37 protein-coding genes (2 of these 37 running past the window's edge) are annotated in these 57,671 nt (G+C 46.4%); 14 read left to right on the top strand and 23 right to left on the bottom strand.

Going from position 1 to position 57,671, the window contains the following annotated elements; translation table 11 throughout:
* A protein-coding gene (locus tag DW800_RS14355; RefSeq protein ID WP_117703704.1) for a SusC/RagA family TonB-linked outer membrane protein crosses the window boundary here: on the bottom strand, positions 1-2,251 show its 5' portion. It extends 1,043 nt beyond the left edge of the window; 2,251 of the gene's 3,294 nt are visible here — the first part of the coding sequence; its start codon is at positions 2,249-2,251; the stop codon falls past the left edge of the window.
* 43 nt (positions 2,252-2,294) lie between these two features.
* The gene (locus DW800_RS14350) at positions 2,295-4,937 is read right to left on the bottom strand and encodes a zinc-dependent metalloprotease (RefSeq protein WP_117703703.1); all 2,643 of its coding nucleotides are present in this window, start codon (positions 4,935-4,937) and stop codon (positions 2,295-2,297) included.
* A 356-nt stretch (positions 4,938-5,293) separates the two neighbouring features.
* Here DW800_RS14350 and pheS point away from each other — a divergent pair, with 356 nt between their 5' ends.
* The 6 genes from pheS (at position 5,294) to DW800_RS14320 (ending at position 13,024) form a co-directional block, all read left to right on the top strand.
* Positions 5,294-6,328: a phenylalanine--tRNA ligase subunit alpha gene (gene pheS, locus DW800_RS14345; protein WP_117703702.1), complete on the top strand. Its 1,035-nt coding sequence runs from the start codon at positions 5,294-5,296 to the stop codon at positions 6,326-6,328.
* Between the two features lie 106 nt (positions 6,329-6,434).
* Positions 6,435-7,631, top strand: coding sequence for an MFS transporter (locus DW800_RS14340; RefSeq protein WP_005826370.1), 1,197 nt, complete (start codon positions 6,435-6,437; stop codon positions 7,629-7,631).
* Positions 7,628-8,302, top strand: a complete 675-nt coding sequence (gene nth, locus DW800_RS14335) for an endonuclease III (protein WP_119958156.1) — start codon at positions 7,628-7,630, stop codon at positions 8,300-8,302. Before DW800_RS14340 ends, nth begins: the two co-directional genes overlap by 4 nt.
* Positions 8,303-8,390: 88 nt before the next feature.
* Complete coding sequence (locus DW800_RS14330) at positions 8,391-9,650, top strand: phosphoglycerate kinase (protein WP_085929901.1); 1,260 nt, start codon at positions 8,391-8,393, stop codon at positions 9,648-9,650.
* A gap of 74 nt (positions 9,651-9,724) precedes the next feature.
* Positions 9,725-10,750 carry a porin gene (locus tag DW800_RS14325; RefSeq protein ID WP_005826362.1) on the top strand — a complete coding sequence of 342 codons (1,026 nt, stop codon included), beginning with the start codon at positions 9,725-9,727 and terminating at the stop codon, positions 10,748-10,750.
* A gap of 81 nt (positions 10,751-10,831) precedes the next feature.
* Entirely contained in the window at positions 10,832-13,024 is a 2,193-nt protein-coding gene (locus tag DW800_RS14320) for a tetratricopeptide repeat protein (RefSeq protein ID WP_117703701.1), read from the top strand.
* Here DW800_RS14320 and DW800_RS14315 read toward each other — a convergent pair.
* The 5 genes from DW800_RS14315 to DW800_RS14295 all read right to left on the bottom strand — a co-directional run bounded on the left by DW800_RS14315 (position 13,021) and on the right by DW800_RS14295 (position 15,962).
* Entirely contained in the window at positions 13,021-13,602 is a 582-nt protein-coding gene (locus DW800_RS14315; protein WP_008663872.1) for a Maf-like protein, read from the bottom strand. The genes DW800_RS14320 and DW800_RS14315 overlap by 4 nt on opposite strands.
* A gap of 73 nt (positions 13,603-13,675) precedes the next feature.
* Entirely contained in the window at positions 13,676-14,206 is a 531-nt protein-coding gene (locus DW800_RS14310) for a KdsC family phosphatase (protein ID WP_005826358.1), read from the bottom strand.
* Between the two features lie 79 nt (positions 14,207-14,285).
* On the bottom strand, positions 14,286-15,083 hold the full coding sequence (locus DW800_RS14305) for a Rossmann-like and DUF2520 domain-containing protein (protein ID WP_087332735.1): 798 nt from the start codon (positions 15,081-15,083) through the stop codon (positions 14,286-14,288).
* 4 nt (positions 15,084-15,087) lie between these two features.
* On the bottom strand, positions 15,088-15,423 hold the full coding sequence (locus DW800_RS14300; RefSeq protein WP_087332736.1) for a hypothetical protein: 336 nt from the start codon (positions 15,421-15,423) through the stop codon (positions 15,088-15,090).
* Positions 15,424-15,425: 2 nt separating this feature from the next.
* Positions 15,426-15,962 (bottom strand): nitroreductase family protein, encoded by a 537-nt coding sequence (locus DW800_RS14295; protein WP_005826354.1) that lies wholly within the window; start codon positions 15,960-15,962, stop codon positions 15,426-15,428.
* Between the two features lie 93 nt (positions 15,963-16,055).
* On the opposite strand from DW800_RS14295, the gene DW800_RS14290 reads away from it, so the two are divergent.
* On the top strand, positions 16,056-17,039 hold the full coding sequence (locus DW800_RS14290; RefSeq protein ID WP_087332737.1) for a GNAT family N-acetyltransferase: 984 nt from the start codon (positions 16,056-16,058) through the stop codon (positions 17,037-17,039).
* 12 nt (positions 17,040-17,051) lie between these two features.
* Here the strand turns inward: DW800_RS14290 and DW800_RS14285 are convergent, their stop codons facing one another.
* From DW800_RS14285 to DW800_RS14235, 10 genes are all read right to left on the bottom strand, one after another.
* Positions 17,052-19,631, bottom strand: coding sequence for an alpha-amylase family glycosyl hydrolase (locus DW800_RS14285; RefSeq protein ID WP_117703700.1), 2,580 nt, complete (start codon positions 19,629-19,631; stop codon positions 17,052-17,054).
* A gap of 171 nt (positions 19,632-19,802) precedes the next feature.
* Positions 19,803-21,563: an AAA family ATPase gene (locus tag DW800_RS14280; protein ID WP_009036587.1), complete on the bottom strand. Its 1,761-nt coding sequence runs from the start codon at positions 21,561-21,563 to the stop codon at positions 19,803-19,805.
* Positions 21,564-22,290: 727 nt separating this feature from the next.
* Entirely contained in the window at positions 22,291-24,180 is a 1,890-nt protein-coding gene (locus DW800_RS14270; RefSeq protein ID WP_009036586.1) for a glycoside hydrolase family 13 protein, read from the bottom strand.
* A 69-nt stretch (positions 24,181-24,249) separates the two neighbouring features.
* The gene (locus DW800_RS14265; RefSeq protein WP_016273191.1) at positions 24,250-25,350 is read right to left on the bottom strand and encodes a glycosyl hydrolase 53 family protein; all 1,101 of its coding nucleotides are present in this window, start codon (positions 25,348-25,350) and stop codon (positions 24,250-24,252) included.
* A 100-nt stretch (positions 25,351-25,450) separates the two neighbouring features.
* A complete protein-coding gene (locus DW800_RS14260; RefSeq protein WP_009036584.1) occupies positions 25,451-26,908 on the bottom strand; it encodes a DUF5115 domain-containing protein in 1,458 nt (485 codons plus the stop codon).
* A 34-nt stretch (positions 26,909-26,942) separates the two neighbouring features.
* Positions 26,943-28,115: a SusF/SusE family outer membrane protein gene (locus tag DW800_RS14255; RefSeq protein ID WP_009036583.1), complete on the bottom strand. Its 1,173-nt coding sequence runs from the start codon at positions 28,113-28,115 to the stop codon at positions 26,943-26,945.
* Between the two features lie 39 nt (positions 28,116-28,154).
* Positions 28,155-29,831, bottom strand: coding sequence for a starch-binding outer membrane lipoprotein SusD (susD, locus tag DW800_RS14250; protein WP_009036582.1), 1,677 nt, complete (start codon positions 29,829-29,831; stop codon positions 28,155-28,157).
* Positions 29,832-29,851: 20 nt separating this feature from the next.
* Positions 29,852-32,881: a SusC/RagA family TonB-linked outer membrane protein gene (locus DW800_RS14245; RefSeq protein WP_117749329.1), complete on the bottom strand. Its 3,030-nt coding sequence runs from the start codon at positions 32,879-32,881 to the stop codon at positions 29,852-29,854.
* A gap of 719 nt (positions 32,882-33,600) precedes the next feature.
* Positions 33,601-36,078, bottom strand: coding sequence for a glycoside hydrolase family 2 TIM barrel-domain containing protein (locus DW800_RS14240; protein WP_117680540.1), 2,478 nt, complete (start codon positions 36,076-36,078; stop codon positions 33,601-33,603).
* Between the two features lie 28 nt (positions 36,079-36,106).
* Positions 36,107-37,282, bottom strand: a complete 1,176-nt coding sequence (locus DW800_RS14235; protein ID WP_005837727.1) for an arabinogalactan endo-beta-1,4-galactanase — start codon at positions 37,280-37,282, stop codon at positions 36,107-36,109.
* 215 nt (positions 37,283-37,497) lie between these two features.
* Here DW800_RS14235 and DW800_RS14230 point away from each other — a divergent pair, with 215 nt between their 5' ends.
* From DW800_RS14230 to DW800_RS14205, 6 genes are all read left to right on the top strand, one after another.
* Positions 37,498-38,502 (top strand): LacI family DNA-binding transcriptional regulator, encoded by a 1,005-nt coding sequence (locus DW800_RS14230; RefSeq protein WP_119958155.1) that lies wholly within the window; start codon positions 37,498-37,500, stop codon positions 38,500-38,502.
* A gap of 19 nt (positions 38,503-38,521) precedes the next feature.
* A complete protein-coding gene (locus tag DW800_RS14225; protein ID WP_035449528.1) occupies positions 38,522-39,895 on the top strand; it encodes an MFS transporter in 1,374 nt (457 codons plus the stop codon).
* Between the two features lie 321 nt (positions 39,896-40,216).
* The gene (locus DW800_RS14220) at positions 40,217-42,535 is read left to right on the top strand and encodes a family 65 glycosyl hydrolase domain-containing protein (RefSeq protein WP_044467722.1); all 2,319 of its coding nucleotides are present in this window, start codon (positions 40,217-40,219) and stop codon (positions 42,533-42,535) included.
* 157 nt (positions 42,536-42,692) lie between these two features.
* A complete protein-coding gene (locus DW800_RS14215) occupies positions 42,693-43,745 on the top strand; it encodes an efflux RND transporter periplasmic adaptor subunit (RefSeq protein ID WP_119958154.1) in 1,053 nt (350 codons plus the stop codon).
* A 50-nt stretch (positions 43,746-43,795) separates the two neighbouring features.
* The gene (locus DW800_RS14210; protein ID WP_119958153.1) at positions 43,796-46,825 is read left to right on the top strand and encodes an efflux RND transporter permease subunit; all 3,030 of its coding nucleotides are present in this window, start codon (positions 43,796-43,798) and stop codon (positions 46,823-46,825) included.
* A 34-nt stretch (positions 46,826-46,859) separates the two neighbouring features.
* Positions 46,860-48,134: a TolC family protein gene (locus tag DW800_RS14205; protein WP_117680544.1), complete on the top strand. Its 1,275-nt coding sequence runs from the start codon at positions 46,860-46,862 to the stop codon at positions 48,132-48,134.
* A gap of 89 nt (positions 48,135-48,223) precedes the next feature.
* Here the strand turns inward: DW800_RS14205 and DW800_RS14200 are convergent, their stop codons facing one another.
* From DW800_RS14200 to DW800_RS14190, 3 genes are read right to left on the bottom strand one after another with little or no spacing between them, the layout of a single operon-like run.
* Entirely contained in the window at positions 48,224-49,459 is a 1,236-nt protein-coding gene (locus DW800_RS14200) for a sodium ion-translocating decarboxylase subunit beta (protein WP_057098164.1), read from the bottom strand.
* Positions 49,459-51,297, bottom strand: a complete 1,839-nt coding sequence (locus tag DW800_RS14195; protein WP_117680545.1) for a biotin/lipoyl-containing protein — start codon at positions 51,295-51,297, stop codon at positions 49,459-49,461. The genes DW800_RS14200 and DW800_RS14195 overlap by 1 nt, the downstream gene beginning before the upstream one ends.
* Before the next feature lie 39 nt (positions 51,298-51,336).
* On the bottom strand, positions 51,337-51,594 hold the full coding sequence (locus tag DW800_RS14190; RefSeq protein ID WP_005826326.1) for an OadG family protein: 258 nt from the start codon (positions 51,592-51,594) through the stop codon (positions 51,337-51,339).
* Positions 51,595-51,766: 172 nt separating this feature from the next.
* Here DW800_RS14190 and DW800_RS14180 point away from each other — a divergent pair, with 172 nt between their 5' ends.
* Complete coding sequence (locus DW800_RS14180) at positions 51,767-52,393, top strand: metallophosphoesterase family protein (RefSeq protein WP_227212865.1); 627 nt, start codon at positions 51,767-51,769, stop codon at positions 52,391-52,393.
* Between the two features lie 489 nt (positions 52,394-52,882).
* Here DW800_RS14180 and DW800_RS14175 read toward each other — a convergent pair whose 3' ends face one another.
* The 3 genes from DW800_RS14175 to DW800_RS20080 all read right to left on the bottom strand — a co-directional run.
* Positions 52,883-54,295: a glycoside hydrolase family 28 protein gene (locus DW800_RS14175; protein ID WP_227212863.1), complete on the bottom strand. Its 1,413-nt coding sequence runs from the start codon at positions 54,293-54,295 to the stop codon at positions 52,883-52,885.
* A 49-nt stretch (positions 54,296-54,344) separates the two neighbouring features.
* Entirely contained in the window at positions 54,345-55,865 is a 1,521-nt protein-coding gene (locus tag DW800_RS14170; RefSeq protein ID WP_117681341.1) for a glycoside hydrolase family 28 protein, read from the bottom strand.
* Positions 55,866-56,389: 524 nt separating this feature from the next.
* A protein-coding gene (locus DW800_RS20080) for a GH92 family glycosyl hydrolase (RefSeq protein WP_310591092.1) crosses the window boundary here: on the bottom strand, positions 56,390-57,671 show its 3' portion. It continues 3,260 nt past the right edge of the window; 1,282 of the gene's 4,542 nt are visible here — the last part of the coding sequence; its start codon lies off the right edge, out of view — the gene reads right to left on this strand; it ends in the stop codon at positions 56,390-56,392.

Below are 57,671 nucleotides of genomic sequence, written 5' to 3'. Positions count from 1 at the left end.
TGGGAGCGGAATTAATGATAATTACATCTTCCGATACTCCGGGCAAAATACTCTCCGACCGATATGTACCCAACAAGAACGGAGAAGTATTCTTGTCAATATTTCCCTGCAGACCGTAAGATGCACGGAACACCAGGTTATCTACCCACTTGGCCTGCTGCATAAACGGTTCTTGTGACAGACGCCACAAGGCACTGACAGAATAAAGAGGAAGATAGCGGTACTTCTTATCCACACCGAAAAGATCGGAACCGTCAAAACGGATACTTCCTCCCACCGTGTAGCGATTCAATAAAGAGTAGGAGGCCGTAGAGTAGAAAGACACATAAGCATTCTCCTTATACGTCGTCTGATGGAGCGGGAAAGACGTGGCGTAACTTTCGTTGGGGAAAATCACCGGCTTGGTGGTCAACGTCTTGCGGTCGAAGCCATACCCTGCCGAGAACAAGGTTTCGTACCAAGTCTTGCGCAGTTCGGTACCTGCCATCACTTCCAGTTCATGAATATCATTGAAGCTGTCGCGATATTCTCCCATCGCCTTCCAAGTAATCTGTGAATTGGAGTTTTCATAAGACTTCTGCATACCTCCTTCGGGCAGAAAGTGTTTGGTTTCTCCACCTTGGGAGTATTCGCTCAACTTATAGTAATAGCGCATGGCATAGCTTTCCCAGTCCGCTATTTCTTCTCTGGAAGTTTTTTCCAACTGATAGCCAAACTGGGAAGTCAGCTTCCACTTGTCATTGAACCGTAACTCCGCATCAAATATAGATGAAAAAGAATTCACCACGCTTTCATTAGACGTGTTCTGCCGTTCTTCAAAGATGTTGAATCCTAAATCCTTATCAGTGTTGTTCTGAATATCGTAGTCGTAATTATAGTTGCCATTCTTGTCATAAAGTTCAAAATACGGATTAGCCTTGCGTGAATAGAACACGGGATTCGACATACCGTATGCATCTGTCAGATAATTGGTATTTTTGCGACGGTTGGCAAACATGGAGGCACCCACTTTCAGTATACTGTTCACCTTATAGGAAGTCTTTCCTACCAAGTTGAAACGGTCCATACCCACACCGTCCACATTTCCATCCTCTTTATAATAGCCGAAAGAGGTATAATACGTAACCCTTTCCGTACCGCCGGAAAGGCTCAAGTTATATTCCTGGCTGAAAGCATCGCGGAAAAGGATATCTCCCCAGTTTGTATTAACACTCTTCAAACGGTTGATGGCAGCTTGTGTATCACTGCTCAAGGCATCCCATCCTCCATTCTGAAAAGCAGACAACTCATTGTAATTGGAAAGAATATTATATACGCCTCCTTTATGATTGTCCGGAGAATAGTTATTACGGATCATATCCATTTCCAATCCTACTTTCTCCGCTGAGTTCAGCAAGTTCAACCGGTCAAGGCTCAATGTAGGAGTATAGGTAAACCGGGACGAGAAATTGATAACCGGTTTACCGACCTTACCCTTCTTTGTTGTAATCACAATGACGCCATTGGCTGCCCTCGCACCATAGATGGCAGTGGCTGCCGCATCCTTCAGGATGGTGATATTCTCAATATCTGCCGGATTCAGGCCTGCAATGGAAGATTGCTTCATGTTGGTGATGTCATTCAGCTCATCCGGTTCGGGAACATCCGTTCCCTCCAAAGGAATGCCGTCCAGCACCCACAAAGGGTCTTGTGTACCATTCAATGAAGCAGTACCGCGAATGCGTATCTTTGCCGGAGCACCCGGAGCACCGGAAGTCGGGCTGACAGAAAGTCCGGCAATTTGTCCGGCAAGTGCCTGGTCGATACTTTTTACTGCACCGATGGTCTCGTCCGATATATCCAGTTTGGATACCGCTGCCGTCAGCTTGCGGCGCTCCACTGTCTGGTAACCCGTCACAACAACGGCATCGAGCATTTGGGAAGATGCATGAAGTGTTATTTCATAATGTTCCTTTCCCGGAACAAGCTTCACTTCCAATACGTCATATCCCACGTAGCTACAAAAGAAACGGGTTATCCCCGCAGGTATAGCGATAGAGAACTGACCATCCACATCAGTGATGACCCCCATTGTAGTCTGAGCACTCCCCGCCTTTTTCAAGTCTTCCGCAGTCACATAAACGGAAGCACCGATAAGCGGTAGGTTATCCTCTGAAGATATTACTACGCCCTGGACTTTTTTCTCTGCAGCAAAAGCAGATGACAAAGCTCCTACAAAGCATAGCAAAACGATTAATACACGTTTTTTCATGCGTTACATATAAAATTAATTAATACTCTATTGAAAAGAAAAATCACTTTACTCCTAATGCAGTATTGATACGCAAAATCAAATCCTTATAATGATATTTAGTGGCTATATCCGATGCACCCAGACGATTTTGGAGCAATTCTTTGATGCGAAGCAACTCACCACGCTTCACGGAGATGACATCAGATACGCGGTTTATCTGCGAACCGTAGAAGTTCAGTTCGCGGTGTGCACCCATACGGTCGGCATCCAAAGTCTTACCGGCATGCTCGTCACAGCTGCAAAGGGCAGTCTGATGGTCCAGCAAGAAGTGGTTGTCCATCAGTTTTTTGTTTATTTTCACTCCTTCGCTTTCGGCAGCTGCTGTAATCAGTGCATCTACGAAGTTCTTCTGCAAGGCGCGTGTCATGACGTCCGGCAAGGCACCGCGTTCCGTAGTGGCAAAGATGTTGCGATGCAGGCCATCCATCAGCTCTACCACCGTGAAAGCCTTTTTGCCGTTCACCGATTCGTTCTCCAACATACGCATCAGGCGGTTGTTGCCCAGCAAATCCCAAAGGATATAGGATTGGGCATTCTTCAACACTTGTGTCGGTGCATTCTCCACTACGCCCAGTGGAGTGTTGCGCAGCAAGTAAGTGTACTCTCCAACTTCCGTGTCGAACAGCCATTTGGGATAGGTCAGCACTTCGTCCAGCAGAAACTTCAGGGCGGCTTGCTGCTTTTCTTTTTCTACGAAAGTATAGGTTTTCTGTCCGTCGCCCACAACGGTGTTTTCTATATAGATACCACCGATGTTTGCCAATACATGATAGAGGTAATTGTTCCATTGGTTGATAACCGCATAGTATAGGCGGGAAGCTTCTTCATAAGTCTGTCCTTTCTCGCCAGTAGTAGTCCATTGGATGATTTGAGGAACAATACGCTTCAAGTTCTCAATACCCAGCAGAGATGAGCGGACAGCATCATCGCCCAAATCTTCATTCTGCGCACGCGGGTCTACGGCATCACGTACATCCTGCGCCTCACTATATTTATATAAACGGTCTGTATGACGGCTCAGGAAGTCGGCAAGCAAGTCCTTCTCTGCCTCTGGGGTTTCTTTACCATACCAACGATAGCCGTATTCTATGGCAAACATATCATACGGACCGATATGGGGAGAAAGCGCCGTAACACCGTCACCCGGCTGTGCCACATAGTTGAAACGTGCATAGTCCATGATAGAGGAGGAAGTGGTATTCATACGATCCGTAAATGTTTTGGAACGCAGGGAATCTGTCGGAAAAGTCCAGGAAGCAATCATATTGTGGCGCAAGCCCAACGAGTGCCCCACCTCGTGGCATGCCACAAAGCGCATGGCATCGCCCATCAGCTCATCCGGCAGCCTTACTCCTCTTGCTTCGGGACGTACGACACCGGTTTGCACTGTAATCCATTCCTGGAGCATGCCCAGCACATTATGCCACCACATGATGTCCGCTTCCAATATCTCGCCCGAACGGGGGTCGAGGATAGAGGGGCCCATGGCATTGGCTTTGGTGGAGGCGGCGTAGGTCAGCACGGAGTAGTTCACGTCATCCTTATCCACATTCATGCTGTCCGTCAGTTCCTTGGCTATGATAGCATTCTTGAATCCGGCACGTTCAAAAGCAGCCTGCCAATCCTCGATTCCCTGCTTGATATATTTCCGCCAACGACGGGGAGTGGAGTTCTCGATGTAGAACACAATCGGCTTGGCCGGTTCCACCAATTCACCGCGAAGGTAACGCTCCCGGTCTTCCGGTTTCGGTTCCAGACGCCAGCGGGTGATGAAGGGTTTCTTGTCTACACGCTGCTGACCGTCACTGTAATTCAACAACGGATTGGTAAAGTAACCTACGCGCGGACTATCCAGACGTCCCATCATAGGTTTCTCCGGCAACAGCAACAGAGAGGAACTGACTTCGACCGTAACAAACACAGTCGTTGTTCCCTCGGTCACCTTAGTTGTCAACTCGGAAGTGGCTACCACATTGTTCTCAAAAGCTTTGATAGATAAAATGCGGGAGAGATTCTTGATGGCCGAAGTTCCCAGGTTGATATTCGTAAAGACATTATTGATACTCGTCTCTGTACCATCATAAATATCGTTGACCTTGACCACTATCATGGTAGAGTCATTATTGAATGCCTCAATCTTGAAACCGGCTATCAGCGGAGAAATATAATTATCCAGTACGGACTGCCGTATGGCATCCTCATCCGGCGCCAACGGAAGAGGACGGCTCTGACGTACCAACAGCTTGTTGGCAGCCTTGTCCAATTCAAAACGCACCATCTGATTTTCGTAATTCGTACCACGGTTCACACCTGCCTCATTCAGTTCGGAAGGAACACGCTGTAATTTATTTACTACCAGCATATCACATCCCAGCAGCCTTGCCGGCACTTCAAAGTAATAATCGCTCTTCTTCTGGTAAACATTGAACATTCCCTTGCGGGCAATAGCACCGGAACCTGTCAATTTCTCGTAGTCGCTCTTGGATTGAACGCTGTCCTTGGTTTCACTCTTCTTTTTCTTACGGAACCATCCCATAGCTTCGGGAGAAGCAAAATCAGATGTACCGGCATGCAACAATACGGCAGGCTCACACATGAGTACTCCCGCAACTGCCACGACTGGCAGGATTGTCTTCAATTTCATCAATTCAAACTCTAACTTTAATGCAACAATTACTCCGTTAACTCTCTCTCTTTGACGTATGTTAATAAATACCAACCGCCAGTTTGTTCTACCTCCATAGAACGGTAAACGGGGCGCAAAGATACGAAAAGTATATTTTAAAAGTCACTAAACAACGCTCATTTATGTTTTTTCCATAAACAATATGAAGACTTTTACATATATATCATTTTTTCTCCCATCCTCTATCATTTCTTCTTCACATGAAATTTTGTACCACTGACACCAAATAATCTTCCCCAATTGGCGGCAAAACAATGATAATATTGTATCTTTGCACCGTTTTTAACTTAGAAAATAAATAAGATAACAACGATATGATAGCTAAAATCAATCAGCTTCTGCAGGAAGTAGAGGCGCTGAAAGCCGCTAACGCCGAGGAATTAGAGGCACTCCGCATCAAATACCTCAGTAAAAAAGGAGCCATCAATGACTTAATGGCAGATTTCCGCAATGTAGCCGCCGAACAGAAAAAAGAGGTGGGAATGCGCTTGAACGAACTGAAAAACAAAGCACAAGAAAAGATTGCCGCCTTGAAGGAACAATTCGAAAGCCAGGATACCGACTGTGACGATATTGACTTGACCCGTTCAGCCTACCCGGTAGAATTAGGAACCCGCCATCCGCTTTCCATCGTGAGAAACGAAATCATCGATATATTTGCCCGTATGGGATTCAACATCGCCGACGGACCGGAAATGGAAGACGACTGGCACGTATTCTCCTCCATGAATTTTGCCGAAGACCATCCGGCACGCGACATGCAGGATACATTCTTCATCGAAAATGATACAGAAAACGTATCGCACAGCATCATTCTTCGCACACACACATCCAGCGTGCAAAGCCGTGTTATGGAGACCACGCAGCCTCCTATCCGCGTACTTTGTCCGGGACGTGTATACCGTAATGAGGCCATCAGCTACCGCGCACACGCATTCTTCCATCAGGTAGAAGCCTTGTACGTAGACCGCAATGTATCTTTCACCGACCTGAAGCAGGCTTTATTGCTCTTTGCGCAAGAGATGTTCGGCAGTGACACCAAGATTCGTCTGCGTCCTTCCTACTTCCCCTTCACCGAGCCAAGTGCCGAAATGGACATCAGCTGCAACATCTGCGGCGGCAAGGGCTGCCCCTTCTGCAAGCACACGGGTTGGGTAGAAATTTTGGGATGCGGTATGGTAGATCCGAATGTATTGGAGCTGAACGGAATAGACAGCAAAGTGTATAGCGGATATGCCCTGGGTATGGGTATCGAACGCATCACCAACTTAAAATACCAAGTGAAAGACCTTCGTATGTTCTCTGAAAATGACACACGCTTCTTGAAAGAATTCGAGAGCGCTTACTAAATATAGTGAATAACGGTTAGTGATTAGTGATTAATAAGTTGCGCATTTTCAGCATATCATTAATCACCCATCACTAACCACTCATCGCTAACCACTATTTTTCGCTATGGCAAAAGACAAACTTGTAACCTCCGGCTATTGCCTTATCCTGGCTGCCAATTTCCTTTTGTATTTTGCCTTTTATCTGATACTACCGGTTCTTCCATTCTACCTAACTGAGGTATTCCATACCGGAAATGCAGCAGTAGGTGTCATCTTGTCATGCTACACCATTGCCTCGCTCTGCATACGCCCATTTTCGGGATACCTGCTCGACACACTGGCCCGCAAGCCTCTTTATCTGGTGGCATATTTCATCTTTATCACCATTTTCGCAGGTTACATGTTAGCGGGAGTCCTATCTTTATTCATCATGTTGCGGGTTGTCCACGGCCTTGCATTTGGAATGGTGACCGTAGCGGGAAATACAATTGTGATTGACATTACCCCTTCGTCCCGTCGCGGTGAAGCCGTAGGATATTATGGACTGATGAACAATACAGCCATGAGCTTCGGCCCGATGATTGGTCTTTTCATGCATGACATATATTCCTTTGAAACGATTTTTGCCTGCTCGCTCATATCAGGAACTATCGGTTTTGTTGCCGCATGCCTCGTCAAGACCCCACCCAAACAACCAGTCAAACGAGAACCTATCTCATTGGACCGCTTTGTGCTGCTGAAAGGTATCCCGGCAGGAATCGCACTGCTATTGCTCTCCATACCATATGGCATGACAAGCACTTATGTAGCCATGTATGCCAAAGAAATAGGAATTACCTTGAATTCCGGATTGTTTTTTACTTTTATGGCCGTCGGCATGGCAGTGTCCCGTATGTTCTCCGGCAAACAAGTGGATAAAGGACGTATCACCCAAGTCATAACTTTAGGACTATATCTGGTATGTAGCTGTTTCTTCATATTGTCCGCTTGCGGACTACTGATGAAGACCGTCCCGGAACTGACAAACATATTGTTTTTTATGGTTGCCCTCCTATTGGGAGTAGGCTTCGGGACGATGTTCCCCGCCTTCAATACGCTGTTCGTAAACCTGGCCCCCAACAACCAGCGCGGAACAGCCACCTCTACCTACCTGACTTCATGGGATGTAGGCATTGGTATAGGTCTGACAGCAGGAGGTTATATCGCACAGATTACCTCATTCGATATGGCATATTTTTTCGGAGCCTGCCTCACGGTTATCTCCATCTTCTATTTCAATCTGAAAGTATCTCCTCACTATCATAAAAACAAATTAAGATGAGAAAGAAAGAGCGTTATGAAAAAATCCTTGCTTGGTTTAGGGAGAACGTTCCCGTAGCCGAAACAGAGTTGCATTATGACAATCCGTTCGAGCTGTTGATAGCAGTTATTCTCTCTGCACAATGTACGGACAAACGCGTCAATATGATTACCCCCGCCCTTTACCGGGACTTCCCTACTCCCGAAGCACTCGCCGCTACTACTCCCGACGTGGTATACGAGTATATCCGCAGCGTCTCCTATCCCAACAACAAAGCTAAACATCTTGTAGGCATGGCACAGATGTTGGTGAAAGAATTCAACAGTGAGGTACCCGATACCCTTGAAGAACTGGTAAAACTGCCCGGCATAGGCCGCAAAACAGCCAATGTCATCCAATCCGTTGTTTTCAATAAAGCGGCTATGGCAGTAGACACACACGTGTTCCGCGTCAGCCATCGCCTGGGTCTCGTATCAGATAAATGTACAACTCCGTTCAGTGTCGAAAAAGAATTGGTAAAACATATACCGGAAACAGACATCCCCATAGCTCACCACTGGCTTATCCTGCACGGTCGCTATGTATGCCAGGCACGTACTCCACAATGTGATACCTGCGGTTTGCAATTAATGTGCAAATATTACTGCCAGAAATATAAAGTTAGCAAAGAGAGCGGCAAAGACAAAGAATAAACAACGGTTTCATAGCAAAAAAAAGAAATAAATGCTAACTTTGCGCTCACTAAAAAGAAATTAGTAACACTTTTAAATAAAATAGAGTATTATGACAATTGATCAATTTAACTTTGCCGGAAAAAAGGCATTCGTTCGTGTGGACTTCAACGTACCCTTGGACGAAAACTTCAACATTACAGATGATACCCGTATGCGTGCCGCTCTTCCTACATTGAAGAAGATTTTGGCCGATGGCGGTAGTGTAATTATCGGTTCTCACCTCGGTCGTCCGAAAGGCCCGGCTGACAAGTTCTCCTTGAAGCACATTCTGAAGCATCTCGAAGAGTTGTTGGGTGTTGAGGTGCAATTTGCTAACGACTGTATGGGCGAAGAAGCTGCCGTAAAGGCTGCTGCTCTGCAACCGGGTGAAGTGTTGTTGCTCGAGAACCTCCGTTTCTACGCTGAAGAGGAAGGCAAACCCCGCGGTTTGGCTGAAGATGCTACAGACGAAGAAAAGAAGGCTGCCAAAGCTGCTGTTAAGGAAAGCCAGAAAGAATTCACCAAGAAATTGGCTTCTTATGCAGATTGCTATGTAAACGACGCTTTCGGTACCGCTCACCGTGCACACGCTTCTACTGCATTGATCGCTAAATATTTCGACAAGGACAACAAAATGTTCGGTTACCTGATGGAAAAAGAAGTAAAGGCTGTTGATAAAGTTTTGAACGATATCCAACGTCCGTTTACTGCCATCATGGGTGGTTCCAAAGTTTCTTCCAAGATTGAAATCATTGAAAACCTGCTGAACAAGGTAGACAACCTGATTATTGCCGGCGGTATGACTTATACTTTCACCAAAGCCATGGGCGGCAAAATCGGTATTTCTATCTGCGAAGATGACAAACTGGATTTGGCTCTTGACCTGGTGAAGAAAGCAAAAGAAAAAGGCGTAAACCTTGTTTTGGCTGTTGATGCCAAGATTGCCGATTCTTTCTCCAACGATGCCAACACCAAGTTCTGCCCGGTTGACGAAATTCCTGATGGCTGGGAAGGTCTTGATATCGGTCCTGAGACTGAAAAGATCTTTGCAGATGTCATCAAGAACTCCAAGACTATCCTTTGGAACGGTCCGACGGGTGTATTCGAATTCGAGAACTTCACTCACGGTTCACGCGCTGTAGGCGAAGCTATCGTAGAAGCTACCAAGAACGGTGCTTTCTCACTCGTAGGTGGCGGTGACTCTGTAGCTTGTGTCAACAAGTTCGGCTTGGCAAGCGGCGTGTCTTACGTATCTACCGGTGGCGGTGCATTGCTTGAAGCAATCGAAGGAAAAATCCTTCCGGGTATCGCTGCTATCAACGAATAAAAACAAGCAAAATAACACCCAAAGGCAGCTCTTTGAAAAAAGGGTTGCCTTTTTTACTACTATCCATCCCTATAATGAGACGAATTCTACTATCCTGCATCCTTTTATCAGCCACATGCATCCTGAAAGCACAAGATGCTTGTCTGAATGATGTAGTCAACACTTTAAAAGACCGCATTTCACTCTCCGGCTATGCCCAAGTGGGATATACATACGATGATGCGGGCGAAGGTACCAGCAATACTTTCGATATAAAGAGAGTTATCTTTATGGCGCGCGGTAAAATCACCGATAAATGGTCGGCTTACTTCATGTACAGCTTTGCCAATACCGGAAAAATTCTGGAAGCCTACACGGAATACCGCTTTCTCCCTCAACTCACAGCACGTATCGGACAGTTCAAAACCATGTATACCATTGAGAACCCGATGTCTCCCTGCTTTGTCGAATTAATAAACTGTTATTCTCAAGCCGTCAATTACCTGGCCGGTATCAATGGCAGTGATCCGTTGTATGGCTCTGCAAGCGGTCGTGATATGGGATTGTTAATTTATGGAGACTTGTTCGACTCTTTGATGACTTATAACCTTGCCATCATGAACGGACAAGGCATCAACCTAAAAGATAAAAACAATCAGAAAGATATTGTAGGCAGCCTTATGGTACATCCATTGAAATGGTTGTCCGTCGGCGGTTCCTTTGTTAAAGGGAAAGGATGCGCCGTAGCCGTTTCTTCCATTAATCCAGACATAGCCATAGGAGAGAATTACACCCGAAACCGCTGGTCGGCAGGTGCCACCATCAAAACAAAATCCGTAGATGTACGTACAGAATACTTGGCCGGAAAAGACGGACACGTTAAAAGTGACGGTTACTATGCAACCGTATCTGCCCATGTGCTTCCCAAATTTGACGTAATAGCCTCTTATGACTATTTCAACAAAAATAAAACTATTTCCGATAAACAGACCAATTATGTAGCAGGTGTACAGTATTGGTTCTATCCCAAATGCCGTCTGCAAGCCCAGTATACATACTGTAACCGCCATAAAGGAGAAAACTCAAACCTGCTTCAAGCACAGTTGCAAGTTCGTTTCTGAGCTGGGGAAATGGAAATTTATGAACTTTTTGGCATCCTTTTTGTAGTTTTATAAGATACATACCCAAAAAGAGACTGATTTATGAACGAACAAGCCATACAAGAACAATATCAGCATATCGTTACTCTACTCAAGCAGCAACGGCTGAAGGAAGCACAATCCCAACTGGAAGCCTTTCTTTGGAACAGCGGTGACTGGACACTCCGCAACCGCTTGGAACAAGCTCAGACATCCTATCAGTACATGCTGCAATACATGCGCCAGGGAATCGACGATCCTGAACGACAGAAACTATATCGCCAGATTCTGACCGAAACTTGGGAAGTCGCTGACCAGGCACGTCTGTCTCTCCTTGACGGAGTTTCCACGCACTATTACCATTCCCTGCGCAATAACCGGGAACGCCTCCCCAAAGAATACAATATTGCCGCACTGCAGAAGGTATTGGAATCTTTCCCTGATGACCTGGCCGTTTGTCAGCTGATGCCGGATAACCAAGGCATGGACGCCGTACTGCAACGGCACGAACAAACCGCCCAGGTTCTTTTCCTTTCCACATGGAGTAACAGTGACTGGTCTGCAGAAGACGAACAGCAAGCCAAAGGATTACTGGAATCAGAAATGCTTCCCGTCAATGATTTGTGCCTGTTCACCAGTGCCGTCATGCTCAGTCTGATGGAATGCTTCGATACCCGCAAATTCTCATGGTTGCTGGACGCCGTAACGCATGCAAATACGCAAGTAAACCAACGGGCGTTGGTAGGTATCGCTTTCGCACTTCTTTTTCATCCCACCCGTCTGTCGCTTTATCCCGAATTGACAGCCCGCCTTTCCCTGCTCAACGAAGACAGCAGTTTCGGCAAGCAACTGAACCGTATTTACATCGAGCTACTCCGTAGCCAGGAAACGGAAAAAATAGACAAAAAGATGCGTGAAGAAATCATTCCGGAGATGATGAGGAATGTGAACATCATGCGTAACATGAAGTTCGGTTTTGAAGAGAACCCTGAGGAAAACGATCTTAATCCGGATTGGGAGAAAGCTTTTGAAAGTTCCGGACTGGGAGACAAGATACGGGAGATGAACGAATTACAGCTGGAAGGCGCTGACGTCTATATGAGTACGTTTGCACAACTCAAGACTTATCCGTTCTTTAAGGAACCGTACAACTGGTTCTATCCGTTCGACATGCATCACTCCAGCATCATCAAGGAATTCGGATTCAAGCCTACCGGAGACAATGCCATCCTCTCCCTTATCCTCCAATCCGGTTTCTTCTGCAATAGTGACAAGTATTCCCTTTGCTTTACAATGGCACATATACCACAGTCACAGCGTACGATGATGCTCAGCCAGATGACTTCCCAGGATTTGGATGCACTCATGGACGAAAGCAAATCTTCCGCTTTACGGCAGTATGCCGAACGACCGGATGTCATCAGCAACCAGTATGTCCACGACTTATACCGTTTCTTCAAGTTAAGCCAGCGCAGACACGAGTTCCGTGACATCTTCAAGGAAGAGATTGCCCTGCACCGTATCCCGGCACTCAAAGAGATTCTGTGCAAACCCGAGCTGCTGATTACCATCGCCGATTTCCACTTCCGCAAAGAACACCCGGCAGAAGCATTGGAGCTTTATAAGGAATTGATAGCCTTGAACCATGCAAATGCAGACATTTTCCAAAAGGCTGGCTATTGCCTGCAAAAGGAAAAGAGGTATAAGGAAGCGATAGACGCCTACCTGAAAGCCGATGTACTAAAGCCCGACCATGTCTGGACAATCCGCCATCTCGCTACGTGCTACAGGCAGATAAGGGACTTTGCCTCTGCACTGGAATACTACAAGAAAGTGGAGGCAATCCAGCCGGAAAACCATAATATCCTTTTCTACGCCGGAAGCTGCCTTGCCGAACTGGAAAGATATGAAGAGGCTCTGCAATATTTCTTCAAGCTTGATTTCATCGAAAGCAATTGTATCAAAGCATGGCGTGCTATAGGCTGGTGTTCGTTTGTCAACGGCAAGTATGAGCAAGCAATGAAGTATTACGAAAAGATACTCGCCTCCAAACCACTCGCAGCAGACTATCTCAATGCCGGACATGTTGCTTGGAGAACGGGCAAAATAGAAAAAGCTGCAGAACTTTACAGTAAAGCAGCTTTGGAATATGGCGGGCAGGAGATTTTTAGAGAAATGTTCGGTAAAGACAAAGAAACACTTGTCAGACAAGGAATCAGTGAAAAAGATATCCCTCTAATGATGGATCTGGTTTAGACCTCCAACAACTCCCTGTACAGCCTCTGTACGGGGAGCCCCATTATATTATAGTAACTCCCGGATATGTTTTCCACCCCGATGAATCCAATCCACTCTTGTACACCATAAGCTCCGGCTTTATCCATGGGGTGGTATTTGTCCACATAATAGGCAATTTCCTCTTCGTTCAGTTTGGCAAAACGCACTTCTGTTGCCGCCGCAAAACTGCGTTGCCACTCAGTGGTAGTGATGCATACACCGGTAAACACTTCATGGGTACGTCCGGACATGTCGCGCAACATCTGCATAGCTTCTTCCCTATTCTTGGGTTTTCCGAGAACTTGTCCATCCAGCCAGACAATGGTATCTGCTGTAATCATCAATTCGTCCGGATGCATCATATCACGGTAGGCATCTGCCTTTTCCCTGGATATGTAGAGAGGAATATCCGCTCCCCGCAACGTTTCGGGATAAGACTCGTCCACATCGGGCAAAGTTCTTACTTCATATTCCACTCCCAAACCAGCCAGCAATTCTTTCCTTCGCGGAGAGTTAGAGGCAAGAATCACCTTATATTTCTTCAGATTATCCAACATCAGCCTACTATATTACAAAAGCGAGCCGCCTCACTTTAATTATTAATTTTTAATTATTAATTTGCCTGCCATCCTACCAACCAAAAGCTTTTTCATCTGCCATCCAAAGCCCTTGCACTTTCAATACCTGTTCCACAATGTCGCGACCACAGCCATAACCGCCTTCTGCATACGAAATATAGCGAGCCACAGCCTTTACCTCAGGCACAGCATCCTTAGGACAACACGGCAAACCACACTCACGCATCACCTCCAAGTCGGGAATATCATCACCTACATACAATATTTCCTCGTCCTTCAAGCCATGACGGTCACGGAAGTCATGGTAATCATGGATTTTAACAGAAGAACCCATATAGATATTTCCATCCTCAAAACCTAAAGAAGTAAAACGCTTGCGGACTGCTTCTGTACGTCCACCCGTAATTATACCCAGCAACACACCTTGCTTAGCGGCCAGATGCAGGGAATAACCATCCTTTATGTTGACCGTACGCAGAGGTTCACCCTCCGAACTCATAGGGATAACATTGGCACTCAGCACACCGTCCACATCAAAAACAAGGGCTTTTATCTTTTTCAAATCATAGTTTATGGTACTCATTGCACTTTTTTCTTGTTCATTATAATATACCTATATGCAGCAAAACATTAGTTCAAAAGAGGCAAGCATCGGCATCCGGTTATCTTATTGCCAACCGATGTATATTCTCGCTAATCTCCCGATATAGTTCCAGCATTTGCGGCTCATCGGCAAGCATCCGCAGATGCTCGTCAATGACATTCTCATCATAGCGCACAGCCGGTCCTGTCTGTGCGGCAAGCGGTTCCAGCTCATGCACCTTGCGGGCCGTCTCGTCTATCAAGGGGAGCATTGCCTCGAACGGCAACCCGTACTTTTTCAGCAGTTCAGCAGCCAACACATACATGTGATTGGTAAAATTGCACGTAAACACAGCCGCCAGATGCAAACTTTTGCGCTGCTCAGAACTTGCTTCATACACTTTTTCCGATAGGGCAGAAGCAATGTCCTTCAGAAGCTGCACATCCTCTTCCGAGTTGCTTTCCACAAAACACGGTATCTGTCCAAAATCCACTTCACGCTGCTTACTGAAAGTCTGCATCGGATAAAGCACTCCATAACGCACTACATGCCCCTGCCAAATATTCATAGGAATACTGCCGGCTGTATGCACCCATAAAGCATTCTCCTTTCCAGAAACAATCTGGGGTAATAATTCTACAAAAGCCGCGTCCTTCAGCGAAACGATATAAAGCTGTGCCTCCTTCGTAACCGCCTGCAGCTCCGTGGTATATGCAGCTTCCACCGTCTGTGCCAATTCCTGCGCCGATTCTTTTGTACGGCTGTAGACCTGCACAATACGAAACCCTTTCCGATAAAGAGCCTTTGCCAGATTAGTAGCCAGATTTCCGGCACCGATAAAGGCAATGGACGTATCTTCTATACTTCTTCCTGCCATACGCTTATCTTGTTGCCAACCAATACAGAATAGTCCCTAATACCAGCAACGCCAACGGCAGCAGATAAGCGGACATCGTACCGAGTAAGGCAGTTATCAACCCGAAGTTCAATATCAGCCACAAACCTATCAATACCAATCCCACTGACTTGTCATGCTTGAACAGCAGAAAAATCACTGCGGTATACAATAGAAAATTATCCTTATTCATCACCCACGGCAAGCCGATTGCAGAAAAATGCACCAATTTGTCCACCAAGTAAAGAATGCCGAATACAATCAGTGTGATGGCAGTGGCCTTATATGTATCACGGTTATTGTTTGCTTTTGCTGCACTCACTGTTACTTTCCTCCGTACTTATTGATATGTATCTTTTCCCACTGCAGATTGTCTTCGTTGAAAGGCTTGCGCTCCATCCCCTTATGGCCGATAGCAATAACACTAAGCACCTGCAGCTGTAAAGGAATATCCAACACCTCGTGCACATACTCGCCGGAAGGCATACCGGAAGCCGTAAAACGTTCGCGCACCTGCACCCAGCAGCTTCCCAGCCCCATATCTTCGGCCTGAAGTTGCAGGTAGATGGAAGCAATGGAGGCATCTTCTATCCACACGTCGCTTGCCAGCGGGTCGGCAACAACCACTACTGCCAGTGCCGCATCGGCAATAAACTGCGATGCCTGCTCCTTGCAATAGGACAATTCCTTCAATTTATCCTTCTCGTCCACCACTATGAACTGCCATGCATTGCTGCGTTTCGACGTGGGTGCCATCAGGGCTGCTTTCATCAAAGTAACGACTTGTTCTTGTGTCAATTCTTCTTCTGTAAACTTCCGCATGCTGCGGCGTGCTTTTATCAATTCACTGAAACTTTCCATAATGATTTTATGTGCTAATATGCTAATGTGCACATCGACACATTAACAATAATTTTTGCAAAGATACGAGATTATTTTTTAAATTTGCAGACCATGCCTTTGAAACTCACTACATATTACCGTGGGAGCAAGGTTCCTGACCTGCCAGGCACCAACACCTTCCATTCCACAGAGTTGTTCCGAATCTACGAGGCAACTCCGGGGTATACCCCCATACTCATTGTGGCATCCGAAGATGACAAGCCCGTTGCGAAACTGCTTGCCGCCATACGTAAAAGTGTCCGCATGTTTCCACCCGGCATCATCAAAAGATGTGAGGTGTACGGTACGGGAGAATATTTCAATAACGAGGCAGACAAAGAGATTATCTTCAGTGACATGCTGCAAAGGCTTACCAATGAAGCATTGCGCGATTCTTTTCTCATCGAGTTCCGCAACCTGGAAAATGCCATGTTCGGATACAAATCTTTCCGAGACAACCAATACATCGCCATCAATTGGCTGCGGGTACGCAACTCGCTGCACAGCGTCGAAAAGGTGGAAGAGCGTTTCAGCCCGTCACGTATCCGGCAAATAAAGAAAGGGCTCAAAAACGGCGCCCAAGTACGGGAAGCACGTACCAAAGAGGAGATTCTCTGTTTTGCCCAGATGTTGCGCCACGTATATTCTTCCAAGATACGGCGCCACTTCCCCAGCATCAAGTTCTTTCAGCATCTCGAAAACCAGTTGACAAAAGGGCAGCAAAGCAAAATCTTCATCGTCATTTATAAGGAGAAGATTATCGGTGGCAGCGCATGCATTTATTCAGATGACAGCGCCTATCTATGGTTCTCTGGTGGCATGCGCAAGACTTATGCCCTGCAATATCCGGGGATTCTTGCCGTATGGAAAGCACTGGATGATGCCAAACAACGCGGATACCGCCACTTAGAGTTCATGGACGTGGGACTTCCCTTCCGCAGGCATGGCTACCGTGAGTTCGTTCTCCGCTTCGGGGGAAAACAAAGCAGCACCCGACGCTGGTTCCGTTTCCGTTGGAACTGGCTGAATCGGGTGCTGATAAAGATGTATGAATGATTTTTACCGAAATTAGAAATTAGTGTAGACTACATATCCATGAGCCGGTACATTGACCTGTGTATTTATTGTTTCACTCTTTCCGGTAAAATAATTGGTCCAGTTACCAGCTGTTGCCGGGAAAGCTACATCAACCGCATTATGCGTAAAGTTGCCCATAACAACCAGCTGCTTGCCCGTTACACTTTCGACCAACAATGAACGACCGTTGTCCCAATCAGAAACTCCGACCTTCCATGTCAAGATGGCACTTGAATCGAACAATTCCGGATGGGCGTTACGCAATTTCATTAAATCCGCATAAACATCGTGCAGCTCCTTGCGGTCAGTATTCTCCAGATACTCCCAATGCAACGGTTTCCTGCCCGTACGTCCATTCTCCCCAATGGAAATGTCATATCCCATCTCTCCAAATTGCCAAACCATCTTAGGACCTGGAACAGTAAGGAAGAATGTAGTGTTCAGCGCCAACTGATTCATGCGAGCATCAAGGTCGGTTTTCAGTATACCTTCACCCCATTGCGACTGTTTGTAAGCTGCGCGTTCTTCATCATGACTTTCCATAAAACCTACCCATGCAGGTGTTTTCTCATAAAGGCTGCTAAAAGAACTATTTTCAGCATATCCCATAGCCGACTGACAATAGGCATTATTCAGGTTGCGCCATAAGTGCATGCCATCTGCAGCCAGTTCATTTTCTTCCTTTGAATCACAGAAATGCTCCAGGATAACATAAGAGCCCTCTTTCACTTCCTTGATGGCAGCATTATAATCCTTTAGGATGGCAATGCGACTTGCATCGTAATTGGATGCCGTGCTTTCAGTACAAGAAGTCTGTGTGAATCCTTTCGTCAGGTCAAAGCGGAACCCATCCACCTTATATTCCTTCAACAAGAATTGCAGATTGCGCTTCACAAACTTACGCACTAACGGGCTTTCATGATTGAAGTCATGGAACACACTATAAGGATGAGGTGCTTCCACATTGAAATATGGATTATTCTTTGCAGTCTTATCACCATCCCAATAAAGTTTAGCCAGCGGATTGTTTCCTGTAGCGTGATTATAGACCACATCCAGAATAACTGCCATACCCGCCTCATGGCAAGCGTCAATAAACTGCTTATACATGGCCTTTGTGCCATAAGCCTTATCCATCGCAAAAAAGAAGCAAGGATTATACCCCCAACTGTCGTTTCCGTCAAACTCCTGCACCGGCATCAGTTCGATGGCATTGACTCCCATAGCCTTCAGATAAGAAAGCTTGCCCATTGCACCATTGATGTCGCTGGAGGCGGTAAAGTCACGTAGATGCAATTCGTATATCACCAATTGCTCAGGATTTGCTATTTTAAAGTCATTGACCTTCCAGTTATAACTGTCTTTCTGTATCTTGAAGGTCGAAACGATTCCTACTCCTCCCTCAGGATAAGCCATACTTTCGTTATAGGTAGAAGCCGGAATATATTTATCATTATCAGGATCAAGAATCTTTTCCGTATAGGCATCAGCCAGGCGAACCACTTCACCCGCCTTCGTACCTACATAATATTGGAAAGCATACTCTTTGCCAGCATCCAGCCCCGCCAACGTAATCCACCAACATCCGGAAGCATCATCACGATACATCTGCGATTTTTCGTCATTGCCCAATGTCCAGTTATTGAAGTCGCCCACTACATGGGCAAAGTCCTTATGATTCCCATTCGCATCTTTGTCATAAAGTACCAGTGTCACCGTAGAATTATCCACTACATTGATACCCTCGACCATACCGGCCGGCACTGCTGCAGTTTTAATTTCACCAGGAACAAAACCTTCATATTTTGTGTCGGTCACCTCAACAAAGGAATCCGATTCTATCCCTTTCTTATTGCCGTCTGCACTGCGAATCACTATTCCGAGCCGGTTCACCGGTGTCTTCCCGCTTCCAAACCATTCCCGGATATTCGGGCTCAGCGTAATGCTCCATACGTTGGCTTCGGTTGAAGTCATCTTACATTTATCCTTGTTTTCCGTCCACTCTGCCGGAACGAACAGCCAAGTTCCTTCACTGACCACACCAATATGCACATACACATCTCCTTTATGCCCATAGAGAGCAGACTTTGCATCCGCTTTAAAAGTAATTACAAGGGACTGGTCGGCATCCGGTGCTGCCGGTGTAAAACTCAAACCATCCGGAGCTACAATCGCATTGGCAGCCTGAGTGACAGATATTTCTTTCTTCTTCGAACCGGATACAATATTCAATTGTGCCGTCCGCGCTTTCCCTGTCTCATTCTTGCCGACAGAAACCATAATCGTAGCTTTCCCGGACGTACCTTTTGCCGGACTGATGTTGCACCAACCGGTATCTTCACCACTCAGCTCGGCTGTCCACTGCTGCCCGGCCTCAAAACTGACGCTTTGCGAAGAAGCAGCTTCACCAAAGCTAAAACCTTGCTCAAAGATTGATTCACTACCAGAAGCAGGGGTCAAATACTCCTGTAACTCCTCTTTATCGTCACTACATGCCGTGAATGCCAGCACTAAACTGAAGCATATTAAATGCCATAAAACAGAAATCTTACGTTGATTGATAATTTTCATAATATGAAGTATTCAAAGTTATCACTTCACAAATATAGCCGGAAAAGAAAGGGCAAACCGATTAACGCAAGAGAAAAGTAGCAGCAAGCTTACGGAAACGTTTGCATGGCAAGCAAATGTTCCCGTACCACCATGTTTTATGAAAGCTGAATGACAAACTTTTGTAGCCAATCAACCTACTTCCTCGCAGATACGCATTTCCATACCTTTATACACCACCACAATCTTATGCAACCGGGTGGCGCCGATGCCACGCTTCACCGTTTCCGTATCGGCATAGCGGTCGGCCTGGGCGATGGCTTCCCGGCGAAGTTCCTCCACACGGGTTTCGGAATCCTTATACTTGGCATATTTCAGTTCTACGATGTAGCTGTGCTTCATGTCGGAGTAGATTTCCAGCATCGGGCAGAGGAAAATATCTACATAACCTTCCTGCGTGTCCTGCTCGGAGACGGGACGGTAGAAACGGTTCTGCGCAGTCATGGCAAGGGTGAAGCCGTGGACGAAGGACTCGCCTTTCTGCTTGTCGCGCTGCGAGGCATAGCGGTGCAGGCAGTCGGCAATGTAGCCGAAGTAGGATTGCCAGTCGCCGTCGTAAGCCAGAGCCGAGGAAAGTTCGCTCTTTTCGTAACTGCTGAAACTCAGGTCGGCATCGTCGTAAGTATTCAGCAGATAGGTATAGAGCTGTTCCTGCACCACCATGTTGGGGATGGTGAGCCTTGCCTTTCCCTTATACGTGCCGCTGATGGTGAGCATTCCGAAGTAGTAGAGCAGACTGATGAAGTTGTCGGGATTGGTGATGCTGACGGCAGGGAAGCTGTCTTTCAGTTCACCGGTGATGAAGCCTTGACTCACGAGAGTCTGTATGACGGAAGCATCGTGGGCAAACTCCTTGTCCTTGCGGATGAGCATACGCAGTTTCTCGTAGTCAATGCGGATGTTGCTCTCTATCATGTTGCGTGGTGCTTTGCCATCATCAATGTAGTTCTTGACGAAGTAAAGCACCATATTGGAGTTGTACATCGTGGTTTCACCGTAGCATTCCTGCGCGAAGCAGTAGTTGTCGTACCACGGTTTCATCATCTCTATCAACTCGTCCACGCTGTGGTGGAAGGGGCTGTTTGCTGAATAATAGGCCAACATTCCGCGCACCTCCTCCTCGGTGAATCCCATCATCTGGTTGAACTTCGGCGCGAGGGAGTAGTTGGTGCCGATGTTGAAACCGCTGGTCAGGTCGTCCATCGTCACGGGGCTTACGCCGGTAATGAAGCAACGCTTGATGCTGGAATAAGTTCCTGCTTTCACCTTGTTGAAAAAAGAGCGCAGATAGCCTTCGCCATGCGTCTCATCCGTATAGCGGTGCAGGCTTTCGGGACTGGAAAGGATGGCGTTGGTGAAGTGGTCGTACTCGTCGATGAAGAGATACATATCCTGTCCGGCACGTGCGCAAGCCTGATAGAGGTAATCCAACTGCTCCACGGCTCCGCTCACCGCACGCAGTCCTTCCAGAGTATCTTGCGGAAGGAGGTCGGCGTATATCTTGCAGAAGTTCTCGAAAGTAATGCCGCAATGCGCGTCCAGCCCCTTGCGGTAGTCGTTCAGCTCGCCGCTGATGCCCGAGAAGTTGAGATAGAGCACCAGATAGCTATTGCGGCTCGGCGTGGGGTGTTGCCCGATGTACAGGTCACCGAAAAGGGCTTCGAACTTGTCGCGGGTGCGCACGTCGTAGTAGTGTTGCAGCATATTCAGCGTGAGGCTCTTGCCGAAGCGGCGCGGACGGATGAAGAAGAAGAAGCGGTCCGCCTCCTCTATCATGGGGATGAAGCGGGTCTTGTCCACATAATAATAATTGTCTTGGCGGATATCCGCGAAGTTCATCATGCCGTAGGGAAGTCTCTTTCTGCCGGGTACTATGTATTTCAATGGGTCCATCTGCTGTCCTCCTGCTATTTTTTCTATTTAATCCGTCCTTTTCTGCCGTTAACGACACAAAGATAACAAAAGAAATAAACTTTATCTTCTTCATGCCATCAGATTTTCGAGTCATTGCCCTGCTCAAGGATTACATAGGGCTATAAACAAGATGGAAAACAGCAGTAAGGTTACGGAAAATTTGCATGGCAAGCAGTTCTTTCGTTTTGTCTGCCAAGAATAACGGAATATTCAGCAGATTCGTTGTCTGTGAATTGATTCTTTTTCCATGCAAAAAAGATAATTGCCGGATAATTCGTTAGGAATCTTTCGTCGTTCTAAAGATGTCACAAAGTCTGCTTTCCATGCTGACAGATGCTTAAATACTTCTCTTCCAAACATAGCATTTCACGTTTTTGATATCAGAAACGTGAACTTTCTCACATTTCTGATATGAGTTTTGTGCAAAAACACACATTTTCGGCAGTAAGCCGAACTATTCATTTACGTGAACAATAACGCTCACTATAGTGAACTGTTGACATACAAGGTGTTTTAATACAACAAACATCTGTAATCAAGCATAGTAACGCCTTGCCCTCATGGTTACTCTCATAGCTATATGCCCGATGAATAAAGGGATGCAGTACATTATGAGAGCATGAGGGTAAAACTGCATTCAACTCTTAGCTGGCCCTGAAAATGTCTTCTGAAGCAAGACAAACAAAGTATTTGATCCGCAACGCAATCATAATTCAAGCATAAGCACTTCTTTCGGTTGTAGTCGGATAATTGCTCCTAACTTCACATCAGTATCTGTCAGCACATTCCTTGCATCGGTTTTATTTCCTATTACCTCCTTATAATGAGCCAAATCCCAATCGACCTCTTTATTTACCCCATTCATCACGACCAATATACTTTTCCCATTGTACGAACGTTCATATACATATATATTGTTGCGAGGCATAAAGTGCTTCATCTTGCCTTTGGAAATAACATCATTCCCCTTACGCCAATGCAGTAACTTTTTCATAAAACCGAAAGCTTCTTGCTGTATAGCCGTTCTCCCACTCTCTTCGAAAACACTGAGTGCATCTTCTTTCCATCCTCCCGACATATCCGGACGTATATATCCAAAATCAATTTTTGTAGTACCAGTCATCAACAGTTCCTGCCCATAATACAATTGCGGAATGCCAGGAATTGTCAATAACAAGACAACTGCCTGCTTATAGGCATCCAAAGAACTCGGAGTTTCCAATAAGAAACGATCAGAATCATGGTTCTCAAGCAAACGCATCACATTATTAATATCAGAATAGCAAAAGTCATAAGCCAAATGTTCAAAAACGAGTTGCAGACCGGTATTCCAGGAGGTTTCTTCATGAAAAGCCTTACTTGCCACTTCCCTTAAACGGAAATCCATCACAGACTTTAGTCCCGTATCGGCCTTCTCATTAACCAAACTGCCTTGTTGCCAATATGCAGCACCAACCGTATTATTAGGAATCATCACTTCGCCCACAATATTGAAATTGGGATACTCCTCAAACACTTCTCGACACCAACGTACCATCATGTCCGGATCGGGATATACATATGTATCTTGACGTACACCATCCAAATTGGCATATTCAATCCACCATATTGAATTCTGAATTAAATAATCAGCCACAAAATGATTCCTCTGATTCAAGTCGGGCATTGTGGGAACGAACCAGCCATCTGTCATCTCCTCCTTATCTATATCCGAGGCGTAAGGATCAAAAAAGACGGTTTTATCATGATTGGTCTCAACATATTTGTCCTTATCCCAATTATTAAACCAATTATGCATTGGCGGGTCAAGCAACCAAGGATGCTTGCTTCCACAATGATTGAAGACCATGTCCATTATCAATTTCATTCCACGCCGATGCAGGCACTCTGCCAACCGGACATAATCTTCATTTGTCCCCAACCGAGGGTCTATTTTATAATAATCAGTTGCGGCATAACCGTGATAAGAACCTTCTCCCATATCATTTTCCAACACGGGTGTTGTCCAGATGGCAGTAACTCCCAAACTATCCAAATAATCAAGATGTTGCATAATACCCGCCAAATCACCGCCATGCCGGGCATTGACATCTTTACGATTTACAGCATAGGGATAATTCATTTTTATTTGGTCATTGCTTTCATCGCCATTAGCAAAGCGATCCGGCATCAATAGATAAACAACATCAGAAGAATTAAATCCAACCTTTTCATCACCATTTCCTTGACGTTGTTTCAATTCATAAGAGCAGTTCAGTTTCTTCTTTCCTTTCACAAACTCAATATCGAACTTCCCCGGCATTGCCTCTTCCACATCTAAGTATAATACCAGATAGTTGGGGCTTTCCATTGGATGCACACTTTTCAGCACAACTCCCGGATAATTAATGACAGGTTTGTAAGCGCCTATATCATCACCATAAACCATCAATTGCAGTTGGGGATTTTTCATACCGCACCACCAAAAGGCCGGTTCTACTTTTATTGAAGATGTGGATTTTACTTCCACCAAATCAGCAGAAGATAAACCTTGCCATGCAGCGCTCCATTGGCACAAGCATAAAGCGAATAATGCAATAAAATATCTGGTTTTCATATCTATTTTAGATTTGCGCGTTCATTATAATTAGAATACAATTCAATCCATTGACGACTTTGGATGAAGTTAACGGATAAACCCACTGAATTCCTTCATCGCCGGAAGCGATTTACCAGTGCGATTATCAAAAAGCCCCCGATTCAGCCAACCTTCCGTCACCGTATTTCCGCAGGCATTTTCTTCGGGAAACCACCAGAATAGGCCGGTCACGTTGGCATGACGGCGCAATTCGGCTACCAGTTCGTGAGTAAAGATACGTTGCCCTTCAGTGCTGATGGGATAAAACTCAGAATACTGGTCCGCACTCTTTGCCCATTGGTCTTTCTCATGCGAATAATAGGCGGCAGTTTCCACAATCATGACTTCCTTATCGGGAAAATTTACAGCGAGAGAATCGAGCGTAGCACCAAGAACTCCCACCGCTTTGTGCCACATAGGATAATAACTAAGTCCGATAACATCATAATCGAGCTGTCGCAAATGGTTATAATAAGATTTCGTCTTGTCCCATTCGCCCGCCTTCTCTGTATGAATAATAATCTTTGCCCGTGGACATACTTCACGGCAGGCCTTGGCACCACTCTCCAATAGTTTTACAAGTATGTCCCAGTTATCCTTTCCAAGCGGCTCCACCTTCGCCGCAGGCCACATCATCCCGTTGGTTATCTCATTCCCCACTTGTATCAAGTCGGGGCATGCACCGGCTTTCACCATCACTTCAAGGCTTTTTCTGGTATATTGATAGACACTGTCGGGAAGCGATGCTACACCGCTATTTTTCCAACGATACGGCATGAACTGCTTGCCAGGGTCGGCCCACGTATCAGAATAGTGGAAGTCAAGCATAAACTGATACCCGGCTTTTTTTATTCTTTGCCCCAGTTTCATCACATAATCCAAATCTTGACACACGCCTTCTCCCTTATGCTCTGCCGAAGCCCTGTCCGGTTCCACAAACAAACGTACACGAATGGCATTCCAACCTTCTTCCTTGAAATATTCGAGGGGAGCGACAGCTTTTCCTGCTTCGTCACGATATACGGTTCCTGCTTCTTCGTAACTTGGCAACAAAGAGATGTCCCCACCAAGAAGACGCTGCTGTGCATGAATTCCCAAGCACAATACAAACAGAAAAAACAAAGTGGACATTAATCTAAAAGTCTTCATATCAATATCTGTAAATGATTGTTTAACGAAAACATAAAAGCCCTCTTCCTCGTATTTTCCATTGCGAGAAAAAGGGCTTTATTCTTATTTAAAAAAAAGATTATTTGAAAGAACCTATGCCGTCAGTAAAGTTCAAGTAAGCTTTCTGACCGGCAGCAACCTTTACTCGTTCTTGATCATTACCACTACCACGATATACAATCTTTCCATCGAGAACGATGAATTCAGTCTTCCACCAGTCGTAACCGCCAAAGTTCACACACATACGCACTTCATCGGCAGCGCCAAAGGCGGGAGAAACGAATTCGCCGTCTTTTCCCGTAGGAACGGTGAACTTGTTAACGTCTGCAACCTCCCATTTACCATCAGCAGCAGTACCGCCAATCAGATAAATATTCGGAGCAAGCACATTGACTATGCGGTCGGTTGTGTTCACTACGTGCAGTAAGTACCAACCGGCATTCTTAGCTAACAGATTGGTGCCATCAGCAGTCAAGCCGGCACCGGCTTCGTCATTAATCGTTGCCTCGCCACCAAAGTCATTTCCCCAACCGGCTTGCGGAGCAAACTTAATCTGTTCGCCAGCTTCCAGATATACAATAGTCCAGAATTCGCCTTCGGCACTATGAATCGGAGTTAACTGTTTCCATGTATCACCCCAACCATAGTTGCTGCCGGTCATAAAGAGGTCGATTGTCTTGATGGCAACTTTAAAGCTCATGTTGACAACATCCAGCGTAACTATAAAATCATTGATGCCGCTAATGGCAGGTGCTTGTGGGCTGGGGCAAGAAGGATCGCCAACCCACGTCAGGAAGTTTTCAGTCGCCACATCGCCATCTTCGAAAGTTCCCAATACACCGGGATTGATGTCGTCGTCCCAAGAAGGATTCGTTGTATCGTAAGCACGATAGAACTTGAACCAAGACTTCTCGGCAGTAGTTGTCACAACTGCCTTGTAAAGACCATCCCCAATCTTCTCCATCACAATAGGTTCATTTGCATTCCATTTCTGGAAATCACCCATCATGCAATATCCCTTCTCACTGATAGCGGGAGTAGTAACCGGAGTCAACTTCACCTGTGCAGTACCCGATGTAGATACAGCCTCACCGGTAGTCAATTTGGCTGCGGCATCCACATTTACATCCAGAGTACGCTCCACGTGGGCACGGCTGTTAAAAGCTTTTCGAACAGCCAAGTCAAGTTCCAACGTGTTTACCTTAACCTTCCCGTCTTTAAACGCTGCATCAATGGCGACGCCATTCACATTTACGCTTTTGAAGGCAATGGAAGCTATATTCGCATTGCTGCTTGACAATGAAGCAATCACAACCGAATCTACTTTAAGACCTTCTGCATCATCAGCGTATTTGGCATATACATCGTCCATCACAATGGCAGCGTCAGTACCCGCCGCATAATTAATCTCATATTTGGCAGCAGCATCCTCCGGAGAATTGGATTGGGGGTTAGCCCAATCCGTATAATCATCCGTACAAGCACCTAAGGTAATTCCGGCAAGGAACATACCTGCGAGTATTTGATTTTTCTTCATAATGTTTTTCTTTTAAAATAGATTATCATTCAGGTTATTTCACCTCACCCGTTTCGTTGGCATCTACACCCGGAGTACCGAACTTGACGTACAGCTTCTGGCCTGCAGCAGGAACCACACTGTAATCAGAGCCCTTGTCGTTGGCCCAGCTGTCAGGAATGTTGAGATTACGCCAGAATACATTACCTTCGAAGAGTGTAAACTCTGTGCGCCACCACTCGAACGTACCAGCTTTTACGTAAGCGCGCATTTCGCCTCCGCCTACAAATGCCGGAGACACCCAAATGCCACTACCATCGGCAGGAGCCGTCAACTGCAAGGCAGGACTTGCTTCATCCCATCCACCGGTAGCATTACCAATGATATAAAGAGCCGCAGGATATACGGTCAGAGTATAGTCAATGGCTTCACCGTTAATCTTAGCCTTGAAGCAAAGTGTATACCAGCCACCTTTTGCAAACTTGATGTTACCACCATCATCCGAGATTCCGGCTCCGGCCTCGTCAGCGTAAGTCTTCACATCGGCATAGCCCAACCATTGTTCAGCGAAAGTACCCCATTTGAAAGCGCCTCCGTCGGCAATATATACCACTGTAAAATAATTACCGTCCAGACCGAACACACCGGCAAACGGCTTCCAAGTCTTCCAAGCTTCACCAATGTCAGAACCTGCAATGAACAACTTTTCGGGCAACGTGATGCTCGGGGCCTGATAGGTAGCCTTCACTTGCAGTTTGATTACGTTAGAGTAGCAACTGCCCAACTCCAACTTATTCACGTTAGCATGCAAACGCACATAAAGGTCTTTCACCTCGTTAGAAGGATATTCCACACCTTCATTAGCATCCTGGAACATAGTAACTACAGCATCGTTCATTCTCTTGCCCGACACTTTGATGGAAGTAGAAGTGGAACTTGTCACTACCTTATACACAGGTTCTTCTGCGCTAAAATCGTCAAAGGAAATCTCCACATCATAGTTAACGCTCAAAGGTATACCACCATAATCCGGCTGGCTGGTAGTAAAAGTGAGTTCATCGGCAGTCAGCAAGTCCAATACATTATTGGCTGCGTTGGCAGGCATATTCAATACAAATCCTGTAGTATTTTCGTGGAATGTAGGATTGCTATCTATATCCTTCTCACAAGAGGTGACCAACACCAATGCAAGGACGGGAAGCAACATTCTTAACAATATTTTTTTCATATTATTGTTTCGATTTTAATAAATTCGACAATTATTCTATTAGTAACGCGGGTTTTGAGTCAAGTTCTTATTACCATTGATGTCATCAGCCGGAATAGGATACACGTTGAAGAAATCTTCCACGCTCTTGCCTTCGGCTACACCACCCTTGAAATCCCAGAGGTACCCATCACCTGTGAAAAGGCCAAAACGAATCAAGTCACTGCGACGACGGCCTTCCATATAGAACTCACGGCACCATTCGTCAATGATATATTGTTCGGTGATGGTGGCTGGAGTAGAAGCGCCTGCACGGTCGCGCAAAACTTTAATATCATCGCGAGCCTGCTGTGGGTCACCGCTCAAACGGAACTTAGCCTCGGCACGGGTCAGATACATTTCGGCATAACGAATCAAAGGAATGTCCACATCAGGGAATTCATTGTGTGAGGTGGCTGCACCATCTGTGCGGATATTGCTCCATTTCACGATAGAAAGACCGGAATTGAAGCCTGCAATCTGATCGGCCTGCAATTTGCGGAGTCCGCCACCGCAACCGGAATAGAACAATGCACGGTCATCATTCGCTTTCGCCTGCACATCTTTGGTTGTAGTACCTGCCGCCTTATCAAGCGCAATAATATCAGCTTCGGTAGCATCTTTGGGAGCAGCCTCAGTAGCAAGCGGACAATCCTCGATAGTAGAGAAGAATTTCTTAACCAAAGCAGCACGAGAGAAGTTACAACTCCAGCCGTTGGAAGTACCTATATAGGGCATTCCGGTGATACGAGTGGAACTTACCAAATAGTTGGCACCACTATAACACTTTGTCTTGGCACCATCTTGGCGAATGGGTAGAATGATTTCTTTCATGGCTTGTACGTTCTGATCGTTGTCGGCCATAAATACCTGTTCGTAGCCGGTATAGCCATTCTTCTCTGCTTTAGAAAGCTCGTATTTTCCATCAAGCAAGTTACAATAGTCGATAGCCTTCTGGTAATCTTTCACGGCACCTTTAGTATAAACCTCCGAGTTCAAGGCCAAACGGGCGTGAAGCATATAAGCAGCTCCCTTGTCGGCACGGCCAAAATTGGCGGAATTATTGAACTCACCCACTTCAGCAAGCTGCGGTTCTATATCGGTCAATTCCTGGTCAATCCAGTCGTAAAGGTCTTTACCGGCCTTCTCTACCGGCAACTCGTAAATGTCGTATGTAGTCTTGAAAGGAGCTTTGCCCCAAAGGTCAAGGAAATACCACAGATGAAGAGCACGCAGGAAACGAACCTCAGCACGATAAAGTTTGTAATTGGGGTCATCAGCCTTATCTTCAGTGTTAGTAAGATAGAAGTTGCAAAGTGTCACATCAAATGCCAAACGTTGGAATGTCCATTGCACACGAGGAGATGAAGCCGTCCAGTCGATATTGGTGATTTGAGGAATATCGGTGTCAGTCTGCCAAGCCCAAAGACATTCATCAGTACAGAGTTCCTGCAAATTGAATGTAGTACGGTAAAATCCACTTTCACCTTCATCACTACTGATATCGCCACTACCGGCAGGACCTTTTTGCCCTGTCAGGCCCAGCGTACTGTAAACTTTCGCCAGCAATTCCATATCTTCATAAGACGAACTGGATTGCGGGTCGATGGACGAAATATTCAAGTCGTTGATACACGACGTTGCCACTCCACCTATCAGAAGGGCGGCAAGGGCTGTTTTCAAAAATATATGTTTCATCTTTATATACATTTAACGGATTAGAAATTCAGGCTCAAGCCAATTTGAATACTGAAAGGACGTGGATAAGGATTGGAGTCGATACCGCTTGCCACTTCAGGGTCGATACCTTTGTACTTGGATATAATGAATGGATTTTGAGTAGTAACGAATGCACGGCCGGAACATGTTTCATGACCTGCGACCTTGAACAGTGCGGGGAAAGAATATCCCAAAGTAATGTTGGAGCACTTCAAGTAGGAAGCATTACGTACGAAATAGTCACTCAAATAGTTGTCGTTGCCGGCTCCTACACCTGTAAAGCCCAATGCCACAGCTTCGGGAGTAGAGTTGTGCAGAGCACTGTTGGAATACAGACCAGACTGGCTGACCACTGCACGGTTGGACAAAAAGTCATAGTAAACATAGTTACCGAGGGAAGCACGGAAAGACATGCTCAAATCCCAATTCTTATAGAGGAATTTAGTGGTAAAGCCCATGATGACATCGGCAGAGGGTTTCTTGTAGAAATAGCGGTCACCATTGTCAATACGTCCGTTACCGTCACGGTCCACATACATACCTTCAATGGGTTTGCCATTCTCGTCATATACTTGCTGATATACAAAGAATGAGTTAGTAGATTCACCTACCGTATTGGCCTGGATCAAAGTATTGTTACCACGACCGATTTTATCTCCGGCCCATGCATAATAGCCTACTTCACCATCTACCAAGTCGGTAATCTCATTGTGATTCCAAGCGACATTATAGCTTACATCCCAAGTGAAATCTTTTGTAACAATGGGTTTTGCATTGATGGAGAATTCCACACCATAATTCTTCAACGAACCGATATTCTTGGTCAACTGAGAACCGAACTGCATACCAACAGGAATAGTGATGGAGTTCAGCAAATCCTTCGTTTCACGATAGTAACCATCAATATTAGCAGTGATACGGTTGTTCAAAAAGCCGAGGTCGAAACCAGCATTATAAGTAGTAGTAGTCTCCCACTTCAAGTCGGGGTTATAAGCCGATGGACGCATTGTACCATAGTAAGTATCACCAAAGGGATACTGGGCAAAAGAGTCGCTTGAAGTATAATGAGTTTCATAACCGAAATCAGTTTTAATATCCTGCTGACCGGTCATACCCCAACCCAGACGAAGCTTAAACTCGTTCCACCAGGTAAACTTTTTCATAAATGCCTCTTCATTGATTTTCCATGCCAATGCCACTGAAGGGAAGTAACCCCATCTGTTGTCATCAGAGAAACGAGAGGAACCGTCGGCACGGAACGTAGCCGTAAGCATGTATCTGTTGAGTAAAGTATAGTTCAAACGGCCGAAGTAAGAAACCAAAGAACTGTGAGTGGCCCATGCCTGTTCTTCTCTCAGCTTAGCGTCATGAGGTTCACCATTGTAAGGGTCGGTACCCTGCCCGTAGTCATAACCACTGCGGTGGAAATGGCTCTCTTCACCACCAACCATAATGTCAAAGTTATGTGCACCGATTTCTTTCACATACTGGGCATAAGCATTGGCAGTGATACTATATTTATAAGTCTGAGTCACGCCGTTCCAACCGTAGTAGTTGGGGCTATAAGCATATTTAGAAGTTATATCGTCCTGCTTGCTCTCTGTGTACTGACCTCCATAACTTGCATGCAGACGCAAATCCTCAAAGCCATGTACCTTATAATCCACATCAAAATTACCCGTAAAGTCATTGGCTACAGCTTTCGTTTCTTTGAGCATCAGCAGAGCCAAGGGATTCTGGGGAGCGTTGGGGTTATTAGTATATTTCCACTCGGGATTGAGGTCCTTGGGTGCCTGCGTATGCTGGAAATAGCCGCCAAAGAAAGGAGCACGCTCATCATCAGCGTCGAAATAAACAGGCTGCGTAGGATCCATTGAGAGGGCTGCTCCTATCGCACCGCCTGCATCAGCATAACGGTCTTTTTCGTACATATACTTGGCATTAATCTTCAAATTGAGATGATTGTCAAAGAAAGAGGGAGAAAGGCTCAAGCCGACATTGGCACGACGCATCCAAGAGGTTTCGACGATACCGTCAGAAGAATTATATCCCACACTCAAACGGTAAGGCATGTTCTTCAAACCGCCGGACACCGATACATTGTGGCTGTGAGAGATGGCTGTACGGAAAATCAAGTCCTGCCAGTCGGTATTGGCCTTGCCCATACCGACTTCACCGGCTTTGTCGCCCCACATGTTATTAATAAGATCGCGGAATTCATCGCCATCAAGCACATCATACTTTTTCTGGACCATAGAGATGGTCATGTCACCATTGTAGGATACTTTGGGAGCAGATCCGCTCTTACCTTTCTTCGTAGTAATGATGATAACGCCATTGGATGCACGGCTACCATAGATGGCAGTGGCCGAAGCATCCTTCAAAACGGTGAAAGTCTCGATATCGTTCGGATTGACCATCGCCAAAGGATTACTCATGCCTTTCGGAGTTTCGTTATCGATAGTCAAACCATCGATTACAATCAGCGGGTCATTAGAAGCATTCAGAGAAGAACCGCCACGTACACGAATCTGCGCACCGGCGCCCGGGGTACCTCCCGCAGTGATAACGTCCACACCGGCAACTTTACCGACCAACATATCCTGCGCATTGTTGGTGATACCTTTACTGAGTTCATCCGGTTTAATAGCAGTAACCGAACCAGTCAAGTCATCTTTCTTAGTGCGGCCATAGCCCACAACAACAACTTCGTCCAGCAATTCGCTATCTTCTACTAAAGTTACGATGATACTGGGAGCCGCAGCCACTTCCTGAGTTTTATAACCGATGAAAGAAATAACCAAAGTGGAACCCTTCGGAACATTTAATGAGAAATTACCATCCAAATCGGTAATAGTACCATTTGTAGCATTCCCTTTTTCCACTATACTCGCGCCTATCACGCCACCCAAGGCATCTTTCACATGCCCTTTCACAGTGATGTTCTGTGCATAAGCGCCTACAGACAAGAATAGCCCTAAGATTAGGGTAAGAATCGTTTGACAGATTCTAAGATTAACTTGCTTCATGCATTTAATAAATTAAAGTTAACAATATTAATTACCTATATATATTATTCGTAAAAATAATTTCGTACTTTTGCTTTCTAATGTCTTTCAAGTACCTAAAGCATGACGCAACAAAAATATGCTTTATTAATTTAGTAAAGTATAAAGAAAGAGCAAAATGTGGGAAACGAACAGTGCAAACGATTGCATGCGGTTGCACAAGATAGAAAAATCACTTGATATATCATAATACAGCGCTTCTCTCCACTCTACATGTGGCATTCTTGCACATAACATATATGTTTATTCTGCTGAAGTACAGAGATTTTCACCGCCTAACGACCGTTAGGCGATTTGTTGATGGCCGTTGGCAGATCGCTTTACGGCCGTCAACAAATCGCTTTACGACCGTTAAGCACTACACAACATCAAGACAAAACAAAAGAAACACAAAGCTTTTACTGAAGAAATGCCATGCATGTATAAACCAAGCAACATACTTTCAGGATATGAATAACGTGTCTGCACAATATTAATATGCCATTAACACGATATTAACAAAATGGCCGACATGATATTAACTTATTACATTACAATAAGTTAACATCATGTCGGCCCTAAAAACAGAGGTGGAAGCAAAATTTGCTTCCACCTTTTTCTGTTGCTTCCACCGCACCTCAAACACCGATGAACAAAGGGGTACAGAGCAGGTGTGGTAGAGTGGAAGCAAATAGTGCTATTTATTTCTCTGAAGTATAAAGTACCAGCTTTCCGGACTTCAATCCTTTAGCCCTTGCCTCAAACACAATCTCACCGGCTTGCTCGCCACTCTGCACAATAGCCGTCAGCTGACCGCTGAAAGCCGGCATCTTGGGCAAATGGAACAAATCGAGGCTGGTAGCATCTCCATTGGCAGCAGCGCGATATTTTCCGGCACCCTTCACCGAGAAATTTACCATGCGGCTGTCTGCCGGACAAAGATTACCGTCCTTATCCACGACACGGACTGTGATATATGCCAGGTCCTTACCATCGGCAGACAAGCGGGTGCGGTCGGCAACCAGCTCCAGATGATGGGGCTTGCCAGCGGTACGAATCACCTTTTCTTCTGCAGGCTTGCCGGAAGCATCATAAGCCACCACTTTCACTTCGCCCGGTTCATAAGGAACATCCATCCACATCAAGCGATAGCGACGCTGCAAAGCAAGGGAGTCCCGGCCTTCCAAAGCACGGCTTTCATCAGCAGTAAGTTTCCGTTGTTTGCCATAACTCTTTCCGTTGACGAACAGTTCGGCACTGGGATAGCTGGTGTAAACAAAAACCGGAGTATTCTCCCCTTCCCTGCCCGGCCACGTCCAGTGCGGAAGGACATGCAAGGTATTTGCCTGCTTGTTCCATAGGCTGCGGTACAGATAGAAACGGTCTTTGGGGAGGCTTGCCAAGTCTATGATACCGAAAACGGAGCTGTGGCTGGGCCAGGAATCCGTACTATAAGGAGAAGGCTCACCCAAATAATCAAAGCCCGTCCAGACGAACTGTCCGATTGTCCAGTCATAATCATCAGACAAAGCAAAATCCTCATCGGGAAGATTCGACCAGGAACAACACTCCACATCATAACCGGAGCACTGATGGTCATCATACATCACACTGGCACCCTTCTGTACGGGAAATTTATAGACACCACGAGAACTTACAGTGGAAGCCGTCTCCGAACCGAGCACAATATTCTGTGGAAGAGTCTCATAAGACTCCACATAACGGTGAGCCCGATAATTAAGACCGGGTACATCAATCATTGCCGCAAACCCGTTGGCAAGCACGCAAGTTACCTGGTCCATACCGCAAGTAACGGGGCGTGTAGGGTCTTCGCGATGGCAAATATCCTGCAGGAAAGAAGCCACTTTGTAGCCCTCGGGACTACATTGGGTAGGAACCTCATTTCCTATACTCCACATTACCACACAAGGATTGTTCCGATAATGATGCAGCATGTTTACCATATCCTTTTCTGCCCATTCGTTGAAATAGCGGTGATAACCATTCTCACATTTGGCAATATCCCATTCATCGAAAGGTTCCAACATCATCATAAAGCCCATCTCGTCACAGAGTTCCACCAATTCGGGTGTAGGCATATTGTGGGAGGTACGGACTGCATCACATCCCATATCCTTCAATAATGTCAACTGACGGCGAAGAGCAGCCACATTGACAGCCGCACCCAACGGGCCCAAATCGTGGTGATTGCATACCCCCTGGAATTTACGGTGCTTACCATTCAGGAAGAATCCCTTATCAGCTATAATCTCAATGCTGCGGATACCAAAACGCGTGGTATATTCGTCAGTCTGTTTGCCATCTACATAAATCTTAGATACTGCCTTATATAAATAAGGTGTCTCAGGGGACCACAGAGACGGAGCATTTATCAGAAAATTCTGCTCAAATGGCTGTCCGTGATTAATTTTCCGGCTATTATCCTTACGGGCTACTATCTTACCGTCCGGCGCAATAATATCAGTAGAAATACGAACATCCGCATCACCGGCATTCCGTATTGTAGTACGCAGACGCACGGAAGCGTATTCAGCAGAAACATGCGGTGTGGTGAGCTGTGTACCCCAAACCGGAACATGAACACGTTCCGTAGTAACTAGGCGGACATTGCGATACAATCCCGCCCCCGGATACCAACGGGAGGACTGGGGTCTGTTTTCCAGACGGACAGCCAGCACATTGTTTTTACCGTCGGCATTCAGCAAACCGGTAACATCGCAATGAAAAGAGTTATACCCGAAAGGCCAGAAACAAGCTTCTTTCCCATTGACATAGACCCGAGCCTCACTCATAGCACCATCGAAAACCAGAGTGACCTGCTTGTCTGCAGAAGCATCAAAAGCCGTACGATACCAACCGACACCCACATAAGGCAACCCTCCGGTACGCCCGGTCTTTACGGAAGCTTGTTTTTCAAGGTCTTGCGTAACCGCTACCTCCTGCAAATCGTTGTTGCGGTCGAACGGACCAAAGATGGCCCAATCATGAGGAATGGTCACTGTTTCCCACTTACTGTCGTCTAAATTTGTTTGTGTTGCTTCGGGAACATCTCCCTTGGTGAACTTCCAGTTCTTTTCCAACAATGCTTCTGTACGCTGCGCCATTGCCGCCAAGGCAAAAAAAGCGCAGCAGGAAAAGATAAGTATTGTCTTTCTCATTCTTCTTTAAAAGATTTTGTTAATATAATTATTTAAAAGCATCCATTATCACAGTGGGGCGGCCGTCTTCAGTGAATGCCCCCAGCCGATATTGGTTCGGCCTGCATTCCGGTTCCCAGTAGAACACGCCCTTGCAGCGTCCGCCGGTATTCTCCTTGCACTCTTTCAGGATACGTGCCAGTTGGCGTTTCCCTTCTGCCAGCACGGAAGCACTTGCCAGATTCCCTTTGTCGTCGGCACACTCCATGCCGGTTTCCACCACCATCACGTCACAGTTGTATTTCCGGGCTACACTATTAATATTGGCAATACACTCGGTGATAGTTCTATCAGCTGTATATTCCTTGTGCTCGAGCATCGTCCAGTAAGGATAGAGCGACATGCCTATCATATCCCACTTACCGCCATTGGCTCTCAGTTCATCAAAGAACCAGGTATACAATTCGTTGTCATATCCATTGTCCAGATGGACGATGACAATGGCATCGTCGAAGACGGACTTTACCGCATCGTATCCTACATTGATAAAAGCAGCCAGGTTGGCAAAGTTCTCACGGTATTTCACTTCCTCGGAAGTGCTGTTGGAACCCTTTACATCACATTCCCTCACATCATAGGACGCACCACTCAATGCAGCATCTTCATCCCAGAGCATCCCCGAACGGATTTCATTACCTACCTGAACCCACTTGGGAGTAACTCCTGCCGCTTTCAGCGCATTAAGTACATCGGCAGTATGACCGGCGACGGCTTTCTTCAAGTCGGCCAAGTTCAGTCCTTTCCATGCAGCAGGCTTATGCTGCTGTCCAGGGTCGGCCCACCAGTCACTGTAATGGAAGTCTACCATTACGTCCATGCCCAGCTCTGCGGCACGCTTGGCTTTCGTCACCAAATCGGCCGTATTGCACCAGTTATCGTGTTCTTTGGGGTCGACCCATACTCTGAGTCGAACCGCATTCAGGCCCAAATCCTTCATCAGCTGGAAACAATCGGTCTCCACACCGGAGGTATTGTAAAATTTCATACCCTTATGTTCCATCTCCGTCACCCAACTGATGTCGGCACCTTTAGCAAAGTCTGTAGCCAGAGGTTCCTCCTTATCGGGAAGTCCACCAGCATTGGGGTCTGTCTCATTATTGCTGCTGCATGCAAATACTGCAAAGGCAATACAAAAAAAGAAAGTCAAAAACTTCATGTGTTTCATGGCGTTATCATCATTAATTGCGTACTGCAAATATAAGCATTTAGGGAATATAGAACTATATATCACCTTAATTTGTCAAAATACGGGTATCTGCAATCGTTTGCACAAACTTACAACCCGATAAACCTCAACGGATAAGCACAATTTACCTTATTACGTTATTTTTGCAATCGGATTAGGGAAGTTTACCTTATCTTTGTCCTCAAAACTATACCATGAATAAACCGCAGATTACCATCAAGGATATTGCCCGGGCGCTGAATGTCTCCCCCTCCACTGTGTCGAGGGCGCTGAAAGACAATCCGGACATCAGCAAGGAAACACGTGACCTTGTCCATGCCTATGCGCGCGAGCATAACTACAAGCCCAACGTACTTGCCGTAAATCTCCGCGCAAGCCGCAGCAATACCATCGGCGTCATTGTCCCCCAACTGGTACACCACTTCTTTTCCTGCGTATTGAGCGGAATTGAGAAAGCAGCGGCGGATGCCGGATATAATATCATAGTGGCGCAGAGCAGCGAATCGTACGAGCAGGAAGTGAAAATTGTACATTCTTTCCTTGCCGCCCGTGTCTGCGGAGTCATCGCTTCACTTGCCAAGGACACTTCCCAATACGACCATTACCAGGAGCTGCTGAACAACGATATTCCCATTGTCTTTTACGACCGTATATGTACGGGGCTGAAAACCGAGCGAGTGGTGGTGGACGACTATGCCGGCTCCTTTGCAGCCGTGGAATACATGATACAGACCGGATGCAAGCGTATCCTTTTCTATGGTGCGGCTCCCCACCTAGAGATTACCAAGAATCGCCGGAACGGCTACCTGGATGCCATGAAGAAGTATAAAATTCCGGTGGACGACAGCATGATTCTGTTGTGCGACACCCGTGAACGCGCCATCTCCATCACTCCCGACCTGCTGGAAAGCGAAAACCGCCCTGGCGGTTTCTTTGCCATCAACGACGAGACAGCTTCGGGCATACTGTATGCCTGCAAACTGGTCGGCGTAAAAGTTCCCGATGAAGTATCCATCTGCGGATTCACCGACGGAGCCATTGCCCAAAGCACCGACCCGAAGCTGACTACCGTGGAGCAGCATGGCGAGGAAGTAGGTAAAAGCGCTTTCAGCATTCTGACCGGAAAGCTGGAGGGAGAAGAGAAAAGCAACAACAAGATAGTACGTACCAATCTGGTGATAAGAGGAACTACGAAATAATAAAACATATTAAACCATCATGAAAGTAAAACCCGATTTAAGTTTCTGGAAGCTGTGGAACATCAGCTTTGGTTTTTTCGGCGTACAGATTGCATATGCTTTGCAGAGTGCAAACATCAGCCGTATCTTTTCCACTTTGGGTGCAGACCCGCATAATTTGAGTTATTTCTGGATATTACCGCCGTTGGCAGGTATCATTGTACAACCCATCGTGGGAGCCGCCAGTGACAAGACCTGGACACGCTTCGGGCGGCGCATCCCTTATCTGTTTATAGGTTCGTTGGTGGCCGTACTCGTCATGTGCCTGCTACCCAATGCCGGAAGCTTCGGCATGGCAGTAAGTACAGCCATGATTTTCGGACTGGTATCGCTGATGTTCCTCGACACCTCCATCAATATGGCCATGCAACCCTTCAAAATGATGGTGGGCGACATGGTGAATGAGAAACAAAAAGGACTCGCCTACTCCATCCAGAGTTTTCTCTGCAATGCAGGCAGCCTGGTGGGATATCTCTTCCCGTTCATCTTTGCATGGATTGGCATCAGCAATACAGCTCCCCAAGGAGTAATCCCCGACTCGGTGATTTACTCATTCTACATCGGAGCGGCCATCCTTATCTTCTGCGTCATCTACACTTCGGTCAAAGTAAAAGAGATGCCGCCTGCCGAATATGCAGAGTATCACGGCATCACCGAAGAAGAGGAACATGAAAAGACCAACATGCTGAAGCTGCTCATCAAGGCTCCGAAAGCATTCTGGACTATCGGACTGGTACAGTTCTTCTGCTGGTTTGCTTTTATGTTCATGTGGACCTATACCAACGGCAGCATCGCTGCCAATGCTTTTGATGCTCCTACAGTAGAGCACCTGGTAGATGGTGTCACCAAAGTGGTACTCGACACCAAGAGCCTGCAATATCAGAATGCCGCCGACTGGGTAGGCGTACTGTTTGCCGTACAAGCCATCGGCTCTGTGCTTTGGGCCATCTGCATACCGATGTTCAAGGACCGTCGCCGGGTCTACTCACTCAGCCTTGTTCTGGGAGGTATAGGTTTCATTTCCACCTACTTCATACACGACCCTTATATGCTCTTCATTTCCTTCTTGCTGATAGGTTGTGCATGGGCTGCCATGCTGGCACTGCCGTTCACCATCCTGACCAACGCACTGAGCGGAGGACACATGGGTACTTATCTGGGACTTTTCAACGGTACTATCTGTATCCCGCAGATTATAGCAGCTGCTTTGGGCGGCACCATCCTTGCCTTGTTTACTCCCCAAGGAGGACTGCCTCCTGAAATCAATATGCTTGTGCTGGCAGGAATCATGCTGATAATCGGCGCCGCCTGCGTATACCTCATCAAAGAGAACCAAGGAGAAAAAAGCAAGTAAGCACACGCCTCCGAAACATAACACACAAAGAACCGAGACCGGCACACCGTACAAAGGACAGCCGTTATCTTTGTAATAAAGACATGAATCATACCGTATGATTACCATAATCATATCGTATGATTCATGCTTTCATACCGTATGATTGTTACCTCTTCTTCTGACCGTACATAGCATCTGTTATTGACGAGCCTACCAGCCCTCCGGCAAGAAAGCAGGTAAAAAAAAGCCTACCGCACGTTTGTTTTTTTCCTTTCCATTTCTTCTTTATTTCCGCATATTGCTTAACTTTACGGCGATAACTACAGAAAACACGTCGCCATGAAGAAATACCTCAAGACCGATGAATGGAACATCATCGAAGACCAATTCCACCCCGACCGTCAACGGATGTCGGAAAGTATATTCAGTCTCGGAAACGGACGTTTCGGGCAACGGGGGTATTTTGAGGAGCCTTACAGCAGTGACAGTTACCGTGGTTCATTTGTGGCCGGCATCACTTTCCTGGACAAAACCCGCGTAGGATGGTGGAAGAACGGATTTCCCCCATATTACACCCGTATACCCAAGGCTGCTGACTGGAGCCGCATCAACCTGCGCCTCATCGATGAGGAACTCGATTTGGCAGGCTGGGATGTCGACAGCTTCAACCGCCGCCTGGATATGAAGGAAGGTATCTTCTACCGGGACATGGAGGTGACGTCTCCTCGCGGAAACCAGCTCCGCATCCATGTAGAGCATATCACAAATATGGCAAGACCCAACCTCTGTCTCATCAAGTACAGCGTGTCTTCCATCAACTATACCGGCAGAATCTCACTCGTGCCCATCCTTGACGGGAATATAGTAGACGATGCCGATCTGCCAAACCTGAAAATATGGAACATACTGCGTTCCGGTTCTACCAGCAGCTGTGCCTATCTCTGGACACAGACCCGCCGGGAAGATGCACAAGTGTGCTACGCCATGACTTACCAATTCTTCAAAAACAACAAGGAAACCACTGCCAACCTCATACGGATAGAAAAGGAAAAGCAGACCGGTTTCAGCGTAGGTGCCGACGTGAAACCCGGAGACAACGTGACACTCATCAAATACACCGCCATTGCTTCTTCTCTCTACCACGAACGGAGTGAATTGGTGGAACACTCCGTGGCCGAGGCACGCGAAGCCAAGAGCATAGGCTGGAATACGCTGGTAGAAGAGCATCGAAGGGCCTGGCAGGAAATCTGGGACGAAACGGATGTCGTCATCGAAGGGGATCCGGAAGCGCAACAAGGTATCCGGTACAACATATTCCAGCTGTATCAGACTTACCGGGGAGATGATCCGCGCCTAAACATCGGCCCCAAAGGATTCACCGGAGAAAAATATGGCGGAAATACTTATTGGAACACGGAACTGTGTTGTGTACCGTTTTTTCTGCTCTCCACTCCCAAAGAGATTGCAAAGAACTTGCTGGCATATCGGTACAACCAGCTTCCCAAAGCCATCGAAAACGCCCGTAAACTGGGTTTCAAGGACGGTGCAGCGTTGTTTCCGCAGGTAACCAACAATGGAGAGGAATGCCACAGTGAATGGGAAATAACCTTCGAGGAAATCCACCGTAACAATATCATTGTCTATGCCATCGTTCAGCATGCAGCGCTGACGGGCAATATGGACTATATCGCTAAATATGGCCTGGAAGTAATGATTGCCGTCAGCCGTTTCTGGAGCCAACGGGTATCCTTCTCCCAACCCAAACAGAAATATGTCATACTGGGGGTTACCGGCCCGGATGAATACGAAAACAATGTGGACAACAACTGGTACACTAACTATTCCTGTATACAGTGCCTCAAGATGACCCTCCGTTTTCTGGAAATGGTGGCACAGCAATATCCGGATGAATATGCCCACATACGCCGCATCACCAATCTCGACCAAGTGAAGGAAAGTGCCCGGTGGAGAGACATCATCGAACACATGTATCTGCCGGAAGACAAGGAACGGGGTATTTTTATCCAAAATGACGGCTATATGGATAAAGTACTGGAAAGTACAGATAACATTCCTGCCGAAGAACGCCCCATCAACCAACATTGGTCATGGGACCGCATTCTGCGCTCTTGCTACATCAAGCAGAGTGACGTGTTGCTCGGACTTTACCTCTATTATTTCTATTTCGACACGGAAACCGTCCGCCGCAATTTCGAGTTCTATGAGCCGATGACCGTACACGAATCCTCCCTTTCTCCCCACATCCATTCCATCCTGGCTGCACGCATCGGCAAAGTGGAAAAAGCTTACCAGCTTTTCCTGCATGCCACGCGGCTTGACCTGGACGACTACAACAACGAAGCGGACCAAGGTCTGCACATAACCAGTATGCCCGGCAGCTGGCTGGCCATTGTACGCGGATTTGCAGGTATGCAGGTGCTGAAGGAGACGTTGTGTTTCTCCCCTGTCATACCGCAAAAATGGGACAGCTATTCATTCAAGGTGAATTATCTGAAAAACACACTTCACATACGGGTAGGAAAAGAAATCGAAATCTCGCTTACAGCAGGCAGCAAAGTGGACATACAAGTCTACGGACACCCATATACGCTGGAACGGGGGACGGAATTGAAAATTAATATGCCAATGTGCCAATGACCTGCGGCGTGATAGCGCAGCATAAACATTGCGCAGCCAATTAGCACATTGGCACATTAAATCATCATTTATCCTATAACCGGGAGAACATTTGGTTGTTTTCCCGGTTTTATGTTTTTATATATACCTGAACGAATAACTATATACTTGTTTACCAATGAAAAAAATGTTTCTTTTCGCCCTGGTTACGACGTTGTTCATCACGTCGTGCGGGCAAAAACAAAAGGGTAGAAATACCCTTATCCGACCGGTGAAGACTGCGCAAATCAGTTCACAGTCGGTTATCCGCAAAGACTTCTCCGGAATAGTGGAAGCCGTGGAATATGTGAGACTTGCCTTCCGCGTCAGCGGACAAATCATCAGCCTCCCGGTTGTAGAGGGACAGCGGGTAAAAAAGGGGCAACTGATTGCCGCCATCGACCCACGCGACATCTCCCTGCAATATGCAGCCGACAAGGCTGCCTACGAAACAGCTGCCGCACAAGTGGAACGTAACAAACGGCTGCTTGGCCGCCAGGCTATCTCCGTGCAGGAATACGAAATCAGCGTAGCCAACTATCAGAAAGCAAAATCCACTTACGAGTTGTCCGGCAACAATATGCGGGATACGCGGCTGACAGCCCCTTTCGAGGGTTCCATCGAAAAACGGCTGGTAGAGAACTATCAGCGTGTCAATGCAGGAGAAGGGGTTGTACAGCTGGTAAATACACAGAAGCTACGAATCAAGTTCACCGTACCGGATGATTATCTCTATCTGCTCCGTGCCAAGGACGTAAAGTTCAAGGTGGTGTTCGACAGTTACCCTGCAGAGGCTTTCGATGCCAGACTGGAAGAGTATCTTGACATCTCCACAGCAGGGACGGGTATTCCGGTGACAATAACAATTGACGACCCGCACTTTGACCGTACACGTTATGACGTAAAACCGGGATTCACATGCAAAATAAAGCTGGCATCGGATGTCGCTCCCTTTCTGGAAGAAAAGCTGATGAATGTACCGTTAAGCGCCGTATTTGGCGACAGTGAAAACCGGAAAACGTATGTATGGGTGGTGGAAGGTAATAAAGTCAGTCGCCGCGAAGTGACCGTTTATTCTCCAACGGGAGAGGCAAACCTGCTTATTTCTAAAGGGTTGGAACCGGGAGAAACCGTTGTGACGGCCGGAGTATACCAGCTGACAGAAGGAGAAGCAATAAAGGTACTAATGTGATTAATCACATTGGCACATTACATTCCCCATTTATCTAAAAAATATTCATTATGAATCTAGCCCAATATTCATTAGACAACACGAAGATAGTCTACTTCTTTCTGGTTGTGCTGCTTATCGGCGGTATACTGTCATTCGGCAGGTTGGGAAAGAAGGAAGACGCACCTTTCGTCATCAAGTCGGCAGTCATCATGACACGCTACCCGGGAGCGGAGCCGGCAGAAGTGGAACGGCTCGTCACCGAACCCATCTCCCGAGAAATACAGTCGATGAGCGGCGTCTACAAGATAAAGTCAGAGTCTATGTACGGACTCTCCAAGATAACCTTCGAACTGCAACCGTCACTCTCTGCCACATCCATTCCGCAGAAGTGGGACGAACTGCGGCGTAAAGTGCTCAACATACAGCCCCAACTGCCCGCAGGCTCTTCTGTACCGACCGTCTCGGATGATTTTGGAGACGTTTTCGGCATCTATTACGGCCTGGTGGGTGACGACGGTTTCTCTTATGAAGAAATGAGAAACTGGGCGGAACGAATCAAGACACAAGTCATCACGGCAGACGGTGTGATGAAGGTAGCCCTTTTCGGTACACAGACAGAGGTCATCCATATATTCATCTCCGTAAACAAGCTGGCAGGAATGGGTATCGACCCCAAGCAGCTGGCCAGCCTGCTACAATCGCAGAACCAGATTATCAATACGGGTGAAATCAGCGCCGGAGAACAACAGTTACGCATCGTGGCCAACGGTACCTACACGACTGTCGATGATATCCGCAACCAGGTTATCACTACCTCCGGCGGACAAGTCAAGCTGGGCGACATCGCCATCATTGAAAAGGGATACATGGAACCTCCCGGCAATATCATGCACGTCAACGGAAAGCGCGCCATCGGTATCGGCATCTCCACCGACCCGACAAAGGATGTGGTAAAAACCGGTGAACTGGTAGACCGGAGGCTTGCCGAACTCATGCCCCTCATCCCCGTGGGGCTGGAACTGGAAAGTCTGTATCCCGAAAACGTGATTGCCCAAGAAGCCAACAACGGGTTCATCATCAATCTGATAGAATCCATCCTGATTGTGATTGTAATCATCATGCTGGTGATGGGCATGCGTGCAGGAGTACTGATTGGCTCTTCCCTTATATTCTCTATCGGAGGCACACTGCTCATTATGTCGTTTCTTGGCGTAGGTCTGAACCGGACCTCCCTCGCCGGATTCATCATAGCCATGGGAATGCTGGTGGACAATGCCATCGTGGTGACAGATAATGCCCAAATTGCCATTGCCCGCGGCATCGACCGCCGAAAAGCGCTGATAGACGGTGCCACCGGTCCCCAATGGGGATTACTGGGAGCAACGTTCATTGCCATCTGTTCGTTTCTGCCACTGTATCTGGCTCCCTCTTCCGTAGCCGAAATCGTGAAACCGCTATTCGTAGTGTTGGCCATTTCCCTGGGATTAAGTTGGGTGCTGGCGTTGACACAAACCACTACATTCGGCAACTTCATACTGAAAGCAAAGGCTAAAGATGGTGATAAAGACCCATACGACAAGCCTTTCTACCATAAATTCGCCTCCATCCTCGGCACACTGATACGCAAGAAGGCGTTGACCCTTGGAAGCATTACAGCACTGTTCATCCTCTCCCTCATCGTCATGGGACTGATGCCCCAGAACTTCTTCCCTTCTCTGGACAAGCCCTACTTTCGGGCAGATGTATTCTATCCGGACGGGTACAGCATCCGCGAAGTAGAAACCGAAATGAAAAAGGTGGAAGCGCATCTGATGCAGCAGCCGGAAGTGAAACGGGTATCCGTCACATTCGGCAGCACACCGTTGCGTTACTATCTGGCCTCCACTTCCGTCGGCCCCAAACCTAACTTCGCCAATATCCTGGTGGAAGTAACGGACAGCAAATATACCAAGAAGCAGGAAGAGAATCTTGATGCCTACATGAAGGCCAACTATCCCAATGCCATCACCCGTACCATGTTGTTCAAGCTCTCTCCTGCTGTAGATGCCGCCATTGAAATCGGGTTCATCGGCAATAACACGGATACGCTGGTCATGTTGACCAACAAGGCTCTGGACATCATGCACCGTGACGGCGAACTTATCAACGTGCGCAACTCCTGGGGCAATAAGATACCGGTATGGCATCCCGTTTACAGTCAGGAGCGTGCACAACCGTTGGGTATCTCCCGTCAAAGCATGGCACAGAGTATCCAGATCGGTACGAACGGCATGACACTTGGAGAATACAGGGAAGGAGACCAGGTACTTCCCATTCTGTTGAAGGATAAAACTATCGACTCTTTCCGCATCAACGACTTGCGTACACTCCCCGTATTCGGCACTGCACGCGAAACAACCACTCTGGAACAAGTCGTCAGCCGGTTCGACTTCCAGTACAAGTTCTCCAATGTGAAAGACTACAACCGGCAGATGGTGATGATGGCGCAGGCCGACCCACGCCGCGGTGTGAATGCCATTGCCGCCTTCAACCGTATATGGAAGCAAGTGCAGGAGGAGATTGAAGTGCCCGAAGGTTACACCATGAAATACTTCGGAGAACAGGAAAGCCAGGCAGAAAGCAATGCCGCACTGGCAGCCAACCTGCCGCTGACATTCTTCCTTATGTTCGTCACCCTGCTGTTTCTGTTCCGCAGCTACCGGAAGCCGATTGTTATCCTACTGATGCTGCCGCTCATCTTCATAGGCATTGTATTGGGACTGGTGGTATTGGGGAAATCATTCGACTTTTTCTCCATCCTCGGCTTGCTGGGGCTGATTGGAATGAATATCAAGAATGCCATCGTGCTGGTAGACCAGATTGATACGGAAACCGCTGCCGGAAAAGCACCGCGTGAAGCCGTTATCAGTGCAACGACCACCCGTATTGTCCCGGTGGCCATGGCATCGGGTACCACTATCCTGGGAATGTTGCCGTTATTGTTCGATGCCATGTTCGGTGGCATGGCGGCAACCATCATGGGCGGTTTGCTGATAGCTTCGGCATTGACTCTATTCGTGCTGCCGGTAGCTTATTGCGCCATTCATAAAATCAAGTGAGAGAACATTCAACAATTTACAGTTTACCAATTGAATGATGAAAACAAAGATACTTATTCTATCATTACTGTGCTCCGGACTGAATGCCGGGGCACAACAAGCATATCTGAGCCGCGAAGAATACCGCGACAAGGTAGAAGCATACAGCCAGATTCTGAAACAACAGCATCTGAAAACATTCGCCAGTACCGAGGCACGCAAGATTGCCTCCACCGGTTTCCTGCCCCAGATTGACATCACCGCCGAGGGTACCGCCAATCTCAATCATCTGGACCAATGGAACAGTCCGAAAGGAGACTACCACCCTTATACCTATCAGGCACTTGCCACCTTGACGCAGCCGCTTTATACCGGAGGTTCCCTAATAGCCCAAAAGAAAGTGGCGCAAGCCGACGAGGCACTGGCTCAACTTACCACAGAGCTGACCCTCGACCAGATACACTATCAAAGTGACGCCGTCTATTGGAATGCCTCTGCCACCCGTGCCGGTCTGAAAGCCGCGGCTACCTTTCAGGATATTGTACAACAGCAGTACGACATCATCCAAGACCGCTTTGATGACGGTGCCATCAGCCGCACAGACTTGCTGATGATTTCCACCCGGCGTAAGGAGGCCGAATTGCAGTACATCAAGGCACGCCAAAACCATACCCTTGCCCTGCAAAAACTGAATATCCTTATGGGCTCGGAACCGGACGCTCCCATAGACAGCATAGCCGAAATAGATATACCGACTGCTCCCATCATCCCTTTGGGCCTGGATGATGTGCTGCCCCGCCGGGCAGAATATGCCAGTACCTCCGTGAACATCGCCCGCAGTGAAGCGCAACGGCATGCTGCCCTCAGCCGCTACAACCCACAAGTCAGCATGTTCCTCGCCACCGGTTGGGATACGGGAATCGCCTATATGGGGCAGGATGTACCTCATACTCCCGTCGCAGGGGTCAACGTCAGCATCCCCATCTTCCGTTGGGGAGCCCGCTTCAAGACAAACCGCCAACAGAAAGCCTATATCGGCATACAGAAGCTGCAACAAAGCTATGTAACGGACAATATTCTGGAAGAGCTCTCCGCAGCCACCACAAAGCTAACGGAAACTGAACAGCAAGTCAAGACGGCCCGGGAGAATATGACACTCGCCGAAGAGAATCTGGGCCTTGTCACCTTCTCTTATAATGAAGGAAAAGCCAGCATGGCAGATGTGTTGTCCGCACAACTCTCGTGGACGCAGGCACACACCAACCTGATTGATGCGTATCTGGCGGAGAAGATGGCGATGGCTGAATATTGGAAGGTGGTTAGTGAATGAAATGCCCCTCAAAGAAAAACATACAAAAAACTCCGGCATAGCTTTACAAAGCCATACCGGAGTTTCTTTATATTTTTCCTACTGACCGTTTATCCCAGGAATGAAATCAGCACACCCGCCGCAACAGCCGAGCCGATTACGCCGGAGATATTACTGGACATACAGTAATTCAGTACATGGTTCTTAGGGTCATACTTCGTTGCAATATCATTGCAGACACGGCTTGCCATTGGCACGGCACTCAGCCCGGTAGCACCAATCAACGGATTAATCTTCTTTTTGCTGAACAAGTTGAACAGCTTCACAAAAAAGATACCACCGGTAATGGACAATGCAAATGCAAGGAATCCACCTATTACGATACCAATGGTCGTCCAGTTCAAGAAGGCCTCACTGGTCATGGTGGCACCCACGCTCAGTCCAAGGAAAATAGTAGCAGCATTCATAATACTGTTGGCTGCCGCATCAAACAGACGGCTTGTATCGGCACCGATTTCCTTAATCAGATTACCGAACATCAGCATACCAATCAAAGGCACTGCCGTGGGCACAAACAAGGCAACAATCGTAGTCACTGCAATCGGGAAGATAATCTTCAACACACGCAAGTTCTTTATTTCAGTCTTTGAAGGATAAAGCTTCTCTTGCTCCTTCATATTAATCATCAGTTCCTTCTTGGTGCAGAACAGTTTCACTACCATCGGAATGATAACAGGCACCAACGCCATGTACGAATAGGCTGCAATGGCAATAGGACCCAGCAAATGAGGAGCCAGCTTAATGGTAGTAAAGATAGCCGTAGGTCCATCGGCACCACCGATAATACCCAATGCGCCTGCTTCTTTCGGAGTAAAGCCCATCAACACTGCACAAAGCAATACGGTAAAGATACCCAACTGGGCAGCCGCACCGAATATGGAGAGACGCAAGTTACGGAGCATCGGACCGAAGTCTGTCAGCGCACCCACACCCATAAAGATAACAGGCGGCAGAAAGCCGGTCTTAATCAGCATATAATAAATGAAGTTCATCAGTCCGAGGTCGTGCGCAATCTCGTGCAACGGCATCTCCCAAATATTCTTCATCACCCCGCCTACCATGACCATTCCGTTTTCATCTGCCTGAATCACCCCCATCTCGCCGCCGGGAAAGTTGGCAATGAGCACACCGAAAGCGATGGGTACCAACAACAATGGTTCATAGTGTTTCTTGATACCTAAATAAAGCAGGATGAAAGCGATGGCATACATCACGAGGAACGACGGATCAGCAATGATGTTACTGAAGGCCGTCATATCATAGAGTTTTGCAAATATATCTTCCATTATCCTATCTTCATTAATACATCATCTTCAGAAACAGAGTCACCCGGATTGACACAGATGGCAACAACCGTTCCATCAAAGTCTGCGCGGATGGCATTGTATGTCTTCATAGCTTCGATATAGCAGAGGAGGTCGCCACTCTTCACCTTGTCACCCACTTTCAACGGGGTTTCCTGCGCATTCTTTGTCAGGAAGAACTTGCCTTCGAGCGGAGCCGGAACGTCCTGACCTTCGCCTACGGGGGGAGCTGTCACCTTTTCGGTGGCCGAAGCGGGCAGGTCGATGTCACCGTATGCCACCGTCACGCGGTAAGCCTGACCGTCCACCTGCACAGTGAGCGTCTTGGGTTTGGCATCATCCAGCGGAGACTTGTCACGTTCGGCACGGCGTTTCTCCACATCCTCCAGGAAGTCCTGCTTGGCCTTGCCACTCTTGTAAGCCTCGTATTGAGCCGGGTGCATGGCGTATTCGAAGAGCTCTTCGTCGTCCTCGCCCAGTTCCCACTTGTTCTCCTTCATCAGCTTGCGGTACTTGTCCAGAGCATCGGGATAGTTGTCCTGCGGATTGCCGGTGAAGAACTTGCGTCCTTCGCGTTCGGCCTTCTCTATGATTTCGGGAGCCAGCTGACCCGGCAGCTTACCTGCCTTGCCCAACAGCATATCCCAAATGTCATCGGCAATCATACCCCAGCGTTCCTTGCCTTTCTCCATAGCAATGACGTTCATCATGGAAAGGTTCTTGACGTACTGGCTGAACGGAGTCACCAACGGGGGATAACCCACGCGCGGCCAAACATATGCCACTTCGTTGAACAACTTGATGAGCAGTTCATCCTGCTTCATGAAGGGCAGGTTGCGTTTTGCCTTGTATTTGTTGATGGACTCCAGATTGGATTCCAAGTCTGCCATCAGACTGCCCATCATGCCGCCCGGCAGTCCGGGACCAATCAGCAGGGAGTTCATCAAGCGGTTGCGCGGGCTGATGTACAAGCCGAGGAAGTCGTCCATAAACTCCTGGATGAGGGCACGTACCTTCATATATGCCTCCATATTGATTTCGGGCACCTGGAAGCCTGCATCTTTCAGCATAGCCTGTACGCTGAGCAGGTCTGCATGTCCCGTACCCCATGAAAGCGGTTCCATACCTACATCGATATAGTCGCAACCCGCCTCGCACACTTCAAGAATGCTTGCCATATTGAAGCCGGGCCCCGCATGACTATGGTACTGGATAGGAATATCGGGATGTGCCGCCTTGATGTTGGCCACAATCTTACCCAGGGAAACCGGACGTCCGATGCCTGCCATATCCTTGATGCAGATTTCGTCGGCACCAGCCTTGATAAGCTTCAAAGCCATGTTCGTGTAGTATTCTACGGTATGGATAGGTGAATGGGTGATGCAGAGCGAACATTGGGAAATCATTCCGGCATCGTGTGCATAACCAATGGAAGGAATGATATTGCGGGTATCGTTCAGACCGCAGAAAGTACGCGTGATGTCCGTACCTTGCGCTTTCTTCACCTTATAGAACAGCTTGCGCACATCGGCGGGCACGGGACTCATGCGGAGGCCATTCAGGGCACGGTCCAACATGTGGGTCTGGATACCGGCTTCATGGAACGGCTTCGTCCACTCGCGCACGGCTTTATTCGGATTCTCCCCAAACAGCAGATTTACTTGTTCAAAACCTCCGCCATTGGTTTCCACGCGCGCAAAACAACCCATCTCAATGATGGCGGGAGCAACTTTCACCAGTTGGTCAACACGGGGTACATATTTTCCGGCACTCTGCCACATGTCCCTGAATACCAAACTGAACTTAATTTCCTTTTTCATACTAAATTATTCGGTGTGTTTTTATATAAGATTATTATTTCAGATTTTTTCTACCTTAGCAACTTTACCCTTACCTTGTGTCACTACTGTTACGGCTGCACTGATAGCTGCCAGAATATTACCGGGGACAGGTGCGGGACCATTTGCCGCAGCTTTAGCCGGTGTCACCTCTTCGGGCGCATATTTATTCACCAGTGCAATAAGAGCTTTTCCTAAGTTAATAACAATCAGCAGGATAGCGAAGACTGTTGCCATACCTACCACCATCAGCAGAAGTGCTGTATTCAAGTTTTCCATATTATAAATTATTAGTTATTCAGCCGAATTTACGAAAAATCGCTCGAAATTAGCGATAATCCATTAAAGAAAGGCAGAGAAGAATGATAAAAGATGCTAAAAAGTAAAGCTTCCCACACAACCAATGAGGCGGTACGGGAAACTTTTAGCATAAAACGGTGTCAGTCATCAATTGCTTTCAAGGAAGGAGAATCAGCCCAACGGGTTCTCGCCCTGGTCGCCGTCGTTGCCGCCGGGATTGCCACTGTCGTCACCGCCGATGTTTCCACCGGTGGAGGTAGAGGCCTTGCCAACTTCTTTCCAGCATTATTTCTCGCCGAAGGAGCCGCACTTGTATTACATGTTCCGTCAGGGACCGGTCTGCTTCATTGTTTTAGATACGGGAGAAGACAAACCGGATTCCGACATCGAGTATAGCGGCATCACCGATTATGACAATTACCGTACGGAACAGGCCGAATGGTTGAAAGAGGCTGTGCGGTCCGAGGAGTTCCGGGACGCCCGGTTCCGCGTTGTCATTGCGCACATGCCTCCGCAGCCCATCAAAGGGTTGTGGCATGGTCCGCAAGAGGTTCTTGAGAAGTTTGTTCCCATTCTGAACGAAGCGGGCATCGATGCGATGCTTTGCGGGCACCTGCATCGCTACATTCATTGCAAACCTGATGCCCGGGTAAAGTTCCCCGTCATCATCAACTCCAAAGACATGGTGATAGACGGGCAGACCCAAGGCAACCGGCTGCAACTGAAAGTGCTTGATACCAAAGGGACTTTGGTGGATAAGATTGTACTGACCAAGTAGCCCCTTTGTCTTTCTTACGCTTACGGACTACGTTGAGTCCCATATTTGTTTTCATCTCGCCATGATTCGGAAGTTTCGTGGTGAGATGAATTTCTTCACTGCTTCGCTGCAATTTGCATCTGCATTATGGAGTGCAGGGCTGTGTATGATTCCGCGCCATCTTGATTCTTAAACTGGCCGCTGACTTTCATTGGGCTCTTCCGATATTCGGAGTGATATAGCCACTTTGACATTCAGACATAGTCACGAAGTGGCACTTCGGGGCGGTCAAAGTGGCACTTCGACCATCACAAAGTGGCACTTTCTCATTTTGCCATTTTCAGAAGTAGGATATCTATGATTGACAGTATGTTACGACCTGTAGATATTATACATCGTGTGCTATCACTTCAAATATCGGATGAACCATATATGAGATTTCTCAGCAGGTGCGCAAGGCATACTTGATGGCTTTCACCTCCATGTTGAAATATGAGGCATGTCGGTCGGTCACCAACATGCTTTGTGGAAGGCTTTCGGGAAAGTGCATAAACTAAATGCCTCGTGTTTTACATCATCCATATAAAACGAAGGACGTTTGTCTGGAAGGCGAGTCTGGATTTTCACATCGTGGAAGCAAATATTGTCGACATGCCGGACATAAAACCCCGAAGCGGGTAATATATTTCCAAACATACGGTTTTCTGGATATCCTGCACGTTTTTCCGGTACACTCGGTTGATATTCCTGATTCGTACCACCAGGACTGATTATTTTGACTTGACTAATGGAGACATTTTCTATACGACTTTCCGGTATACCGGTTATGGAAGATGCAAGTAAACTCTCACTAACGGCCATTATTTGGCTTATCTGTATGTTCTTGATTGTACTTATCTTATCAGGAGAGACTCTTTTCCTGTCACCGGCTCGAATAAATATCGGAGTTTGTACATCCTTCATTGTGATATTCATTATTGAAATCTGTTCCATTTCGCCTCCGTCTACACATTCCAGTGCAATACCCGCTATCACAGTTTTATCAGAGGTAATGCCCATCCACGGAAATTTGTCTTTCCAATGCCTACGATTATCTTCCGAAGCTTTATATATCACACAATTGGATATAGTGATGTTTTTAAAGCCCATCATAGAGCCGGTTCCACATTTTATGCCATTGCAATTACTTCTCAGAATACAATTGGTTACAGTTATATTTTCGCATAAACTATAAATTCCGGATTCGCTTTTAAAGCAGAGTGCATCATCGTCCGTATCAATAAAGCAGTCAGAAATGCGCACATTTTTACTACCATTTATATCCAGCCCGTCATTGTTGAAATTCGTATGGCTATACACCTTTATTCCATGTATCAATACGTTGTCACAAGCTTCATACTTCTGAACCCAATAAGCAGAATTATGTAAGGAGACATCTGACACATGAATCCCCCGAACATTCTTAAAATATAGGAGGATGGGACGGCTTACGCTGCTTTGGCTATCATCACCAAGCTGGAAATTGGAATGTCCTCCTTGTCCGTCAATTTTACCATGGCCTGTAATAGACACATTCTCTATGTTTTCTCCATAAATCAGCGCTGGAATTTTTGAACCTTCAATTTTTGCAAATATATTATGGTAAACGGTTATATCTGTATTCCCGAGTAAAACGGCTCCTTGTTCCAAACAAAGGGCGACGTTTGACTTCATAAAGATAGGTCCTATGAGGTATCTTCCAGCTGGCACAACCAACGTACCACCTCCCGTCAATGTACATTCGTCAATAGCTTTTTGGAAAAGGGATGTATTGTCAGATTTCCCATCGGGCTTTGCTCCGAAATCCTGCATATTAATAGTGCGGGCAAAAGAGGAGATGACGGCTACAAAAGAGATTATTATACACGATATTTTCTTCTTCATTATTTTTGTTTTTTTGATAGTTCTTTAAAAGTCTGTATGCTTTGTCAGTTTAGTTCTCTTTTCCTAAATCCGACTTATAAATAAAAACTTGATTTTTGTGGGACGAATTCGGTTCTTTATAAGAACAATGCCTCAATTGTATGCCATGAACATCATCGCATACAATTGCCGGTCTATAATCTTTCCTATCAGCCATGAATGTGATATTTTCGAATAGGATATGGTCTGCATGGCGTATATACATTCCCCACGCGGGTAATTCCTTAAACTGGGAGAACTCCGGATAGGACTTTCTCATTTCGGGAATACTGTTCAGGGCTTCTGGTGTCAATCCTCGTTCAGCATAGTCCGGATCTCCCCCCCCAGGATAATGCATGACAATATTTCTTAAGGAAATATTCTGAATTCTATATTCAGGTAATCCTATAATACTTGCAGGAGAAATATTACGGGGAAGATGTTCCAAGGGACCTTCGTAATTGTAGCCGGAATCCGGTTTAGAGGCAGCAACCTCTGCATGTATATTTGAGATGGTAATATTACGCATGACAGGCTTATTTCCATCACTCCATCTGTCACCGATGCGCAAGTACATCACATTGCCTATATTGTAAGCTCTAATACTATCAACCGATATATTTTCTATAACTCCTCCATCTACAGTTGCAAATGTTATGACCGACCGATAGGTATCGTACACTTTGATTTTCCGAATTGTAAAGTTACGGAAACCGCCTTTTGAAGCAGTACCAAACTTAATAGCACTGGCACTGGCACGGGCTATACAGTTCTCTACCAGTACATTTTGATTTAATTTGCCAACTTCATGTGATTTAAAACAAATAGCGTCATCGGCAGAATCGAAAAAAGAATTGCGGATAGTCACACTGTCGCAATCTACAATATCGACGCCATCATTATTCCAATATGATTTGCTATTAACGGATATGCCATCAATCAATACATTTATGCATTGGTCATAAGCCTGGGTCCAACTGGCCGGATCTTTCAATGTAATACCTTTTATTTTTACTCCATCGCATTCACGCATATATATATTGTGAGGTCTATTAATTTCGTCAGGCCTATCCATACGGAGTGGATCTTCTATCAGACCCTTATGTACCAAGGATATTGTATTATTTGCAGTAACAAATCCTTGTCCGTCAATACTTCCTGTGCCAATAATGGCTACATTTTTTTGTTTAATAGCAAAAATCATAGAGGTCCTTCCTATGTCAGGATCTTTTTTATAATCAAATGGATTTGTAGAGCCAAGCAATACAGCCCCATCCATCAGATGCAAAGTGACATTGTGTTTGAGATAAATGCTTCCTGTCAAATACTGGCCCTGCTCAAAAAATAATTCTCCGCCACCGTTATCACTAATGAAATCTATAGCATGCTGAATCGTATTGGTATTCAATGTCTTTCCATCCGACTTGGCACCAAAATCTGAGATGCTGATTTTTTTTCTTTGGCAGACCTTAAGGGTTGCATTTCTTTCACTGATTATGTCTTTTATGAAATATTGTTCGTCAAGTACTGTTCCGTCTGATTTTTCTCCCATAATAGTATCTGCAACCTTAACATTGTTACATCCTTTTGTATAAATAGCTTTCAAAACTATAGACTCTTTTTGTGGTTTTATGCCGGGCATTAACCCTTTGCGAATTTGATCTATGGTATTCATTGAAAGTTTTTCACTTTGGCAATCTATTTTTCCATTTCCTAAGATGCTGATATTCTCTTGATTAATAGCATAAATCAGGCTGTAGCATGAATCCACTGCGAAGTAATCATAGGGAGAAGTTGATCCCACAAGTATGGCTCCACCTTTTAGCAAGATAGATACGTCTGATTTCATCTCAATGCTCCCTGTCAGGTATCGTCCTACATTGAACACTAAAGTTCCACCTCCCTGGTTATGAATAAAATTCACAGCTTTTTGTATAGAACTTGTATTTAATGTATTTCCATCTGAACGTATTCCAAACAAAGAAGCTAAGTATTCCTTTGCCGATAATTGAGTCAAAAATGAGAGACTCATAATTAATATAATGTACTTTTTCATAAATTTTATGTCTAATAAAATCAAAGTTTTGTGGCTTTAATAGTTAATGTCTCTTCCTTTAAATATTTTGATTTTACCCTGACTCTTATATTGCCAGGAAAACGTGTTGAACGGATTATTGCCAACATTTTACCTTGGTAAGTTTTCATTTCACTTCCTGCATAAGATTGATGATTCCGGAGATCTCCATTGTCTACTCCCAACAGATTTCCCTCTCCTTCCACAATGACCGTAATCGGCATATCCGCATCGGGTACTAAGATTCCATTCGCATCGACTAATGATATAGTTACATGTGATAAATCCTGTCCGTTACATTTGATGTCTTTTTCATCTGTAGACAATACTATTTTGGCAGGTTTTCCAGAAGTTTCCAATGCATACTCGGCAACTTTCACCTCATCATTAAATCCATGAGCCTCTATTTTCCCTTCTTGATAAGGCACATACCATACAATAGTATTATTAGGATAATCTTTAGTATATCTTCTGCCCATCGATTGTTTATTAATCCATAATTCGACACTTTCACAGTTTGTAATAGTCTGTACCTGAATTATATGTTTTTTATATTGAGGAAAATTCCAATGAGAGGCCATAAAAGGCAATCCCCAATGGTCTTTACCGGGGTCTATATCCAAAGACTGATCAACCACTGCAATGCTGACAATAGGTTTGTTACTCCAAACTGAACGGAAAAATGCAGCAAAAGGTTTTTCAAACATGCAAGTATTGAAAGGAGCCGTAGGCCAACCTTTGCTGGGCCATCCGCTGCTTTCGCCTAAATAGTCGATGCCGGCCCAAATGAACTGACCAAAGATGAACTCCTTATTGGTATCATACCATGGATTAAGAGGGATATACCCTCTTATATTATCTTTGCGACCTCTGAAAAAAGGAAAAACTTCTGAACCAAACATGATGCGTTCAGGAAACTTTGTTTTGTCATCCAAATAGAATGGCTCCTGATAATTGTATCCTACTATATCCGTGACTTCTGTAAATCCTGTTTCATTGTAAACTCTTTCCTTTAGATTTCCGGGAGCTACCGCAAGCATGACCGGACGTGTCGGTTCCTGTTTATGTACATAGTCTTGCAACATTCTTGCCCGTTCAGTCCCTTCTTTCGATGTGTACTCCTGTTCCATCAGTTCATTGCCAATGCTCCACATAATAATAGAAGGATGATTCCTGTCACGTCTTATCATTCCTCCTAAATCCTTTTGCCACCATGTATCAAAATAGGTCTCATAATATCCACTTTTCCATTTGTCAAATGCTTCGTCTATAACCAAAAAACCT

It is taken from the genome of Bacteroides sp. AM32-11AC, from assembly GCF_003603515.1.
Classification (GTDB): Bacteria; Bacteroidota; Bacteroidia; order Bacteroidales; family Bacteroidaceae; genus Bacteroides; species Bacteroides uniformis.
This window is presented reverse-complemented; position numbering and strand designations above follow the sequence as displayed.

Excerpts from the sequence above, each read along its gene's own strand:
- DW800_RS14350 (WP_117703703.1), bottom strand. The coding sequence starts at position 4,937 with ATGAAATTGAAGACAATCCTGCCAGTCGTGGCAGTTGCGGGAGTACTC.
- pheS (WP_117703702.1), top strand. The coding sequence starts at position 5,294 with ATGATAGCTAAAATCAATCAGCTTCTGCAGGAAGTAGAGGCGCTGAAA.
- DW800_RS14340 (WP_005826370.1), top strand. The coding sequence starts at position 6,435 with ATGGCAAAAGACAAACTTGTAACCTCCGGCTATTGCCTTATCCTGGCT.
- nth (WP_119958156.1), top strand. The coding sequence starts at position 7,628 with ATGAGAAAGAAAGAGCGTTATGAAAAAATCCTTGCTTGGTTTAGGGAG.
- DW800_RS14325 (WP_005826362.1), top strand. The coding sequence starts at position 9,725 with ATGAGACGAATTCTACTATCCTGCATCCTTTTATCAGCCACATGCATC.
- DW800_RS14320 (WP_117703701.1), top strand. The coding sequence starts at position 10,832 with ATGAACGAACAAGCCATACAAGAACAATATCAGCATATCGTTACTCTA.
- DW800_RS14315 (WP_008663872.1), bottom strand. The coding sequence starts at position 13,602 with ATGTTGGATAATCTGAAGAAATATAAGGTGATTCTTGCCTCTAACTCT.
- DW800_RS14310 (WP_005826358.1), bottom strand. The coding sequence starts at position 14,206 with ATGAGTACCATAAACTATGATTTGAAAAAGATAAAAGCCCTTGTTTTT.
- DW800_RS14305 (WP_087332735.1), bottom strand. The coding sequence starts at position 15,083 with ATGGCAGGAAGAAGTATAGAAGATACGTCCATTGCCTTTATCGGTGCC.
- DW800_RS14295 (WP_005826354.1), bottom strand. The coding sequence starts at position 15,962 with ATGGAAAGTTTCAGTGAATTGATAAAAGCACGCCGCAGCATGCGGAAG.
- DW800_RS14290 (WP_087332737.1), top strand. The coding sequence starts at position 16,056 with ATGCCTTTGAAACTCACTACATATTACCGTGGGAGCAAGGTTCCTGAC.
- DW800_RS14285 (WP_117703700.1), bottom strand. The coding sequence starts at position 19,631 with ATGAAAATTATCAATCAACGTAAGATTTCTGTTTTATGGCATTTAATA.
- DW800_RS14280 (WP_009036587.1), bottom strand. The coding sequence starts at position 21,563 with ATGGACCCATTGAAATACATAGTACCCGGCAGAAAGAGACTTCCCTAC.
- DW800_RS14270 (WP_009036586.1), bottom strand. The coding sequence starts at position 24,180 with ATGAAAACCAGATATTTTATTGCATTATTCGCTTTATGCTTGTGCCAA.
- DW800_RS14265 (WP_016273191.1), bottom strand. The coding sequence starts at position 25,350 with ATGAAGACTTTTAGATTAATGTCCACTTTGTTTTTTCTGTTTGTATTG.
- DW800_RS14260 (WP_009036584.1), bottom strand. The coding sequence starts at position 26,908 with ATGAAGAAAAATCAAATACTCGCAGGTATGTTCCTTGCCGGAATTACC.
- DW800_RS14255 (WP_009036583.1), bottom strand. The coding sequence starts at position 28,115 with ATGAAAAAAATATTGTTAAGAATGTTGCTTCCCGTCCTTGCATTGGTG.
- susD (WP_009036582.1), bottom strand. The coding sequence starts at position 29,831 with ATGAAACATATATTTTTGAAAACAGCCCTTGCCGCCCTTCTGATAGGT.
- DW800_RS14245 (WP_117749329.1), bottom strand. The coding sequence starts at position 32,881 with ATGAAGCAAGTTAATCTTAGAATCTGTCAAACGATTCTTACCCTAATC.
- DW800_RS14240 (WP_117680540.1), bottom strand. The coding sequence starts at position 36,078 with ATGAGAAAGACAATACTTATCTTTTCCTGCTGCGCTTTTTTTGCCTTG.
- DW800_RS14235 (WP_005837727.1), bottom strand. The coding sequence starts at position 37,282 with ATGAAACACATGAAGTTTTTGACTTTCTTTTTTTGTATTGCCTTTGCA.
- DW800_RS14230 (WP_119958155.1), top strand. The coding sequence starts at position 37,498 with ATGAATAAACCGCAGATTACCATCAAGGATATTGCCCGGGCGCTGAAT.
- DW800_RS14225 (WP_035449528.1), top strand. The coding sequence starts at position 38,522 with ATGAAAGTAAAACCCGATTTAAGTTTCTGGAAGCTGTGGAACATCAGC.
- DW800_RS14220 (WP_044467722.1), top strand. The coding sequence starts at position 40,217 with ATGAAGAAATACCTCAAGACCGATGAATGGAACATCATCGAAGACCAA.
- DW800_RS14215 (WP_119958154.1), top strand. The coding sequence starts at position 42,693 with ATGAAAAAAATGTTTCTTTTCGCCCTGGTTACGACGTTGTTCATCACG.
- DW800_RS14210 (WP_119958153.1), top strand. The coding sequence starts at position 43,796 with ATGAATCTAGCCCAATATTCATTAGACAACACGAAGATAGTCTACTTC.
- DW800_RS14205 (WP_117680544.1), top strand. The coding sequence starts at position 46,860 with ATGATGAAAACAAAGATACTTATTCTATCATTACTGTGCTCCGGACTG.
- DW800_RS14200 (WP_057098164.1), bottom strand. The coding sequence starts at position 49,459 with ATGGAAGATATATTTGCAAAACTCTATGATATGACGGCCTTCAGTAAC.
- DW800_RS14195 (WP_117680545.1), bottom strand. The coding sequence starts at position 51,297 with ATGAAAAAGGAAATTAAGTTCAGTTTGGTATTCAGGGACATGTGGCAG.
- DW800_RS14190 (WP_005826326.1), bottom strand. The coding sequence starts at position 51,594 with ATGGAAAACTTGAATACAGCACTTCTGCTGATGGTGGTAGGTATGGCA.
- DW800_RS14175 (WP_227212863.1), bottom strand. The coding sequence starts at position 54,295 with ATGAAGAAGAAAATATCGTGTATAATAATCTCTTTTGTAGCCGTCATC.
- DW800_RS14170 (WP_117681341.1), bottom strand. The coding sequence starts at position 55,865 with ATGGGAGAAAAATCAGACGGAACAGTACTTGACGAACAATATTTCATA.